Source organism: Streptomyces sp. NPDC002054 (assembly GCF_040296685.1).
Classification (GTDB): Bacteria; Actinomycetota; Actinomycetes; order Streptomycetales; family Streptomycetaceae; genus Streptomyces.
In genome coordinates this window covers 1-57,671 of the sequence record NZ_JBEOXT010000002.1, presented here as the reverse complement: position 1 = coordinate 57,671, position 57,671 = coordinate 1, and the positions used below count along the sequence as shown (strand labels likewise).

The following is a 57,671-nucleotide window of genomic DNA, read 5'->3' as shown; positions in this document are numbered from 1 at the left end:
GGCGGTGGGGGAGTCCGGGGTCACGAAGGGCACGAGCCACAGCATCACCTTGAAGCCGAGCTCGTGGAGCCGGGAGACCATGGCCGCCGGATCGGGGAAGCGGCCGGGGTGGAAGGTCCAGTCCCCGTAGTCGTTGCTCCACCGGTCGTCGATCATCAGCACGCCCGGCGGGAAGCCTTCCGCGAGCAGGCGCTCCGCGTACGCCAGCACCTTCGCCTGAGTCGGTTCGAACACCGTCTCGATCCACAGGTTGTACTGCGGTGCGCCGAAGAGCAGGGGGTCCGGCATCGTGCCGGACGGCGGGTAGTGGCGGGTGATCGCGTGGCGGTAGGCCCCGCGCAGATCGCCGTGCCCCTCGCCGTATTCGATGACCGCGTCCGGTTCGTGCGGGTGCGCGGTCAGCCGGCCGTCGGAGATCGTGAAGGTGAAGGTGCGCTCGCTGTGCACCCAGCGGCCACGGTCGGAGAGCAGCAGCGGCATGCCCTGGTTGGCCAGGACGTCACGCAGGTCGAAGGTGTAGCCGTCGGGGTACGGCATGTGCCGCCCTTCGGCGACAGCTCCGCCCCACCAGCGTTCCCCGTCGAGGAGGGGGAGTTCGAGTGTCGTCATACCTGTGGGGTCTTTCCTCGTGAGGGAAATGGAAGGGGGGCGGGGGGCGGCGCGGCCCCGGACTACTTGATGGTGAAGCCCTGTTCCTTGCCGTACGCCGTCACCCGGTCCTGCCAGGCGCCCAGCGCGCCGGGCAGGTCTCCGCCGGGCTGCAGGGCCTGACCCACCGAGTCCTTGAAGACGCCGTTCGCGTAGACCTGGAAGGGCAGGTACTGCCAGCCGGGGCGCACGGCCTTCGACATGTCGGCGAAGATCTCGTTCGGCTTGCTGCCGGGGAAGAACGGCACCTCGGCGCTGCGGAAGCCGGGGTCGTCGAGCAGCACCTTGGTCGCGGGGAACAGGCCGACCTCGGAGTTGAGCGACTTGACGGCCTCCGGGTCAGAGTTGAGCCACTGGGCGAAGGCGACCGAGGCCTCCTTGTTCTTCGCCTGCGTGGTGACCGCCACCGACGAGCCGCCGTTCTCCGCGCTGGCACCGCCGGGCATGGGCGCGACCGACCACTGGCCCCTGCTCTGCGGGATGTTCTGCTCCAGAACCGCCGGCGCCCAGGCTCCGGCCAGCCAGGTCGCATACCGTCCGGCGGCCATCGACTTCCACCACTCGTCGTTCCAGCTCGCCGTGGAGTCGACCAGCTTGTTCTGGATCAGCGGGCCCCAGGTGTCGGCGTAGGCCTTGGCGCCGGGGTCGCCCTTGAGGTCGACGGTGACGTCGGTGGTGCCCTTGACGGTGTACGGCTTGCCGCCGGAGTTCCAGATCAGGCTGTTGGACGTGCCCGCGTCGCCGGGGTCGACGTAGCTGATGCGGACGTTCGGATCGGTGTCGTGGATCTTCTTGGCCAGTGCGCCGTACTCCTCCCAGGTGGTCGGCGGCTTCGCACCGAACCGGTCGAGGATGTCCTTGCGGTAGAACATCGCCATCGGCCCGGTGTCCTGGGGTATGCCGTAGATGCCGTCCGCGAGGCTGACCTGGGACCAGGCCGAGTCGGCGAACTTCTCCTTGAGGCCGGCCGCACCGTAGTCGGCGAGGTTGAGCAGCGACTTGCTCAGCGCGAACTGGGGGAGTGCGAAGTATTCGATCTGCGCGACGTCGGGGGCGCCCTTGCCCGCCTTGAGTGCGGTGGTCAGCTTGGTGTACTGGTCCTTGGACCGGCCCGCGTTGACGATGTTGACCTTGACCTTCGGGTACTTCTTCTCGAACAGTGCGACCGTCTTGTCGATGTTCGGGACCCAGGTCCAGAAGGTGATCTCGGCGGGCTTGTCCAGTGCGGCCTGCACGGCCGCGGGGTCGGCCTTCTGACTGCCGGAGGAGGTGCCGGAGCCGCCGCCGCATGCGGTGAGGGAGAGGGACAGGGACAGAGCCGTGACGGTGGCCGCGGTGAGGCTGCGGGTGAGACCCGGCAGCCGCAGGGATCTGCTCATTTCGAATCCTTCTATGACGAATATTCCGGACGTGGGGAGGGGTGGGTTACTGCTTGACGCCGCCGGCGGCCAGCCCTGACTGCCAGAACCGCTGGAGGAAGAGGAACGAGACGATCAGCGGGACGATCGCCAGCAGGCTGCCGGTGATCACCAGCGGGAGGATGGGTATGGCACCGGCGCCGGCGCCGCCCTGGGCGAGCGAGTCCCACTGGCGCAGGCCCACCGTGAGGGGGAACAGTTCCGGGTCGTTGAGCACGATCAGCGGCAGGAAGTAGTTGTTCCAGGTGGCGACGAGGGTGAACAGCAGCACGGTGACGAAACCGGGAGCCAGCAGGCGCAGCGAGATGGTGAGGAAGATGCGCAGTTCTCCGGCGCCGTCGATGCGTGCGGCCTCCAGCATCGCGGCCGGCACGGCCTCGGTCGCGTACACGCGCATCAGGTAGAGCCCGAAGGGGCTGGCGAGGGAGGGCAGCAGGACCGCCCACGGCGTGTTGACGATGCCCATGTCGCTGAACAGCAGGTACGTCGGGACCGCGAGTGCGGACGCCGGGATCGAGATCGCCCCGATGACCACGGCGGACAGCACCCGCCGGCCCACGAACTCGTACATGGCCAGGGCGTACCCGCCCATCGTCGCGATGATCGAGGCACCGCCCGCTCCGACCACCGCGTAGAGCAGGGTGTTGCCGAACCAGCGCAGGTAGATCCCGTCGTCGTAGGTGAAGACGTCCCGGATGTTCTCGAAGAGGTGGAAACCGTCCCCGAACCAGAGGCCGGGCGAGTCGAAGAGGGTCTGGTTGGACTTTGTCGCGCTGATGCCGAGCCAGAGCAGGGGGAGCAGCGTGTACGCGAGCATCAGGCCCATCGCCACGGTCAGTGCGGTGGATCTGCCCGGGCGGCGCCGAGGGGAGGAAGTGGTCACAGCATGCGCTCCCTTCGGGCGGTGGCGCGCTGGACCGCGTACGCGACGATCACGGTCACCAGGCCGAGCAGGACCGCGACGGCGGCCGAGTAGTTGAACTGGCGCCCGTCGAAGGCGAGGCTGTAGGCGTACATATTGGGGGTGTAGTTCGTGGAGACGGCGGCGGGCGCCAGGGACTGGAGGATGCTCGGCTCGTTGAAGAGCTGGAAGCTGCCGATCACCGAGAAGGTGGTGGCCATCAGCAGGGCCGGGCGCAGGGCCGGCAGTTTGATGCTGAACGCCTTGCGGAAGGCTCCGGCGCCGTCGACCTCGGCCGCCTCGTACAGCTCCTCGGGTATGGAGCGCAGGGCGGCGTAGAAGATCAGCATGTTGTAGCCGACGTACGACCAGGTGACGATGTTGCCGATCGATGCGAGCATCCAGCTCTCGGAGAGCAGGTCGGGCACCTCGGTGTGCAGCAGGCTGCCGATCTCCCCGGCCAGGCCGTAGCGGTCGCCGTACAGGTAGCCCCACATGAGTGCCGCGACCACACCGGGAACGGCGTAGGGGACGAAGATGCCGATCCGGAACAGCCCCGGCGCGCGCAGCCGTCCGCTGTCGATCGCGAGGGCGGCTGCCAGCGAGAGGCAGAGCATGAGCGGTACCTGGATCGCGAAGAAGAGGGCGACGCGGCCGAGTCCGGCATGGAACAGGTTGTCCTTGAACGCCTTGGTGTAGTTGTCCAGCCCGGTGAAGACCATGCCGCCGATCATGCGTTCCTGATAGAGGCTCAGGTTGACCGAGTACATCAGCGGGGCGACGACCCCGATGACGAAGACGCAGAGGAACGGCAGGAGGAACGCATGGGCGGTGAGGTTGCGCCGAGCAGCGCTCACGGATAAGACCTCCGATGCATGTTAGCGCCAACATGGTGGCGCGGTTCGGAAGTGTGTCGACAGCTCTCGGAGGGTGTCAAGAGTTTTGACCGAGTCTCCTGGCGCATCGTCAATTGCCGTGTGTTTTCGTGGATTTTAAGGGTGCTGCGCAGTGGCAGCCGGGCTGCCGGTCCAACCGGGTCTGCTCGATGGCCTGTTGACCAACGCGGCATGTTCGCGCAAACATGATGAGGGTCGGGAAGATGCCCGGGCATCACCGTGCGAGAGGAACTGCACCATGGCGAAAGATGGGCAGCGGCCACGCAAGCCCCGCTCCCCGGCTGCGGATCGCCCCAGGCCCCCGTCGATGGCCGATGTCGCGGCCATGGCAGGGGTTTCGGCACAGACCGTCTCCCGGGTGGTCAACGCGACCGCCCGGGTCGACGACGCGACCCGTGACCGGGTCGTCCGGGCCGTACGCATGCTCGGATACCGTCCCAACACCGCGGCCCGGGCGCTGGCCACCGGAAAGTTCCGGACGATCGGTGTCATCAGCTTCGACCTCAGGGCGCACGGAAACGCAAGCACCCTGGAGTCGATCGTCTCCGCCGTGCAGTCCACCGAGTACTCGGTGAACGTCGTCGTCCCGCAGGCACAGACCCAGGAGGCGGTGCTGGATGCCTTCCGGAGACTGAGCGGCCATGCGGTCGACGGGGTCATCGTCAACGAGGCGCAGATCCTGACCGGTTCGCTGATGCTTCCCCTGGGGCTTCCGGTCGTGGTCGTCGACGGCGGCGACGACCATCGCTACCCCGGCGTCCACACCGACCACGCGGCCGGTGCGGAGATCGCCGTGCAACACCTGCTGGAGCTCGGCCACACCACGGTGTGGCACCTGGCAGGCCCACAGGACTCCCACCCCGCGCGCCGCCGCGCCGAGGCATGGCAGCGCGTGCTCCACGCGGCGGGCGCTCCGGTCCCGCCGGCCGTCCACGGCGACTGGAGTGCCGAAAGCGGCTACCGGGCAGGCCGGGAACTCGCCGGCCGGCCGGAGGTCACCGCCGTGTTCGCCGCCAACGACCAGATGGCGCTCGGGCTGGTCCGTGCGCTCCGCGAGGCGGGGCGCTCGGTTCCGGATGACGTGAGCGTGGTCGGGTTCGACAACATCGCCGAATCCGCCCACTTCCTCCCGCCGCTGACCACCGTGGACCAGGACCTCTCCCGGGTCGGAGCGGCCTGCGTGGCCCGGCTCCTGAGCCAGATCGAAGGTGCTCCGTCGGCGGACTCCTCCATCGTGTCGGTCATGCCGACCCTGGTGGAACGTGACAGCGCGGCGCCGCCGCGCGTCTCAAGTACCTGAAGGGGTAAGGAAAATGAACTCACCGGCACACGACCGTGCCCAAGCCCTCGGCACCCGACTGGGCGGCCTCGGATTCGGCGGCGACTACAACCCCGAGCAGTGGGACAAGGCCACCCGCGCCGAAGACCTGCGCCTGATGAACGAGGCGGGCGTCAACCTCGTCAACCTCGCCATCTTCGCCTGGGCCCGCGTCGAGCCCGCCAAAGACGCCTACGACTTCAGCTTCTTCGACACCGTCATGGACGACCTGGCCGCCCACGGCATCACCGCCGACCTGGCCACCATGACCGCCTCGCCGCCCCCGTGGCTCGCCGTCGAGCACCCCGAGATCCTGCCGGTCACCGCCTCCGGAGACATCCTGTCACCAGGGGGCCGCCAGCACTTCTGCCCCTCCAGCCCGGTCTTCCGCGACCGAGCGGTCCGCCTGGTCGAAGCCGTCGCCACGCACTACCGCGACCATCCGGCGCTCGGCCTGTGGCACGTCGGCAACGAGTACGGAATCCACGTCACCGAATGCTTCTGCGACACCTCCGCCGCCGACTTCCGGCGCTGGCTGACGGCCCGGTACAGCGACGTCGACGCACTCAACGAGGCCTGGTCCACCGACTTCTGGTCGCAGCGCTACACCTCCTTCGACCAGATCCTGCCCCCGCGCGCCGCACCCACCTACCCCAACCCCTCCCAGCAGCTCGACTTCAAGCGGTTCAGCAGCGACGCGCTGCGCACCTGCTTCAGCCTCGAACGCGACGTGCTGCGCCGCATCACCCCCGACACACCGGTGACCACGAACTTCCTCGCCGGAGTCAAGTCGGTCGACGTCCACGCCTGGGCACCCGAGATGGACATCCTCGCCTTCGACAGCTACCCGGACCCGCACGAGGACGCCGCGCACATCAGCGCGGCCCTGTCGTACGACGTCCTGCGCGGCGCGGCCGGCGGGAAGCCGTGGCTGCTGACCGAGCAGGCCCCGTCCGCCGTCAACTGGCGGGGCCGTAACGCGGGCAAGAGCCCCGGCCGGATGCGCCTGTGGAGCTGGCAGGCCGTCGCGCAGGGCGCGGACGCCGTCATGTACTTCCAGTGGCGGCAGTCCCGCGGCGGCGCGGAGAAGTTCCACTCCGGCATGGTCCCGCACGCGGGACCCGAGACCCGGGTGCACACCGAGGTGCGTGAGCTGGGCCGCGAACTGGCCCTGGTGCCCGAACTGGCCGGCACGCGCATCCGCAACGAGGTCGCGGTTGTCTTCGACTGGGAGAACTGGTGGGCGATCGAACTCGACTCGCACCCCTCGGACGGCGTGCGCTGCCTCGACCGCGTCCTCGACCACTACTCCCCGCTGTTCGAAGCGGGCGTCGGCATCGACGTCGTCCATCCCTCCGCGGACCTCTCCCCGTACAAGCTGCTGGTGCTGCCCAGCCATTACCTGCTGTCGGCCGAGAACTCCGCGCGGATCCAGAGGTTCGTGGCGGACGGGGGATCCCTCCTCGCCTCGTTCTTCACCGGGATCGTCGACGAGCACGACCGCGTGCACACGGGCGGCTATCCCGCGCTGCTGGGCGACGTACTGGGCGTACGGGTCGAGGAGTTCTGGCCGGCGGCAGCCGGTGAGGCGGTACCTCTCCGAGCCCCGGAAGCAGACGCCCCGGCCCCCGCGCCGGCCTCGCTGTGGCGCGAGGACGTGAAGCTCACCGGCGCGCGCCCCGAGCTCTACTTCGCCGGGCCCGACTGGGACGACGACCGCCCGGCGGCCACGGTGCACACCCATGGCGCAGGGACCGCCCGCTACGTTGCGACCCGCCCCGATCCCGTCACAATGCGGGCCATCGTCGACCGCTCACTCACCGACGCGGGAGTCGCCCCCGTGCTGCCCGGCCTGCCCACCGGTGTCCAGGCGACGATCCGCTACGGCGCGGACCACGACGTCCTCATCCTGCTCAACCACACCGAGGACACCCACGAGGTGACCCTGCCGGCCGACCGCCGGGACCTCCTGGACGACCGAAGGCCCCTCGTCCGTCACGTGGTCCTGGCACCGCGAGGCGTCGCCGTCCTCGGCAACTGACCGCACCACCGCACCACCGCTCCACGTCCACCCCCGCCCCCACCCCCGGAGGACATTGTGAGAAGAGCACGACGACTAAGGCCGGCGATACTCGCCGCGGCGCTCCTGCTCGGAGCGCTCGGCACCACCCCGGCCGCCGCCACGCCTGCAACTCCGGCGGCGGCCGGCACGCCGGCTGCCGCACTGGCCGACTCCTGGAGTGCGCCCCTCAGCACCCGGGGCCGCTACATCGTCGATGCCGGCGGCAACCGCTTCAAGCTCAAGTCCGCGAACTGGCAGGGCGCTCAGGGATCCTGGAGCGGCTCCGGCGACATCAACGACCCGGCCAGCCACCACGACGGTGAGAAGGCCGACCAGATGCCGCTCGGTCTGGACCGCGCTCCGATCGCGCGGATCCTCGCCGGATTCCACGAACTCGGCATCAACAGCATCCGGCTGCCGTTCTCGAACGAGATGCTGCACGACCCGCGCCCCGTTTCCGACGCCTCGGTCGCGGCCAACCCCCAACTGCGAGGCAAGACCCCGCTCCAGGTCTTCGACGCCGTCATCGCCGCCACCACGGCCGAAGGCTTCGCGGTGATCCTCAACAACCACACCATCACCTCGCGCTTCTGTTGCGGCCTGGACGGCAACGAACGCTGGAACACCAGCCAGTCCACCGCGCAGTGGGAGAACGACTGGATCAACCTCGCCCGCCGCTACAAGGACAACAAGCGCGTCGTCGGCGTCGACCTCTACAACGAAGTCCGCCGCACCATCACCGACGACCCCAACTGGAACTGGGGCAACGACCACGACTGGTGGGCCGCCTCCCAGCGCCTCGGCGACCGGCTCCTCACCGAGGCCAATCCCGACCTGCTGGTGGTCGTCGAAGGCATCAACTGGCAAGGCATCCCGGCCGACGGGCTGCCCCACGGACGCCCCACCCTCGAACCGGTACGCACCCTCTCGCACACCCTCGTCGCCTCCAACAAGCTGGTGTACGCGGCGCACTTCTACGGCTACACCGGGCCGAACCACACCGGCGCGACCGGCATGGGCGAGACCCACGACCCGCGCTACCAGGACCTCTCCCGCGAGGACCTCTTCGCCACGCTCCAGCGGCAGGCGTTCTACGTCTCGGCCGAAACCGGCCGGCACTTCACCGCACCTGTGTGGATCAGCGAATTCGGCATCGGCAGCGACGAGTCCAACCCCAAGGCACGCGCCTGGTTCGGCAACTTCGTGGACTACCTGATCGCCAACGACACCGATTTCGCCTACTGGCCGCTGGTCGGCTGGGCCGGCCACGGCACCTGGTCGATCCTCAATTTCGACGCCCAGGGCCGTCGTTCCGGCATCCTGGACGGCGCTGACTGGCGCGCCACCGACTGGAACCGGCTGGTCTCCTCCCCCCAGAAGACCGGGCAGGTCGCCGTCTCCGACACCTGGAACATGCTCAACCTCGACCACGCCGATGCGGTTCAGTCGGCCCGAGTACGGGCACTGGGGGACTGGGACTCGGGAGCCCGCAAGGGGACCTGCCCCGACGGGCAGCGGCTCGTCGGTCTGTCGCACCGCGACGGGCGCGGCCTGTGCTCCGATGCCGGCGCCCGCGGCCTGGCGGCCACCGGTCCCGCCCCCACCGTCGTACGGGACGAACGCCACGTACAGCAGGGCGATTGGGCCGGCGGCTACACCAAGTACCAGTGCGGGCCCAACCAGTTCGTGACCGGTTACAGCGTCCGGGGCCAGGCGGTCTCCGCGGTCCTGTGTGCCCAGGCGGGACGGACCCTCGGGACGAACGGCCGTACGGTCTGGTTCGACCGGGGTGACAACCGGCCGGCTGGCGGCCCGGGAGGCGAGTTCGCGCCGGGCAACTACAAGGGGCAGTGCGCCACGGACGAGTACGCCGCGGGCATCGCCTTCACCGGAGCCTGGGCCAAGGGCAAGACACCGGACGCCGTGCTGTGCCGGAAGTTGTGAAAGCCCGGTCTGTGATCATCTCGTGCAGGAGTTCGCAAGAACGCGTGTGCGAGATGGAGGCGGTGCGGAGAGCTCTTTAAGAAACCTTGTTGAAGAAGGCCTTACCCCGGGTTCGCTCTTGATTTGCTCCTGTCAATCGGAACAGGGTTCTACAGAACGTTTGACGCCCCACACGTCAGTACGAGGAGAACTCTCCACATGGCAACTCACAAGCGATCCAACGGCCTTCGCAACGCGGCCATAGTCACCGGTGCTGCAACCGCAGCCGCCGCGGCCCTGTTTGCGAGCCCGCTCGCAGGGGCCGCCACACCGGCCGAAGGAACCGTGCACGGACTCGGCGCCCCCGGCGCCGTGGACGGCAGCTTCGTCGTCATCCTCGACGCATCCGCGAACAAGGACGACCTGGCGAAGAAGTACGGCGGCAAGCTGGAGCGCGCCTACGGCTCCAAGGTCAACGGCTTCTCCGCATCCGGCCTCACCGAGAAGGAAGCCAAGCGGCTCGCCGCAGACCCCGCCGTCGGCACGGTCGTACAGAACAAGCGCTTCAGCATCAACGAGACCCAGGAGAAGCCCCCGTCCTGGGGCCTGGACCGGATCGACCAGGCCGACACCGCCGGCGACCAGAAGTACACCTACCCCGACAACGGCGGTGAGGGGGTGACCGCGTACGTGATCGACACCGGCGTCAGGGTCTCGCACAAGGACTTCGGCGGTCGGGCCGGTCACGGATTCGACGCGATCGACAACGACGACACCGCCGACGACGGCAACGGCCACGGCACCCACGTGGCGGGCACCATCGCCGGCTCCTCCCACGGTGTCGCCAAGAAGGCCAAGATCGTCGCGGTGCGGGTGCTGGACGACAGCGGGTCCGGCACCACCGAGCAGGTCGTGGCGGGCATCGACTGGGTGACGCAGAACCACTCCGGGCCGTCGGTCGCCAACATGAGCCTCGGTGGCGGCGTGGACGAGGCGCTGGACGCGGCTGTCAAGCGCGCCATCGCCTCGGGCGTGACCTTCGCCGTGGCGGCCGGCAACGAGTCCTCCGATGCCGGCCAGGGCTCGCCCTCGCGGGTGACCGAGGCCCTCACGGTCGCGTCCAGCACCGAGGACGACCAGCAGTCGGACTTCTCCAACTTCGGCTCGGTGGTCGACCTGTACGCGCCCGGCTCGGAGATCACCTCGACCTGGAACGACAGCGACACCGGCGTCAAGACGATCTCCGGGACCTCGATGGCCGCTCCGCACGTGGCGGGCGCCGCTGCTCTCTACCTGGCGGCCAACCCGTCGGCGACTCCGGCCGACACGGCCGCCGCGCTGACCGGGTCCGCGACCGCGGGCGCCATCAAGAACCCGTCCACCGGCACGGCGAACAAGCTGCTGAAGGTGGCGCCGTAACGCTGTATTGCTGTAACGCCGTAGCACCGTAGCGGCACCGGCTCACCGGGAGCGGCCCTCCACCCCATGGAGGGCCGCTCCTGCCGCCGTGGCGCGCCGGGCGGGCGGGAAGGCGGCCGGGGGCACCTCGATCTCGTTCATCGCCGCGGCGTACAGGAGGTAGCGGCGGCGCGCCTCGCCGTGGCGGCCGGTGGCGGTCAGCAGGGACACCAGACCGAGATGGGCCTCCTCGTCGTAGGGGTCGCGCTCCAGGAGCCGCAGGCGGTAGCGGGCCTCGGCGTGCCGGTCGTCGTTCTCGGCGGCGGCCTCGGCGAGTTGGGTGAGGAGCTCCAGATAGACGGCCTGCGCCTCCTCGCGCAGGCCCGCCGCCCACGGGGCGTACGGCTCGTCCTCCAGGACGTCCCCCCGGTACAGCTCCTCGGCGGCGGCCAGAGAGGCGAAGGCGCCGCTTCCAGTGCGCCGCGCACCGCTGATCGCATGGCGGGCGGCGGTCAGGAACTCCTGTACGTCGACCCGGAGCCGGGCCAGACCGACCACGTGCTTGTCGGCGGTGATGAAGTGGTCCTGCGGCATCCTGCGTCCGGGGTCGAGCACCAGCCGTACCGTGGACAGGGCGACCGACAGCCGGTTGGCGCAGCGGGCCGGATCCTCGTCCGGCCACAGGGTGTCGATCAGGACCTCGCGGGACGTGGGCAGGCCGCGCCGGGCCACCAACACCTTCAGCAGATCGCGGGCCTTCTTCGACTGCCACTCGTCGGCACCCACCGGGACACCGTCCCGGATCACCCGGAAGCCGCCCAGGACACGGACGCTCGCACACGGCTCCCGGTCCGCCATGACCCGGTTGAGCAGTCCGGCCGCCACGGCCGCCGCGGGTGATACACCGAACCGGCGCAGCCACAGCGTCGCTTCACACAGTGCCGGGGCCGGGTCCGCGTCCGGGTCCGGCGTCGGCGCGGGACGCAGCCGAGCCCGGGCCACGGCCACCCGCGCCACCGCCAGCGGACGCTCCGCCGTGACCCACAACGCCTCCGCGTCGTCGAGGAGCCGCTGCCGTGCCTGCCCGTCGGCCAGGCACATCGCCTCCAGCTCGAGGATCTCCGCGCACACCGCCCGCCAGATCTGCGCGCCGTGCTCCCCGGCCGCCTGCCGGGCCGCCTCGGCCGCAGCCTCCGGGCGGTTGTCCGCGAGAGCGATCCAGCCGCCGGCCAGCAGGGCACGGATCCGCTGCGGGCCGACGCACCCGTCGGCCGCCCGGCGCGCCAGCACAGCCGCGGTACCGGGCGCGTCCGTGCACCGGGTCAGCGCCAGACCGGTCAGCGCCGAGGCCAGCAGCTGGGCATCGCCCGAATGTTCCGTGCGCACCACCGCCTCCTGGTAGGCCGCCCGCGCCTGGCCGAGATCACCGCGCTCCCGGTGCGCGTCCCCCAGGCCGACCAGCGCCTCGGCACCCAGCGGGCCGCTCTCCAGGGACTCGCCGAGCCGTTGGTAGCCGTCGAGCGCCCCGGTGAAGTCCGCGATCGCACGGTCCAGTTCGCCGAGGGTCAGATACGCGGCGCCCCGCCGGCAGCGGGCCAGCAGCACCAGCGGCATCAGTGGCACATCGACGCCGTCGTGGTCGCCGTCCAGGGCCCGGAGCACGCTTCCCAGGGTGTCGCAGACCTGCCGGCAGGCGCCGTGCTCGAGGCGTTCCGCCGCCAGGCTCGTATGGACGAACAGATGGAGCATGGCGTCCCCCGAGGAACGCGCAGCCTCCCTGGCCCGGTCCGCGTGGTGCTCGGCATGACTGCCGCGCCCCTCCAGCGCGGCGATCGTCGCGGCGGTGGCGTGGGTGACGGCGTGGGCGCGGGGATCGCAGCAGTGCCGCAGGGCCCGTAGGGCGGCCTGCCCCAGCGCGCGGGCCGGGCGCAGCCTTCCCCCCGAGCAGTGCGCGGCAGCGGCCCAGGCAACGGCCGTGATCTCGTCCGGCGTCCCGGCTCCGGCCAGGGCGGTCCTGCGGTGGACATCCAGGGCGCGGTCCGGCTCGCCCAGCAACTGGTAGGCCATTCCCAGCCGCTGCCCGAGCGCCGGTTCCATCGGATCGGTCCCGGCCGCGGCCCGGCGCAGCAGGCCGGGCGCGACGGTCCAGTCCTCCCAAGTGCCGCCCACCGCGCGGCCGGACTCCTTGGTCGGTGTGATCGTCATCGTGCTCCCCTCCGGCGCCGGGGCGAGACCCCGGACAGGACGAGTCTGCTCGTGCCCGCGGGCTGCGCGGCACCCGGGCAGCCTCGCTTCGGTATGGAGGTTTGCCCCCAGGGGGGACGGAGGCAGGCTTTCTGTACACCGCGCGGCGGGACCGGGGAAGCTTGTGGGATGGCAGGTGTTGACAGATGGCCCGTCCGTGTTCTCGTCCTGTCCGGGGGGCTCGGACTGCTCTACGCCGTGCCTGCCGGCGGTATCTGGATCTCCGCCGAGCGCACCCTGGCATGGAGCCTGGGCGCGGTGCTGCCCTGCTATGCGGCCGGGCTGTTCCTGTGGTGGCGGGCTCCGGCGCACCCGGTGGCCCGGCGGCTGGTGGCGGCCGGCTCCTGCGCGGCGCTGGGGCTGGTCATCCGCTTCTCGCTGACGCTCTTCGCCGGGCCGGCGGACTGGAACCCGCCCACGCCCTTGGTGTGGACCGGTCTGCTGGTGGCCAGGACCCTCGATGTGGTCGTGAGCCTGCTGATCCTCCGTCTGGTGGCGCTGCTGCCGGACGGACGTCACCGGTACGTCCACGAGCGGGTCCTGCTCGGTGCGCTGTGGCTGCTGACCCTCTGCCCGCTGGCCCTGATGGCATCGGGCGTTCCCGAACAGCTGCTGCCCCGGCTGCTGGTCCAGCCGGAGGCGTGGCTGCCGGCGGTGGGCGCGGGTCTGCTGCTCGTCCGGTCCCTGTTGCAGGCGCGGGAGCGCGGCGCCCGGTGCAGCCGCCTGACGCTGGTCGCCGCGGTGGCGTTCGCCGTACTGCTGGGGCGGGGCTCGTCGCGGCTGTTCCGGATGTGGCAGGGAGATACGGGAATCGCGTACTTCATCGGTGCGGCGCTCGGGGCGCTGCCCTATCTCCTGATCTCGGTCGGCGTACTGTACGGCGGGTTCCGGCATCTTCTGCCCGGCATGGACATCGCCCTGCGTAAACCCGTGGTGTACGGGCTGCTCTGGCTGATCATCGGCGGCTGGTACCTGGGCATGACCACGGCACTCGGCCTGACGGCGGGACAGTACCTGCCCATCGGTCTGGCCGTGCTGGTGGCGGTGAGCGCGACCATGCTGTTCCAGCCGGTGCGGGGCCGGCTGAACCGGCTCGCGGCGCGCCGGGTGTTCGGGGCCCGCCCGTCCAACTTCGAACTGCTCGTCCAGTGCGGCACCACGCTGGAGCACGCGTACGACGTGACCCGGCTGGCACCGCAGCTGGCGACCAGCCTGCGGGAGGGGCTCAACCTGCGCTGGGTACGGATCGAGCTGGGCGCCGCCGACGCCGGCGGCGGGCCCTTCGCCGTGGCGACGGCCGGCTCCCGGGCCCCGGGCGAGACCGGCGCACGGGCCGGGGTGGGGTTGCGGCAGGGCGAGGAGGACCTCGGGTTCATCGAGTACGGGCCCAAGGACGAGGGCCGGTTCACCCCCGAGGACCGGGACCTGGTCGAGACCCTGGCCAGACAGGCGGCGCTCGCCGTGCACAACGCCCGGCTCACGGCCGAACTGTCCGCGCGGGTCGACGAGGTACAGCGCCAGGCGAGCGAGCTCAACGCCTCCCGGACCCGGATAGTGCAGGCCCAGGACACCGAGCGGCGGCGCATCGAGCGGCAGCTGCACGACGGGATCCAGCAGGAACTCGTGGCACTCGTGGCGAAGTTGCGGCTCGCGCGCAATCAACTGCGCGGCACCGGAGGCACCGTGGACGGCACCCTCACCGAGATCCAGGAGGACGCCGTCCGGGTCATCGACGAGTTGCGGGAGTTCGTGCACGGCATCCACCCTCCGGTCCTGACCGACCAGGGCCTCGCCGCCGCGGTGACCTCCCGGGCCCGCCGGCTGCCGATCCCCGTCACCGTCCATGTGGAACCCGAGCTGTGCGCGCGGCGTTTCGCGCCCGAGATCGAGGAGTCCGCGTTCTTCCTGGTGTCCGAGGCGCTGACCAATGTGCTCAAACATGCGGACGCGGCCCGGGTGACCATCCGCATCTCGCATGCGGAAGAGGCCCTGCTCCTGGCCATCAGCGACGACGGAGTCGGGTTCCCCGCCGGGTCCCGGCTCGGCTCCGGGCTGATCGGGATGCGCGACCGGATCGAGGCGGTGGGCGGCGAGCTGTCCATCGATTCCCGGCCCGGGGGCGGCACGACCGTTCACGCACGGCTCACCGAGCGACGGAGAGAGGCAACCCATGCCTGACACACCCGAGATGACCGGCCCCGACCGGCTGCGCATCGTCATCGCCGAGGACCACTATCTGGTCAGAGAGGGCACCCGACGGCTCCTCGAGGACACCGGCGAGGTCGATGTCGTCGCGGCGGTCGGCACGGCCGGGGAACTCCTCGACGCGGTCGAGCGGTTCCGGCTCGACGCGGTCATCGCCGACATCCGGATGCCTCCCGACCACCACACCGAAGGCATCACCGCCGCACACTCCATCCGGGAGCGGCACCCGGACACCGGCGTGGTCGTCCTGTCGCAGCACGCCAACGAGCAGTACGCCTTCGCCCTGTTCCAGCGCGGCACGGACGGCCTGGCGTACCTGCTCAAGGAGCGTATCGGCGAACTCGATCAGCTGTTGCGCGCCCTGCGCGAGGTGTCCGCGGGGCGCTCGGTGATCGATCCGCGCATCGTGGAGGTGCTGGTCGGCAGCCACATCCGGACCAGCGACTCACCGCTGGCCCAGCTCACCCGCCGCGAGCTCGACGTACTGCGGCAGATGGCGCAGGGCATGAACAACCGGACCATCGCCGAGTCGCTGTCGCTGTCGGAATCGACCATCGAGAAGCATGTGAACTCGACGTTCGCCAAGCTGGGCCTGGCGGAGGAGTCCCAGCTGCACCGCCGGGTCACCGCCGTGCTCACCTATCTGCGGCACGGCCCGACCGGGCCGGCGTGACCGCGGCCGACGTGACCGGGGCCGGCGTGACCGCGGCCGACGTGACCGGGGCCGGCGTGACCGCGCCGCCGCCCGCCGGCCGGCCGCACACGGCACCCAGGTCCACTCGCTCACCCCGCCCGACCTGCACCTCGACGGTGCCGAGGGGGCGCCCGGCAGGGTCCGTACAGCTGACGGAGTACGACTCCGCGGGGCCGTGGGTGGCGGGCAGCGGTGACCGGAACGTCACGCGGCCCGTCCAGTCGTCCGGGTCCGGCTCCGTCTGGTCGTAGTTGACGACGACGGCGGTGTAGCGGCCCGGGGGAGGATCGACGAGGACGACCTGTTCGGAGGTGGCCCCGCCGGTGACGGACTGGGCCACGGGACGGCCGTCCGCGTCGAGGACATAGAGGTCCCAGTCGGTGCGGGGCGACCGCCACGACACCGACACGGTCATCCGGCCGGTGTCGGCCTCCGGCGGACCGAGGACGGAGAACGGGATCCGGTCCGCGGCCGGATCCTGCGGGTACCCGGTGTTCTCGGGCGGCAGGCCGGGAGGGTTGGACAGCTCGGCCGCCGGCTGGGCCGGACCCTGCGGGTCCCTGCCGTCGCGCCCCGCGACGTACGGCCGGGTGGACGGGTTCACGGACCAGGTGAACCGGCCGCCGGGAGCGATGAGATCCGACACCAGCGTGTCGGTGACCTCGAGCGGCGGCGCGGTCGAGCCATCGGGGCCGCGCACCGGCGAGGTCGGGGTCCGGAAAGTCTTGTGGAGCCGCAGCCGGTGGCCGCGGGGGGCCGTGCCGGTCAGCGTCGCGTGCGCGGCGGGGTCGGCGGTGTGGGCGAGCAGATCGAGCAGCGCCTGCCGGACACCGCCCTTCCCCGCGCCGGCCGCCGGCGGGCTGCCGGTGTACTCGGCGACGACCGCGTCCGGGTACGGGCCGTGGGCCTTGGCGGGACCGATCTCCAGGGTGAAGCCGAAGCCCCCGGTCGCCCAGTACGACCAGTCCTCCGTCATGCCCGTCGCCTCGTACAGCCTCCAGGCCTGTTCATTGCGGTAGCCGGTGCGGGAGGCCAGCAGCGCACCCAGGGCCCGGTACGCCGGTTCGTCCAGCGGCGGACGGGTGCCGAGGGCTCCCGGCGGGCGCAGCACCAGATTGCCGTAGGTGTGCAGGGAGACGAGGCCGGTGACCTGCCGGGTGGAGACGAGATGGCGGATGTTGCGGGTCTCGGGCTCGGAGAAGGGGGCGGGGCCGCGGTAGTGGTCGGCATGCCACTCCGGAGCACTGCCCGCACCGCCCCAGAACCCGGCGTAGTTGCGGTTGAGGTCCACACCGCGGTCGCGGCCGGCCGGGTTGGCCCCGCACGACCCCGAGGCATGGGAGGGCGGGGCGTCCGCGGCGCTGCAGTTCTTGCGCTTGTTCTCGTAGTCGAAACGGGTGAAGTCCCCCCGGGGCGTGGCCCGGCGGGAGACCGAGAACCCGTCGGGGTTCACCACCGGGACGACGACGGCACGGGTCCGGTCGAGCAGGCCCCGGATCCGCGGGTCTGTGCGGTAGCCGTTCACCAGCTCGTGGGCCCACTCCAGGGCGATCTCCCCGCTGGGCCACTCGGTCGCATGGTGCAGACCCAGGGTGAGCATCACCGGTTTGCCGTCGGCGATGTGCGGGGCGTTGCCGCTCACCTCCACTCCGGAGACGTCCCGGCCCTCGACCGTCGGGTGCGGCAGGACGAAGGAGCGTACGAGGGTCGGGTGGGCGCGGGAGAGTTCCTTGAGCTCGTACTCGTACTCGTACAGATGACGGTAGCCGGACCGGCCGGACGGCAGCGCCGAGCCGTGCGGAGCACCCTCTTCCGTGCGGGCCGCGGCGGCTGCCGAGCCGGACAGCAGCTCCACCCGCAGCGACACCGTGCGCGCGGGCCCCGCCCTCCGGCAGCTCTGCACCACCAGGCGCCGGCCCCCGGTGACGGCGGTCTCGACGAGTTCGCGGCTGCGGGGTGCGGCCGAGGCCGCCAGGAGCGTGCCGCTCTCCGTGTCGAAGACGGCGAGGTCCCAGTCGCCCTCCGCTCCGCCGCCGGGCGGCGCGAGCCGGGCGCGCAGCACGCCGTCCGCCGTGGCGGTCACCGGGTGCACGGCCACGCCCGGTGTGTGCGGGGGCAGCAGGGCGGAGTGGCACGGCCGGGGTACGGCCCGCTCGGCGGACAGCACCCGCAGCGGGGCGGCGGCCGGTGCGGGCGATGCCGGCGCGAGTAGGGCGACGAGCACGGAACCGCTTGCCGCGGCTGCGAACACGCCCCGTACCGCACTGCCGGAAGGATGCCGTGCGCTCATGTCGCGCTCCTGTCGTGTGTCGTCGTCCCGGGCCCGTGCCCGCATGAAGGTGCCCACCGTTCTCGCCGTCGGCGGGCGGGAACGGTGGGCGGGAGGTGTCGCTGCGTCAGAAGGTGCTGCAGCAGGAACACGCGGTCGGCGGCGGCCAGGCGCCGCTCTCGTCGGTCTCTTCCTCCAGGAGCTGGAGAGCGTTCACGTCGAACTCCATGATGTTCACCCCCTCTCCGCTGTCCGGTATTGATGGGCCGGCACGGCCGCGGCCCGCGCCGCGGTGGTGCCGGAGTCGAGGGTGCCGAGCCCCGTGAAGGAACGCGGCTGCCACAGGCGGGGCCCGCCGTGGGCGTGGCGGAGCAGGAAGGCGAGGACTCCCGACAGGCCGGTGTTGAAGTCGGCCCACACCTCGGTCCCGCTGTCGTCCGGCAGGACGGTGCGTCCGTCCCGCAGGACGTGCCGGACATGGATCCCGGCAGCCAGCTCTCCCGCCCACTCGCGATAGATGTCCGTGCCGCAGGCCTCGGCGAGGTCGAGCAGGAACTCCCCGTCGCCCGCGAGGCCATGGCACTGAGAGGTGCCGACGTGCCAGCGCGAGCGGCGCACGGCGACGGCGGCCCCGTGCGCGGCCTCCCGGAAGGCGTCCTCGCCGGTCTCCTGCCACATCCGCACCAGGAAGGTCCCGACCCCGGAGGAGCCGCTGCACCAGTGGGTCTTGCGGGGGCTGTTCTTCTCCCCGCTGCGCCAGTACGCGGCGGCCTCCTCCACCTCGGCCAGGGCGAGCAGGGTCCGCGCAGCCTCGGCCGCCAGCTCCCCGTACCCGGTGGTGCCGGTGGCCCGTGCCGCCGCGAGCAGGAACGCGCCGATTCCGGCGGCACCATGGGCGAACCCGTAGTGCGTGATGTCGGAGGGGCTGGACAGGAGTTCCCCCGGCACCGGCCACAGGACGGAGCCCTCCGTGCGGACCGCGGCCGAGGAGAGATGGTCGGCCGCCTGCCGCACCCGGTCGAGGTACCGCTCTTCTCCGGTGGCCTCCCAGAACCGCAGGTGGGTCATGCCCGCGCCGGCCACCCCGTGGCAGATGTCGGGGCCGGGCCGGCGGACCGGAACCCGCAGGGCCAGGTCCTTGGCATGGGCGAGCAGTGCCGTGTCGCCGAGCAGTTCGCCCGCGTCCAGCAGGGCCCAGGCGGTCCCGGACCTGCCGTAGTACAGCCCCGGAAGGATCCGCGGCTCCCGTCCGACCCGTCGGCTGATCCACTGGGCCGCCTGCTCCACCGCCGTACGCAGCCCTGGATGCGGCTCGTCGGCGTGGGCGCGGACGAGGACGCCGAGGACCCCGGCCGCGCCGTGCTGGACGTTGAACGCGTCCGTTGTCGCCCCCACCGGGCCGGTGGGCCACAACCGTTCCGGGTGTTCCGGGTCCATGGTGGCGAGGAGGTGGTCGAGGCCGTCCGCGACGAGCTGCTTCAGCTCGTGGTCCGCGAGACCGCGCGCCGGGGCGGGGCCGCTCGGCGGCCTCCCGTCGACGGCCGTCTCCGCCAGCCGCTCCAGGACCTCGTCCACCCCGGGGCGCAGCTCCGGGTCCTCGTGGAGGAGGTCCAGGATCAGCGGGGCGAGCCGGTGCGCCGCCGTGTTGCCGGACGACAGCCGTACGAGCCAGGCGGCGAGGCGTTCGCGGTACGGGCGGGTGGCCGGTGCGTCGGCGGCGAGCAGCGGGTCGACGCCGGTGACCAGGTAGAAGAGGGTGGCACCGAGGCTGTAGAGGTCCGATGGGGGGAGCGGCGCCGCACCGATGACGGGCGTGGTGCTCTGCTCGGCGCCCGCGTATCCCGGTGTGTGGATACGTGTGGCGGGTTCGCCGGGGCGGGCGAGCATTTCCAGGTCGATGAGGCGTACCTCGCCGCTGTCGTCGACCATCAGGTTGTTGGGGTTGAAGTCTCGCAGCACCCACCCCGCGGTGTGGACGGAGCGCACGACACCGGTCAGGCCGCGTGCCAGGCGCAGGGCGTCCGTCGGAGGGATCCCCCAGGGGCGTCCGTCGTCGAAGTCGAGGTGGTCGAGCACCCACTGACGCAGCGTCGTACCGGAAACGGCCTCCTGCACGAGGAACAGGTCGTTCTGTTGCTCGAAGACGGCGACCGGGCGTGGGGTGTAGCCGCTGTCCGCGAACAGGTCGAGCATGGCGGCCTCGTGGCGCCGCCGGTCGCGGACGTCCTGCCCGGTCAGGTTCGCGGCGGTGTGCGGGCGTGCCTGCTTGACGATGACGGGGCTGCCGGTGGTCTTGTCGGTGGCCCGGTAGACGCCGCCGGCGAACGCGTGCCGGATCACTTCGTGGACCAGGTAGCGGCCGTCCAGCAGAACGGGTTTGGCCGCCGGGCGGGTTGTTGCGGGTGTGGCCTTGCGCGGTGCGGGGGTCTGCTCCGTGGCGAAGGGGTCGCGGGGCGCCCAGGGCGGCGGGGAGAACCAGGGCTTGCGCTGGTCGCGTACGAGCGTGCCGTCCGGAGTGATCAGCATCGCGCCGTGCATGCCGTCGTCGCCCAGGGCGGGTACCCCGCTGAACACCCCGTACCGGTAGTGGACCAGGCTGCCCGGAACACACGGCCGGTCGGAGAGGATGCCCGGTCCCGGCAGCCCCTCGGTGGCCCGGTGCAGTTCCTCGGCCAGGGCGCGCAGCCCGTTGTCGTCGCACTCCGGGTAGACCGTGAGGAACTTGCCCCCGCCGCCCCGGTCGTAGCGGTGCGACACCAGCTCCCCGGCCCGGCCGAGGGTGCCGGCGAACTTGAACCTGCACCGCCGGCGTACCAGGACCTGCGCGGCGCGGGACAGGACCAGTGGTGCGGACAGCGGTGTGGCGGAGATGTGCAGCTTCCAGCCCTGCACCCTGGTGGGCTCGGCGGCGGGGGACACGTAACACCAGAAGTCCCCGGGGCGGACGCGCCATGCGCCAGCCTGGTGCCGTGAGAGCACCGACTCCACGATGTCGAGGAGGAAAGTGTCGTCCATGTCACTGACCTCGGTTTCCGGGAGCCGGGGGTGTGAAGACGGGCCGCCGGTCGATCCGGGCGCGGTCCGCGTCCGAGCCGAAGCGGTAGTCGATCCGCCGGGCGGCCTCGGCCCAGTCGCGTACGGTCCGTACCGGGGTGAGCGTCCGGACCACGAACGGGTCGCTCCACCGGGCGACCGCGCGCTGCCAGAGCAGGTCCGCGGGGTCGTCAAGGAGGTTGCCGACCGTGCCTTCGTAGATCGGCATGGCCCGCACCGCGCCGTCGGGCTCCACCTGGATCGCCTGGAAGTCGAGGGCCCGCGCGGTCTGGTCCGGGTGCATCTGCAGGTGCAGGTTGTCGGTGACCAGGACGAGTACGGACGACGGGGCCAGCGCCGTGAGCCGCTGGTGCAGCGGCCCTCCGGAGAGCTGGGCCATCTGCGCGTCGGAGAGCAGCTCATGCTCCGCGAAGCCGGCACGGCTGGCGAGTCCGGCCGGGATCACCGCGCCGAACGACAGGATCCGCAGCTCGGGGAAGCGCGGCGCGATCCGGGTGCAGAACTCTTCGAGCTGGTCGAAGTTGCTGCGGACCACCACGCAGTCCACACCGAACTGCACGGGTGGCAGGCCTCGTTCGCGGCGGGCACGCGAGGTCCGGTCGAGGAGGCAGAGCGCATCGAGCGCCCGTTCGAAGGACCCTGCCCTGCCACGGATCCGGTCGTGCACCTCCGCTGTGGCACCGTCCAGGCTGACGACGACGCGGTGGCAGACGTCCGCGAGATCGTCCAGCATGCCGGGTGTCAGTCGCCATCCGCCGGTGTACAGCACCACGTGGATGCCGGCGCCGGTCAGCCGCGCGGCGATCTCGGCGATCCCGGGTACCAGGAGGGGCTCGCCGCCGGCCAGGGAGACCACACCGGGCCGGAGCGCGATGATGGCATCGGCGATCCGCAGCAACTCCTGGTGCTCCGGCTGCCGGGCGGGGCGCCGGCCCGACTCCGAATAGCAGTGAGTGCAGCGCAGCGGGCACGCGTAGGTGATGTCCCAGATGACGTCCTTGGGACCGGTGGAGCCGGGCTTTGGAGCCGTTGTGGCATCGGCCGGACCGTCCATGGCCAGAGCACCCCCTTCCTGAGGGACCGTGGGGCGTTTTCCCATGTCAGTCATGGTGCTCACGACTCTGTGGGTTGCCTTAGTCCGTCCTTAGGGCGCGTGTCGGGGGCCCGGCATCGGCTCGCGCAGGACCAGGCCCTGTGCTTCGCTTGGGCAGCGGGAAGAGCGTGCCGGACTCCTTCCCTCGACGCCCTACGCTCTGGAGAACCCGACATGAGTGAGACGAGTGCTCGCCCGGTCCTGGAACCCGCTGCTGCTGCGTTTGCGGAGGCCACGGCCAAGCCGCCGTACCTGTTCGAGATGCCGCCCGTCGAGGGCCGCAAGGCGGTCGACGAGGTCCAGTCCGGCGAGATCGCCAAGCCCGCCGTCGACGAGGAGTGGCTGACCGTCCCGGGCGGGCCCACCGGCGAGGTCCGGGCACGGATCGTCCGCCCGGTCGGCACTACCGGCGCCCTGCCGGTGATCGTCTACATCCACGGCGCGGGCTGGGTCTTCGGCAACGCCCACACCCACGACCGCCTCGTCCGCGATATCGCCGTCGGCGCGGGCGCCGCCGTCGTCTTCCCCGAGTACGGCCTCTCACCCGAACACCGCTACCCGGTCGCCATCGAGCAGTGCTGGACCGTCGCCCGCTGGGTCGTCACCGACGGAGCCGCACACGGCCTGGACGCCACCCGCATGGCCGTCGCCGGCGACTCGGTCGGCGGCAACATCAGCATCGCCCTGACCCTGCTCGCCAAGGAGCGCGGCGGCCTGCCGCTGCTCCAGCTGGTGGTCTTCTACCCGGTCACCGACGCCGCCTTCGACACCGGTTCCTACCACCAGTTCGCCGAGGGGTACTTCCTGCGCCGCGATGGCATGCAGTGGTTCTGGGACCAGTACACGACCGACCAGGCGGAGCGCGCGCAGATCACCGCCTCGCCGCTGCGCGCCACCACCGAGCAGCTCACCGGCCTGCCCCCGACCCTGGTGATCACCGCCGAGGCCGATGTCCTGCGCGACGAGGGCGAGGCCTACGCCAACAAGCTGCGCGCCGCGGGCGTCCCCGTCACCGCCGTGCGCATCCAGGGCGTCATCCATGACTTCGTCATGCTCAACCCCCTGCGGGAAACCCACGGCACCCAGGCCGCCATCGGCCTCGCCACCGCCACGCTGCGCGCCGCACTCGGCACGGCCTGAGCAGCCCGCACGGCCTGTTCCCGGTCAGGCGGCGGGCTTGCCGGGCTGGTCGTGGGTCGAGCAGTGGATGCCGCCGCCGCCCGAGGCGATCGTGTCGATCGCGACCGGCACGATGTCCCGCTTGGGGAAGTGCTCCTGGAGGATGCCGCGGGCCCGGTCGTCGGCCTTGCGGTCCCCGAACCTGGGCATGAAGACGGCATCGTTGGCGATGTAGAAGTTGGCGTAGGTCGACACGAAGTCGTCGCCCTCGCCCGTGATCCTGTTCAGGTCGGGCTGCGGCAGGTCGATGACCTCGAAGCGCCGGCCGCGGGCGTCCGTCGCCTTCGACAGGACGGACTTCGCCTGGTCGGCGGAGCGCGACCAGGAGTCCGCCGGGGTGCTGGGGTGCGCGCGGTCGAGCAGGATCACACCGGGCGCGGTGAACCGCACCAGGCTGTCCACGTGGGCGTCCGTGATGTCCTCACCGCGTACGCCGGCCAGCCAGACCACCTTCTCGACGCCCAGGGTCTGCTTGAGCTCGGCCTCGATCGTGTCCCGGCTCTTGCCCCGGTTGCGGTTGTCGTTGACGATCGAGCTCTCGGTGATCAGCAGGGTGCCCTCGCCGTCGGGCTCGAAGGATCCGCCCTCCGCGACCAGCGGAGCCTGGACCCGGGGGATCCCGTACTTCTGGAGCAGGTTGCGGCCGACCACCCCGTCGTTCTTGTGCTCCTGCTTGTTGCCCCAGCCGTTGAAGTTGAAGTCGACTCCGACGACTTTGCCGTCCTGCTCGACGAAGACGGGGACGGTGTCGCGGGCCCAGAGGTCGTCGACGGCCAGCGGGATCACCTCGACCTGCGAGCCGCACGCCCGCTGGGCCGCGGTCACCTGATCGGGGCGGGCCATCATGACGACCGCCTCGTACTCCCCGACGGCCCGGGCGATCCGCGCGATGTCCTCGCGTACGTAGGGCAGGTCCTGCTCCCAGACCGAGGACAACGCCGGCCAGGACATGAACGTACGGGTGTGGCTCTCCCACTCGGCGCCGAGGCGGCGCTTGCTGCCCGCGGCGGCGGGCCGGGAGGACCCGACGGTGGCGCCGGCCGGTGCGCCGGTCTCGGAGGGGCTGCAGGCCGAGGAGCCCGCGACGAGTGCGCCGATGCCGGCGAGGGTGCGCAGGACGGTCCGACGGGTGGGGGGAAGCAAGGACACGGGGAACTCCGATCGTGGGCCCTACGACAAGGGTGCGCGCTCCGCACTGCGGACGGCCGCTCTGCGTCGAGAGGGATGCGGCCTCGTGTCGTCACTGTGACACTGACTGGAAATTCAGTCAATTCGCGACCGGATGGGAACCCAGCCGGTCGATTTCCACTCCGATCGCCTCGCGCAGCAGGCCGCGGGCATGTTCCAGGGGGAGCAGACCGCTGAGCCAGCGGACGCTGAGCCCCTCCAGCAGGGCGGTCAGCCGCTCCGCGGCTGCCGTGACGGCGCCGGGCGGCGCGGCCGGGCAGAGTGCGGCGAGATGGCCCGCGACCTCCGCCACCCAGGCCGCGCCGGCCGCGGCGAGCTCGTCCCGCAGCTCCGGATCGAAGACCGAGTGGGCCCGCAGCTCACCCCAGGCCGTACTGTTCTCGCGTACCTCGGGCAGGTCCTGGAACTCCAGCAGCAGGGTCTGCTCCAGGAGCTGCCGCGGCTCCGACGGGCGAGTAGTGACCTCGCCCTCCCAGGTTGCGGTGTAGCGGTCCGCCCGGTCCCCGATGAACGCCAGGGCTTCGCGCAGGATGCCGGGCCGGTCCTTGAAGTGGTAGTAGATCAGGGCGGTGGACACGCCGGCCTCGGCCGCCAGGTCCGCCACCCGCAGCCCCCGGACGCCCTGACGTGCGATGACCCGCGCGGCGCCGGTGAGGATCGCTCTCTTGCGGTCGGTCACTGTGTGGTCCCTCCTGGTGGTCCCTCCTGGCCGTGTGCGTCTCGCATTGTCACACATTGACTGAAAGTTTAGTTAGCGGCACGATGCGCGCAGGTCATTGCTCCATCGTTGAAAGAGCCACCGCATGCCCGAGCAGCTCCCCGGCGTACCGCCCACCCCTGCGGCGCTGTCCGCCGACGACCCCTACGAGATCGGTGGCTACCGCCTCCATGCCCGCCTCGGCTCCGGTGGCATGGGGGTGGTCTACCTGGCGTACACGCCCGGTGGCCGCCCCATCGCACTGAAGGCCGTCCGCAGGGAGTTCGCCGCGGATCCCGAGTTCCGCGAGCGGTTCGCCCAGGAGGTGGCCAGCGCCCGCCGGATCCACGGCCTGTTCACGGCCCAGGTGGTCGACTCCGGGGTCGACGACCGCATGCCGTGGCTCGCCACGGCCTATGTGCCCGGTCCCTCGCTGCAGGAGGTGGTGCAACGGCACGGACCGCTGCCGGTGCGTACGGTCCTGCTGCTTGTCGCGGGTATCGCCGAGGCGCTCCAGGCCATCCACCGGGCGGGCGTGGTCCATCGCGACCTCAAGCCGGCCAATGTGCTGGTCGCGGGGGACGGCCCCCGGGTGATCGACTTCGGTATCGCCCGCGCGGCCGACGCCGCCGCCCTCACCGGCACGGGCCTGCGGATCGGCACCGCCGCCTTCATGGCGCCCGAGCAGGCGCTGGGCCGCCAGGTGACACCGGCCACCGATGTCTTCGCGCTCGGAACGCTGGCCGGGTACGTGGCGGGCGGGGTCCCGCCCTTCGGGGACGGGCCGGAGGCCGGCGCCCTGTACCGGGTGGTCCACGAGCATCCCGACCTCAGCCATGTACCCCGTGACCTGCACGACCTGATCTCGTGGTGCCTGGCCAAGCGTCCTGAGGACCGTCCCACGAGCGTCGAACTGATCGCGTCCGTGCGCGCGCACCCCGTGGTGGGCCCGCGACCGGAGTTCACGGAGGGCTGGCTGCCGCGCCCGGTCCGGGAGGAGGTCGGGGGCGTCGGGCGGCCCGCCCCGGAGCACCTCCAGCCGACCAGGGCGACGACCGGACACCCCGGCCCCGAGGGCGGTGCCCCGGCCGGGGCTGGGTCCCATGCCCCGACTGCCCTGGCCGGGGCCGGGCCCGGAATGCCGGTGCCCGCGCCGGTCCAGGCCGCTGCGCAGCTGGCCGCACCACCGGTCCCGGCTCCTGCCCCGGCGGCCGGCGGCGGCCCTGGCCCTGGCCGTCGTACGCCGCGACGCGGGCGGCGGCGCCTGCCGACGGCGGCCCTGGCAGTGGCCGCCACGCTGCTGGCCTGCGCCGGAGCCGTGTACTACCTGGATGTTCCCGCGGGGGAGGGACCGGACGCCGACTACCTGCCCGGCTATGCGAAGGCCGAGCTCACCGCCCCCGACTCCGGCTACGAGTTCGACCTGAAGGCGGGGAAGGTGGTGGCCGCGGAGACGGCCACCTGGTACCTGGCCCACGAGGGTCAGGCGTTCGTGCCGTCCGAGGAGTCGGACGCCTTCGTGGCCGACACCGGGGAGCTGACGGCGGCCGACTGCGTGCACGGCATCGAGACGCGACCGGCCGCCGACCTCCCCTTCACCGCGCTCGCCGACGCACGCCCGTTCTGCGTGCGCAGTCCGGACCGGAGCGAGATTGCGATCGTGCGGCTGATCGAGGCCGCCGACGACGGCTCCGTCACGATCGTCGTGGATCAGTACCGCCGGACGGCTTGACTGAATTTTCAGTTAACGCAAAGATGCCGAGTCATCCCACCCCTTCCCCCTCAGGGAGACCCATGGACACGCCCCGCGCCACCCGCCGCCGACTGCTCCAGCTCGGTGCGGCGGCCCTGCCGCTCACCACCCTCAGCTCGGTCCTCCCCTCCGCCGCCGCGCATGCGGCCACCGCCCCCGGCACCGGTTCCGCGACCCTGCGGATGCCAGCGGAGACCGACCGCCACGTCCGTACCTACATGGCCTGGCCCGCCCTCTCCGCGGTCTGGGAGGGCAACCTCGAATCGGTTCGCGGCAACATCGCCGACGTCGCGTACGAGATATCGCGCTTTGAGCCGGTCGTGATGCTGGCGCGCCCCGGTCATGCCGCCGACGCCCGCTACCGCTGCGGGCGCGGCGCCTACCACGCCATCGACGTCATCGAGATCCCCAACGACGACCTGTGGATCCGGGACTTCGGCCCCACCTTCGTGGTGGGCGCGGGAGCCGTCGCCGGGGTGGACACCAACTTCAACGGCTGGGGCAAGACGGGCACCCCGTACGCCCAGCCGTTCGCCAACGACGCGGCGGCTGCCGGCATCCTCCTCGGCGAGTACGGGGTGCGCCGGATCCGGGCCGGGTTCGTCGGCGAGGGCGGCTCGCTGGAGACCGACGGTGAGGGAACCCTGCTGGCCACGGTCAGCTCGCTGGTCAACGCCAACCGCAACCCGGGCATGACCCAGGACCAGGTGGAGCAGGCCGTGAAGACGGCGCTCGGCATCGACAAGGTCATCTGGGTCCCGGGTCTGGCCGGCCAGGACATCACGGACTGTCATATCGACTGCCTGGCCCGTTTCACCGCCCCGGGGCGGGTCATCCTGGACAAGCCCGGAGCCGGCGCGGACCGGAAGTGGATCGCCGTCTACGAGGAGACCAAGCGGGCCCTGGAGAGCGCCACCGACGCCCGCGGTCGCCGCCTCGCCATCACGGAACTCCCCGGCCCCGACCGCCGCCGTATCCGCGGCGGGGGAGCGGAGTTCCTGTCCAGCTACACCAACTACTACACCGCGAACGGCGCGGTCATCGCGCCCCAGTTCGGCGACGGCTACGCCGACGGCCTCGCGTACGCCATCCTGCAAGCCGCCTACCCCGACCGGCAGGTGGTCCAGATCGACATCGACCACATCGCCGGCGGAGGCGGCGGCATCCACTGCGCGACCCAGTCGCACCCGGCCGTCCCGCCGGTCGTCTGATGTCCGCCGCGCCCCGGCGGCCGGCGAAGGCCCCGCCCGTCGGACGGGCCGCGCTCGCACCGGTCCGCACGCGCGGTGACGGGCCGCGTACGCCCGCTCGGGAAGGCCCGGGTAAGGTGCGGGTCATGGCGTCTCGCAGCACTCAGATCCTCGAAGCTGCCGCCCGGGTGATCGCCCGGCGCGGGGTCCGCGGGCTGCGCGTGGAGGAACTCGCGGCCGAGGCCGGCGTCTCCACCGCCCTGATCTACTACCACTTCAAGGACCGCACGGGGGTCCTGCGCCAGACCCTCGAGTTCATCAACGACCGTGCGGAGCGCTACACCACCGACCGCGACCCCGACGAGCCGCCGCTCACCCCTCGCGAGGAGCTGGAGGAGACGCTGCTGCTGGAGCTCCAGGACACCGTGGAAGTACGGGAGAACAGCTCGGCCTGGGGTGAACTGCGGGCGAGCGCCGTCTTCGACGAGGTGCTGCGCGAGGATCTCGCCAGGGCCACCCTGGTGTGGGTCCAGGAGGTCGCCGCGCTGCTGGGCCAGGTGCAGCCGATGGCGCCGGCCTCGTCGCTGGCCGCCGCCGCGGAACGGCTCACCGCCCTCCTGGAGGGGCTCAGCATGCGCTGGCTCAGCGGCGGCACCAAGATCGGTCACGCGCGGGAGCTGATGCGCGGGGCCATCGACGCCGAACTGGCCGGGCTCCGGCAGAACTGACGTACCCGGTCGGTAGACCGGCACCTTTCGCCGCCTCGTCTATTGACTGAATTTTCAGTCAGTGCCAGAGTGGGAGCCCGAGCCGCCGACGGCCCCGCAGAGCCTCGCTTCGGCCCACCCCGGAATCCCGGGATTCCCTTGCGGGCCGCACCCGGCCCCCGCTCCCCATCGCGTCACCAAACCCCCCGGCGCTCCGCGTACCCGCACACCCGGACGGCGGACTCCCGGCCCCGGTGGCCTCCCGCGTCCGCCTTCCGGAGGAAGGAATGATCATGAAGGTTTCGAGGGCGTCATGCCCCTGACGCCCACCGAACGTGACCGGCTCCTGCTGTTCACCGCCGCCGAACTGGCCCGGGCCCGGCACGCACGGGGCCTGCGGCTCAACGTCCCGGAGGCGACCGCCGTGATCGCCGACACGGTCTGCGAGGCGGCGCGCGACGGCCTCCGCCTCGCAGACGCCCTCGAACGCGGCCGTGGTGTCCTCGGCCCGGACGACGTCCTGCCGGGCGTCGTCGACATCGTCACCGAGGTGATGGTCGAGGCGGTGTTCGAGGACGGCACCCGGCTCGCGGCGATCAGTGACCCCTTCGGGGCGCACTCCCGAGACGACGCTGCGCCGGGTGCCGTACTGCCCGCCTCGGACACCGTCGAGGCCCCGGTGCCGGTCCTCACCCTCGCCGTACACAACACGGCGACCGTCCCGGTCAGCGTGACCTCGCACTTCCACTTCTTCGAGGCCAACCCGCGCCTGGACTTCGACCGCGCCGCCGCCTACGGCATGCGGCTGGCCGTCGCCGCCGGGTCGTCCACCCGCTTCGACTCCGGCGCCACCGTCGAGGTGGGCCTCGTCCCCATCGGCGGCGACCGGATCGCGATCGGCTTCGCCGGCCTGGTCGACGGCCCGCTCGACGCCCCGGGCGCCAAGGCGCTGGCGCTGGCCAGGGCCGAGGCGTGCGGCTACCTCGGAGCGCACACGGAAGGAAATGCAACGTGAGCAGACCGACCCGACACAGCGACCACAGTGCGCACTGCGCGCCGGGCAGCCGGCACATCGACCCGCACGAGTACGCCGCGGTGCACGGCCCGCGGGCCGGTGACCGGGTACGCCTGGGCGATTCGGGACTCGTTGTCCGCGTCGAGTCCGACGCCCAGAAGCCCGGTGACGAATTCCTGGCCGGCTTCGGCAAGACCGCCCGGGACGGCCTCCACCTCAAGGCCGCGGCCGTCCGCGACACCTGCGACGTGGTCATCAGCAACGTCCTGGTGATCGACGCAGTCCTTGGCATCCGCAAGGTGTCCATCGGCATCCGCGAGGGCCGTATCCACGCCATCGGCCGGGCCGGCAATCCCAACACCCTCGACGGGGTCGACGTCGTCGTCGGAACCGGCACGACCATGATCTCGGGCGAGGGGCTGATCGCCACCGCGGGCGCCGTGGACACCCACGTCCACCTGCTCTCCCCGCGGATCATGGAGGCTTCCCTCGCGAGCGGCGTGACCACGATCATCGGGCAGGAAATCGGGCCGAGCTGGGGCGTGGGGGTGAATTCGCCCTGGGCGCTCAAGCACGGGTTCAATGCCTTCGACGCCTGGCCCGTCAACATCGGCTTTCTGGCCCGCGGCTCCTCCTCGGACGCCGCCCCGCTCGTCGAGGCGCTGGCCGAGGGCGGTGCGTGCGGGTTCAAGGTGCACGAGGACATGGGCGCCCACACCCGGGCCCTGGACACCGCGCTGCGGGTGGCCGAGGAGCATGACGTTCAGGTCGCTCTGCACAGCGACGGCCTCAACGAGTGCCTCTCCGTCGAGGACACCCTCCGGGTCCTGGAAGGCCGCACCATCCATGCCTTCCACATCGAGGGCTGCGGCGGCGGGCACGTCCCGAACGTGCTCAAGATGGCGGGCGTGCCGAACGTCATCGGCTCCTCTACCAACCCCACCCTGCCCTTCGGCCGGGACGCGGTCGCCGAGCACTACGGCATGATCGTCTCCGTCCATGCCCTGAAGACGGACCTGCCCGGGGACGCCGCCATGGCCCGCGACCGGATCCGGGCCGGGACCATGGGTGCCGAGGACGTGCTGCACGACCTCGGGGCGATCGCGATCACCTCCTCCGACGCCCAGGGCATGGGCCGGGCGGGGGAGACGATCCGACGGACCTTCGCCATGGCCGGGAAGATGAAGGGCGAGCTGGGCCCGATGGCCGGCGACGGCGAGGGCGACGACAACGCCCGCGTCCTGCGCTACATCGCCAAGCTGACCATCAACCCGGCCATTGCCCACGGCCTGGCCCATGAGATCGGCTCCATCGAGGTCGGCAAGCTCGCCGACATCGTGCTCTGGCGCCCCCCGTTCTTCGGCGCCAAGCCGCAACTGGTCCTCAAGTCCGGCTTCCCGGCCTATGGAGTCACCGGCGACCCCAACGCCGCCACCGACTGCTGTGAGCCGCTGGTCCTGGGCCCGCTGTTCGGCGCCCACGGCGCCGCCCCCGCGGACCTCTCGGTGGCTTTCGTCAGCCGCGCCGCGGCCGAGTCGGGCTCCTTCGGTGCCCCGTACGACGCCCTCGCCACCCGGCGCCGCCGGGTCGCCGTCCGGGGGACCCGTGGCATCGGCCCGAAGGACATGGTCGGCAATGCCCGACTGGGGGACGTCCATGTGAACCCCCGGACCGGCCTCGTCACGCTCGACGGGGAGCCCCTGCGCTCCGAACCGGCGCAGGAGGTCTCCCTCAACCGCCTCTACTTCTTGTGAACGGCACAGCCTCTGCATGCCCTCGCTCTGGACTGAATTTTCAGTCGAGTGGAAAACTCCGACAGCGAAAGAAATGAGACATTCGATGGCTGAATACCGTATGCCCGCCGAGTGGTCCGAGCACGAGGGCTGCCTGATGGCCTGGCCCACCCGAGAGGACCTGTGGGGAAGCGTGCTGGCCGACGTGAAGGAGGAGTACGCCAACGTCGCCCGTGCCATCGCCGCCTTCGAGCCGGTGACGATGGTCGCCCCGCCCGGCCACGGCGAGGAGGCCCGGGCCCGCTGCGGGGAGGGCGCCACCGGCGCCACCGGCGGCACCGGCGTCACCGTGATCGAGTTGCCGCTCGACGACTCCTGGTTCCGCGACTCCGCCCCGCTCTTCGTCCTCGACGGCGACGGCAACCGCGCCGGCGTGGACTTCCGCTTCAACGCCTGGGGCGGCAAGCACCACCCGTTCGACGCCGACGACCGGGTCAGCGCCCTGCTGCTGGAGCACCTCGGGACCGACCGGATCGCCTCCGACATGATCCTCGAAGGCGGCGCAATCACCGTCGACGGCGAGGGCACGCTGATCACCACCGAACAGTGCCTGCTGCACCCCAACCGCAACCCCGGCCTGAGCCGGGACGAGATCGAGGCCGAGCTGAAGGCCCGGCTCGGCGTCACCAAGGTCATCTGGCTGCCGTACGGCGGCCTGCTCGACACCGAGACCGACGGCCACGTCGACGGCGTCTGCGCGTTCGCCGCACCCGGCACGGTCGTCGTCTCCCTGCCGTCCGACCCCGCCCACCCCGACTACGCCCGGATGCGCGCCAACCGCGCGGTGCTGGAGGCCGGCACCGACGCCCGGGGCCGCCGGCTGGAGATCATCGACGTGCCGCAGACGGCCTTCACGGACCTCGCCGACGGCCGGATCGAGGTCTCGTATCTGAACTACTACGTCGCCAACGGCGGCGTCGTCGTCCCGGTGGCCGGGCTGCCCCAGGACGAGGACGCCCTCGCCGTCATCGCCTCGGCCTACCCCGACCGCAAGGTCGTCGGGGTACGGGCGCTCGCCATCGCGTTCGGCGGTGGCGGGGTCCACTGCATCACCCAGCAGATCCCGGTCGCGCGCCCCGCCGCCACCGCCACCCCCGCCGCCACCGTCTGACCCGAGAACCGGCCGTTCCAGGCGGACCGCTCCGGCGGTCCGCCCGCTCCTCCCCCCGCATCCCTCACGGAAAAGAGAGCGCGACGATGACCACCTCCCCACCCCGCACGAGCAGACGCCCGCACCGCGCCCCCGGCCGCCGCACCGCGGCCCTCACCACCGCCGTTCTGACCTCCTTCGCCCTGCTCGCGGCCTGCGCGGGCCCGCCCAAGGGCAACGGCGGCGACCTCACCGACGTCCGCCTCTCCACCTCCACGCCCCCGGCACGCGGTGAGATCGACTCCTTCAACTGGGCCGTCTACGCCGAACCACCCACCCTCGACTACACGGTGGCCTTCGACTACCCGCAGAACACCATCCTGTCCAACGTGTGCGAGAGCCTGATGCGCTGGACCCCGGCCCTCACCACCGAGCCCGGCCTCGCCCAGAAGGCGTCCAACCCCGATCCCACCACCTGGGTCTACGACCTTCGCCCCGGCGTGCGCTTCCACGACGGCAGGGAGATGACCGCCGACGACGTGGTCTTCAGCCTCGGCCGCCAGATGGACCCGGACAACGCCGCCGCCTGGGCCCAGGTGTTCCAGAACGTCACCTCCGTCACCAAGAGCGGTCCGCTCCAGGTCACCGTCAAGCTCAAGAAGCCCGACTCCCAGTTCCCGCAGTACATGGCCACCGCCGCGGGGGTCGTGGCCTCCAAGTCCGGCGTCGAGGCGGCGGGCAAGGACTACGGCACCACCGGCGGCCTCGCCTGCACCGGCCCCTTCGAGCTCGGCACCTGGAACAAGGGCCAGTCGATCGAGCTCAACCGCTTCGACGGCTACTGGGGCACCAGGGCCAAGTCGAAGAAGGCCGTCTTCCGCGTCCTGACCGACCCCTCCGCCCGCACCAACGCCATGCTCAGCGGGGAGGTCGACGGCGGCTACCTGATCCCCACCGAGAGCTACGCCCGCCTGCGCGACAGCGGCACCGGCACCCTCTACTTCGGCGAGGGCCTGAGCACGGTCAACGTCAACATCACCACCATGCAGGGCCCGCTCGGCGACGTACGCGTCCGCCGCGCCCTGTCCCTCGCCCTCGACCGCACCGGATTCGTCAAGGCCGGACTCGGGGGCGCGGGCACCGTCACCAACTCCCTCACCACCAGGGCCGCCTGGGCCGCCGCCCCCGAACGCACCCTCAAGACCGCCTTCGACGGCCTCCCGCCCTCCGGCCAGGACATCGAGCGGGCCAAGGCCCTGATCAAGGAGGCCGGGGCCGGCGGCAAGACCCTGACCATGGCCACCAGTTCCATAGGCCAGGACGTCTCCCTCCTCGCCACCGCGGTCCAGGCGGCCGGCACCCGGATCGGCCTGGACATCCGCCTCAAGACCATCGCCCCCAACGCCTTCACCGCGCTGTTCACCGACCCGGGCGCCCGCGAGGGCATCGACATGTTCCCGCTCACCTACTACGACTCGATCACCGACCCGCTCGACCTGCTGCAGAACTTCAAGACCGGCGCGTACATGAACTTCGCCGGCTACAGCGACCCCCAGTACGACCGGCTCGTCGACCAGGCCACCGCCGTCTACCCGGTCGAGCAGCGGATGGACATCGAGGCGAAACTCCAGCGCCACGCCGCCGAGCAGCTGCTGTGGATCCCCGTCGCCGAGTGGCCGACCGCGCTGTTCCTGGGCAAGCGGATCACCGGAGCGCCCACCACGATCTCGTACATGTACTACCCGTGGGCCGCCGACGTGGGGGCCGCACAGTGAGCTTCGTCCGATTCGCCGTACGACGGGTGGCGGAGATGGCCGCCACCTTGCTCGTCGCCTCGTTCGTGGTCTTCGGCGCCATGTACCTGGCGCCCGGCAACCCGGCGAGCTTCCTGCTCGCCGGCCGTTCGGCCTCCCCGGAGGCCCTCGCCGCGATCAACGCCCAGTACCACCTGGACGACCCCTTCCTCGTACGGTACTTCCGCTGGCTCGGCGACGTGCTCCAAGGCGACTTCGGGCGCTCGATCACCTACCGCACCGACGTCTCGCGGCTCCTGGCGGACCGGCTCCCCGTGACCCTGCTGCTGATCGCCATGGCCCTCGTCGTGGTCGTGGCGGTCGGCCTGCTGCTGGGCCGGATCGCCGCCGTCCGCGGCGGAGCCACCGACTCCGCCATCCTCGTCACCACCACGTTCGCCGTCGGCACCCCGGCCTTCGTCGCGGCCGTCCTGCTCCAGGGACTCTTCGCCGTCCGGCTCGGCTGGTTCCCCAGCAGCGGTGCCGGCGACGGCTTCGGGGACATGCTCTGGCACCTCACCCTCCCCGCGATCGCCCTCGCCCTCTATCTGATCGGCATGCTCGCCCGGGTCACCCGCTCGGCCATGCTCGAAGCCCTCGACAGCGAGCACGTCACCGTCGCCCGCAGCCGCGGCGTCCCCGAACGCCAGGTCATCCGCCGCCACGTCTTCCGCAACTCCCTCGGGACGGTCCTGACCACCGGCGGACTGATCGTCTCCACCCTCCTGGTGTGCACGATCCTGGTGGAGACCGCCTTCAGCATCGGCGGGATCGGCCAGCTCCTCGAACTGTCCACCACCACCAAGGACTTCCCCACCGTCCAGGCGATCTCCCTGATCATCGTCGCCCTCTTCATGGCCGTGAACCTGATCGTGGACCTGGCTCTGCCCCTGGTCGACCCCCGGGTCACCCTCGCATCCAGGAAGGCCGCCGTATGACCGCCGTCCTGACCCGCCGCCCCGGCCTCTCCCGGATCCGCGCCACCGGTTCCCCGCTCCACCTCGGCTGCCTGGCCATCGTCGGCCTGGTCGTCCTCGCCGCACTGCTCGCGCCGTGGCTGGCGCCGCACGACCCCAACGCCGTCGATCTGGGCAACGCCCTCGCCGGACCGTCCGCCGCGCACCCGCTCGGCGTGGACGCCGCCGGCCGCGACACCCTCTCCCGGCTGCTGTTCGGCGCGCGCACCTCCCTGCTCGGCCCCCTCGGCGTCGTCGCCTTCTCCACCGTCGCCGGCATCGCCATCGGCATGGCCGCAGCCTGGCGGGGCGGCTGGCTCGACTCCGTCCTCTCCCGCAGCACCGAACTGGTCTTCGCCTTCCCCGGCATGCTGCTGGCCATCCTGATCATCTCCGTCTACGGGGAGGGCCTGCTCGCCCCCGTCATCGCCCTCGCCGTCGCCTACCTGCCCTACGTCAGCCGCCTGACCCGCTCACTGGTTCTGGCCGAGCGCGCCCGCCCGTATGTGAGCGCCTACCAGGTCCAGGGCCACTCGGCCGTACAGATCTGCCTGCGCCACGTCCTGCCCAACATCGCCCCCGTCGTCCTCGCCCAGTCCACCGTCAACTTCGGCTACGCCCTCATGGACCTCGCCGGACTGTCGTTCCTCGGGCTGGGCATCCCCGCGCTCACCCCCGACTGGGGCCGCATGGTCTTCGACGGGCAGACCGCCATCCAGCACGGCTACCCGCTGTCCGCGATCCTGCCCTGCGCCTTCATCGTGCTGACCGTGGTCGCCTTCAACGTGGTGGGCGAGCGGTGGGCCGACCGCGTCGCCAGGAGAGACAGATGAACACACTTGAGATCCAAGGGCTGAGGGTCACCCTGCCCGGCACCGCCCGGCCCGTCCTCGACGGCGTCGACCTCACCGTCGCCGCCGGCGAAACCGTCGCCCTCGTCGGCGAGTCGGGCTCCGGGAAGACCCTCACCTCCCGCAGCGCCCTGCGCCTGCTGCCGCCCGGCGCGGTCGTCGAAGGCGCGGTACGGGTCGGTGGCGAGGACGTGCTCGCCATGGACGCCGGCCGACTGCGCGGCGTACGCGCCGGCACGGTGGCCATGGTCTTCCAGGACCCGCGCGCCGCCGTCAACCCGCTGCGCCGCATCGGCGACTTCCTCACCGAGAGCGTCACCCTCACCGGGGTTATGAGCAGCAAGGACGCCACGTCCCGGGCGGTGGAACTCCTCCGCGCTGTGGGCCTGGACGAATCCGTCCTGCGCAAGTACCCCGGCCAGGTCTCCGGCGGCATGCTCCAGCGCATCGTGATCGCGGCGGCCCTCATGGGGGACCCCGCGCTCCTGCTGGCCGACGAGCCCACCACGGCGCTGGACGTCACCAGCCAGGCCGAGGTCATCGCCCTCCTGGCGGGGCTCCGGACGCGCTTCGGCACCGGCCTGCTGTTCGTCACCCACGACCTCGATCTCGCCGCCGCGATCAGCGACCGCGTCTACGTCATGTACGCCGGGCGGATCGCGGAGACCGGCCCGGCCGAGGTCCTCTTCACGCGCCCCCGGCACCCGTACACGGCCGCCCTCCTCGCCTCCACCCCGCGGATGGAGGGGCCCAGGGGCAGGCTCGCCGCGATCGAGGGCCAGCCGCCGGATCTGCGGGAGCCGCTGCACGGCTGTGCCTTCGCCACCCGCTGTCCCCTCGCCACCGAGGTCTGCGACCAGCGGGCCCCGCTGCCGTCCGCGGCCCCGGACCGGCCGGACCACCACGCCGCCTGCCACCACAGCGACCGGCTCGAAGGGAGCGCCGTCGATGCCTGAGAAGTCCGAGCCCGAGCCCGAGTCCGAGTCCGCGTACGTACTGGAGGTCAAGGGGCTGCGCCGCTCCTTCGGAGCCGTCCGCGCCGTGGACGACGTGTCCTTCGGCCTCCCCGAGGGCGGAGCCCTGGGCATCGTGGGCGAGTCCGGCTCCGGCAAGACCACCACCGCCCGGATCGTCGTCGGCCTGGAACACGCCGACGAGGGAGAGGTCCTGGTCCGCGGCCGGTCCCGGACCGGGCGCACCCGGGGCCGGGCCGCGCGCCTCGCCCGAGCCCGCGAGATCCAGATGGTCTTCCAGGACCCGTACCTCTCCCTCGACCCGCGCACCAGCGTCGAGGCGGCCCTGCGGGAAACCCTGAGCCTGCACTTCCCCGGCCGCGACCATGCCCGGCGCGTCCGCGAACTGCTCGACCAGGTGGGCCTGGGCACCCGGGCCGCCGACGCCCTGCCGCGGCAGCTCTCCGGCGGCCAGCGCCAGCGCGTCGCCATCGCCCGGGCTCTCGCCGTCGAACCGGCCGTCCTGGTCCTGGACGAGGCGGTTGCCGCACTCGACGTCTCCGTACAGGCGCAGATCCTCAACCTGCTGGCCGACGTCCGGGAACAGACCGGAATCGGCTACCTCTTCATCACCCACGACCTCGGGGTCGTCCGGTGCGTCACCGACGAGGTCCTCGTGATGCGCCACGGGGCCGTGGTCGAACAGGGCCGCACGACGGAGGTGCTGGCCGCGCCCCGGCACCCGTACACCCGGCTGCTCCTGGAATCCGTACCCCGCCCGGGATGGGACCCGGAGGCGATCGCGGCGGCCCGGCGGGCGCTATAGGAGGTGTCCGGAGCCGGGTCAGGTCCCGGCGGCGAGCGTACGGATCAGCAGGCGCAGCACCGGCCCGGAGTCGACCTCGGAGCCCAGAGACTCCGCGGCGGCCAGGCCGTCCACGGCGGCGGCCACGGCCTCGCCCAGCAGCCGCGGGTCGACGTCCCCGCCGCGCTCCCGGGCCAGGACCTGGAACAGCGTGACGAAACAGCCGCGCCAGCGCCGGTACTCCGCCTCCAGGCACTCCCGGACCCGCGCGTCGTTCAGCGCGTGCCAGTGCAACGCCGAGTGGAGGTGGGAGAGTTCCGCACCCTCGGGCCGGCCGAGCAGCTCGACCACCCGCTCGGCCCGCTCCGCGAACGACCCGGGGCCGGAGACCGCCTCCTCCAGGGGGTGGATCCACTCCGGGCGGATGTCCGCGATGACCGCCAGGACGAGATCGGTCCGGTCCTGGAAGTGGTAGTGGCACATTCCGTGGGAAACGCCGCACAACGCCGCCACATTGCGGGTGGTGAACCGTTCGCTCATCCCGCCCGCCAGCAAGGTCCGCGCGGCGGCGATCAGCCGCGCCCGGGTCTGCTCGCCCTTCGCCGAGACCCGGGTCCGCCCCGCGCGGGCAGGGGGAGCGGACAGGTCCGGGGAGTCCTTCGCGGAAGCTGCCATGGCGTCACTCTAACGAGCGCGCCCATCGCCACCTGCGGCTTCCCCCGATCCCCGGAAACGACCCCGTCCACACTATTGACCGAGCGCTTGGTCAGTTTTAGCTTTCCGGTCAACCCCGCAGTCGGCGCGGGCAGTTGCCCCCCAAGGAGACCCCTCATGAACGACCACGCACCCGACCACGCACTGAACCCACCCGCCGAGGGCATGGGCAGACGCAGGTTCCTGGCAGCGGCCGGACTCACCGCCGCAGCCGCCGCACTCGCGGCGACCGAGGGACGGGCCCGAGCGGCGGCCCGCCCCGCCCCGGCGGCCGGCGCCTACCGCGTACCGATCGAGGACGTCCGCCACACCCGCACCTGGATGGCCTGGCCGGACAGCACCTCCATCTGGGGCGGCAAGCTCAGCGGCGTCCAGTCGGACATCGCCCTCATCGCCCGCACCATCGCCAAGTACGAGCCGGTCTACCTCTGCGCCAACTCCGGCAGCGCCGCCAAGGCCCGCTCCCTGTGCGGCCCGACCGTCACCGTCGTCACGACCATCCCCGTTGACGACTGCTGGATGCGCGACAGCGGACCGGTGTTCCGGACCGACGGGGCCGGCAGCCTGGACGCGGTCGGCCTGAACTTCAACGGCTGGGGCAACAAGCAGACCCACGCCCGGGACGCCCTCGTCGCCGGCCGGATCGCTGCCCACGTCGGCGTACCGTTCACCGCCGCCGGGCTGGTGGGCGAGGGCGGCGCGGTCGAGCAGGACGGCGCGGGCACCCTGATGGCCACCCGCAGCAGCCTGGTGAACAGGAACCGCAACCCCAACATGTCGCAGGCCCAGATCGAGGCCGCGCTGCGCACCGCCTACGGCGCGTCCAAGGTCATCTGGTTCGACGGCGTGTACGGCCAGGACATCACCGACGACCACGTCGACGCGACCTCACGCTTCCTCGCCCCCGGGAGGGCCCTCGTCCAGATGCCGTTGGCCTCGGACAACGACGTCTACGCCAAGGACGCGCGGCAGCAGTTCCAGATCCTGTCCGCAGCCACGACCGTGGGCGGCGTCCGCATGGCCGTGGAGAAGCTCCAGGGCCCCGACTACTACGAGATCCGCTCCTCCAACCCGGACTTCCTCGCCTCCTACGCCAACTACTACGTCTGCAACGGCGCGGTGATCAGCGCCCACTTCGGCGACACCCGGGCCGACACCGCGGCGAAGGCAACCCTGACCCGCCTCTTCCCCGGCCGCGTCGTCGAGCAGCTCAACATCGACCGCCTCGGCACCGGCGGCGGCGGAATCCACTGCGTCACCCAGCAGCAGCCCGTCCCGTAACGCGCGGCCGTCGCAGAGGGGTGCCCGGAGGCCAACTCACCCTCCGGGCACCCCACTTCCTGCCTCCTTGCGGGTGCCGAGGACGTTGTCGATGTGGGCCGCGAGCGAGGCCCGCAGGGCTTCGGGCGTCATCTCCTGATCGTCGATCAGGTGCGCGACGAGATCGGCGCGGATGGCGGCCAGTAGGGCGTGGGCGGTGAAATCCGGGGCGTGGACTCCTGGCACCTGAACCAGTGCCGCGCGAAGAGCTTCGTGCCACCAGCCGTAGTGCTCGGCCTGGTAGGGGCTGCTGAGCCCGGCGTGCTCCGCGGCCGACATCAGGTTCCGATTCTCGATCTTGAAGCGCAGCGAGGCATCGAGGAGGTCCAGCACCCGCTGCCTCGGTGAGGACGCGGCTGCGTCCTGCGCTTCCCGCACCGTTTGCCGGAGGGGTTCGAGGCGGGAGGCGATCACGGCGGCGATCAGGCCCGCGCGGTCGCCGAAGCGGCGGAAGAGGGTGCCTTTGCCCACGCCCGCAGCCGCGGCGATGTCGTCCATCGACACACTCTGGGGGCTGCTGCTGGCGGCGAAGAGGGCGTCGGCGGCAGCCAGGACGGCCTCGCGGTTGCGCAGGGCATCCGCGCGTTCTGTGTGCTGGGCCACGGGTCCTCCTCGGTCTGCGGCCTGTCCCGGCCCCGGGGAATGATATTCGGTGGGTTCGGCGCATCGTCCTGGGACATCAACTGTTCCGTACCACCTCCCGCTCGACGAAGCCGCGGAACGTGCCCGGCGGCCGGCCGGTAAGGCGCTGGACGGTATCCGAGGTGCGGTCCTCGGCCCCTTCGGCGATGCCACGGTCCATGCCGGCCAGCATGGTGGCGAACTCCATCGGTATCTCGGCGGCCCAGCGGTCGCGGAGCTCCTCGAAGGTCAGCTGCCGGTGCACCACGGGCCGCCCGGTGGCCTCGGCGATGACCGCGGCGACGTCGGCGTAGCTCAGCGTCTGCGGTCCGGTCAAGATCAGGTCGGTGTTGGGCGCCTGGTCGTCGGTCAGAGCCCGTACGGCAACGGCGGCGATGTCCTCCGCGTCGATGAACCCGACGCGACCATCGCCCGAGGCCGACATGATGGCGCCCTCGTCACGGATGCTGCGCGCGTGGGGGGTGGAGCCGGCGAAGTTCTGCATGAACCAAGAGGGCCGCAGCACCGCCCACTCCTCGAACAGGCCGGGCAGTTCCTTGTGGACCTGGCCCACCGCCGGACCGCCCGCCGGAATCGCCGACGAACTGAGCAGCACTGCGCGGCGCACGCCTGCCGCGCGGGCCTGACGGAGGAAGGGCAGCATGACCGCGGCCGGGTCGGAGGAGCCGATGGGAGGGACGAGATAGACGCGGTCGACGCCGTCGACGGCCTCGCCCCAGGTCGCCGGCTCGTTCCAGTCGAAGCGGACGGCCTCCGCACCCGCCACCGGGGTGGCACTTCGTCCGGCGGCCTTGACGCGGTGGCCCTCGGCGCTGAGCCCGGCGGTGACACGGCGGCCGGTGGTGCCGGTGGCCCCGATGACCAGGGTGGCGTTGGGGGTGTTCATCGGTTTGCTCCTACGAAGTCGGCGCCGGGCTGCGATACGGCGAGGGGGTTCCAGTAGTCGCGGTAGGAGGTGATGAGGCCGTCCTTGAACGTGACCACGGCGATGTAGGTCATGTCGTAGGGGCTGTCGCTCTCGACCAGGCGGCCGACCCCGCGCATCTCGACCACGATCGTCTCGGCGTCGGTGGTCTGGTGGATCTTCACCTCGGGGAAGTCGTGGACGTCGACGTGATCGGGGTAGTGGCGCATGTACGCGCCGACGGCGGTCTTGCCCTCCAGCCGCGCGGGCCAGCCCTCGGGCGCGAAGGGGAACTCCAGAACACCGTCCTCGTCCCACAGCTCCACCCAGCCGGGGATGTCCTTCTCCACCAGCAGGCGCAGACCGTGGCGGTACAGCTCTGCGGGGGTCATGGGTGTTGTCATGATCAAGGCTTCCGTTCTGCTCGAAGACACGGCGATTCCAGGCTGTCGGGTGCGGCCACCGAATGAAACCGGACCGACAGTCCGTATGGATTCGACAATACGGACTACCGGTCCGCTTAGCAAGCATGGGTACCCCGCGGAATGCGCAGGGCGCGAGCAGACCGACCGGCCTATGAGCCCGCGCCGCCGTCGCGAGGACCTCGTCGGCGATCCGGTGTCCCGCGTTCAGGACTTCTTCGCCGGCGGGCGTGAGGTGGTGCTCCGAGTACGCCTGGAACGACCCGGCCCGCTTCCACCGTGACCCCTACATGCACGACCCCAACCTGCTCCGCCGGCTGCGGCGCGTGGACGTTCCCGCCCTCCTGCTCTGGGGTGCGAGCGACCGCATCGTCACTCCCGCCTATGGCGCCGCGTACGCCGAAGCCCGCCGCCACTCGGTTGCCCGGTAGCGTGAGCCGCCTCCAGCCAGGTGCCGGTGGGCGCGCGCGTACGAGGCGGCACCAAACCCGGGAGACGACGCAGCGCGTCGAAGGGGAGGAGCGGCCAGGGTCACTGGGCGTTGCTCCACCCGGTTGTGCTGGAATACAAGTCCAGCAGGTCCACCACGAAGACCAGGGTCGAGCCCGCCGGGATCAACGGCGAGGGCGACTGATTGCCGTAGCCGAGGCGCGGCGGAACGATGATCTCGCGCCGACCGCCGACCCTCATCCCCCTCACCCCCCGGTCCCAGCCCTTGATGACCCTGCCACTGCCCAGGGCGAACTTGAACGGCTGGCCCCGGTCCCAGGAGGCATCGAACTCCTTCCCGGTCTCGAAGGTCACCCCGACATAGTGGACCCTGACCACCATGCCCGGCTTCACCTCAGCCCCGTCCCCGACGACCAGATCCCGGATGGTCAGCTCGGTAGGAGCGTCACCCTCAGGAACCTCGACCTCGGGCTTCGTCAGTTCACTCATTGCAGCCTCATCACTCTCCGCCGAAAGGCCCCGCACGGACCAGCCGGACACATGGACACCCCATGCACCGGATGGTCACGCTACCGAGAATGCCCGGTCGACAGTCCGGCGTCATGGTTCCGCGTCGGTCCGGTATGAGTCGACGAGGTGCGGATGCTGCTGAGCCCCGATGCGTCCACCCTGTACGCGTATGCGCCCGGGGGCGGTCGGCCCCGGAACGGCAGGGCGCCGCCCCGGTACAAGCGGGCACGCTCACAGCCGGTCAATTGTGGATGGATCTCGGTCAATCAGGGGTGCGGTTTTCGGCCGCGTGGTCGGATGTTCCCTTCTGTTGGGATCCGGCGAGTGCGAGGCACAGCATGGCAGCGACGACCGAAGAGCCCTTCCGGGCTCTGCTGGAAGCGGCACCAGACGCGATGGTCATCGTGGACGACGCCGGGGTGATCCGTCTGGTGAATGCACAGACCGAAGCCCTGTTCGGCTACCCCCGCGAGGAACTGCTGGGACACTCCATCGACGTCCTGGTGCCCGAGCGCTTCCGCGGCCAGCACCCCGCCCATCGGATCGGCTACGCGGCCAGCCGCCAGGTGCGCCCGATGGGAGCGGGGCTGGAACTGTACGGGCTGCGCCGGGACGGGCGCGAGTTCCCCGTGGAGATCAGCCTGAGCCCGCTGGAGACCCCCGAAGGACTGCTGATCTCGGCGGCCGTACGGGATGTCAGCGAGCGCAGGGCTGCCGACGCGCGCTTCCGGGCCCTGCTGGAGTCGGCGCCCGACGCGATGGTGATCGTCAACGAGAGGGGCATCATCCAGCTGGTCAATGCCCAGACCGAGGCGCTCTTCGGATACGCCCGTGAGGACCTGCTGGGGCGGGCCGTGGAGGTGCTCGTACCCCACCGGTTCCGCGGCCACCACGCCGACTTCCGGGAGGGCTACTCCGTCAACCGGCAGGTCCGGCCGATGGGCGCGGGCCTGGAGCTGTACGGGCTGCGCCGGGGCGGGGACGAGTTCCCGGTCGAGATCAGTCTCAGCCCCCTGGAGACCCCCGACGGTACCCTTGTCTCCGCGGCCATTCGCGACGTCACCGGACGCAAGGCCGCCGAGGAAACGCTCGCCCAGCTCTACGAGCAGCAGCGTCATGTCGCCCTCACCCTCCAGCGCAGCCTCATGGGCTCACCGCCCGACGTGCCGGGGATGCCGACGGCCAGCCGCTACTTCCCGGCCCGGCAGGGTGCCGGGGTGGGTGGAGACTGGTTCGACCTGATCCCTCTGGGCGGTGGTCGCATCGGCGTCATGATCGGCGATGTGATGGGGCGCGGCCTGGATGCCGCCGCTGTCATGGGGCAGCTGCGATCCGCCTCCCACGCCCTGGCCAAGACCGGGATGCCGCCCTGGCAGCTGATGCGCGCCCTTGACGCCGTGGTGAGTGAACTCCCGGATCAGTTCGTCACCTGTTGCTACCTCGTCGTCGACGCCGACGCGGCCGAGGTCACCGTCTGTTCGGCCGGACACCTGCCCGTCCTGTTGGCCGGTCCCGGGGGCGAGGTGACCCGGCTCCCGGCGGATGTCAGCGTCCCGCTCGGGGTCGGCGAGGTACCCCACCACGAGAGCCGGCACAGAGTCGCACCCGGCTCGGTGCTGGCGATGTACACGGACGGGCTCGTGGAGACCCCGGGAAGCGACATCGAAGAGCAGGTCGACGGGCTCGCCGCTGTGCTGGAGAAGGGCCTCGCGACGACCGGATCCCTGGAAGCCGCAGCCGACCGGCTGCTGAGTGAGATCCTTCCGGACGTCGACGACAATTCGGACGACGTTACCCTCCTGCTCGTGCGTATCCCGGAGATACCGGCCACTTCGCGGACCGTGGTCCTGGACGCCGATCCGATGAGCGTGGGTGAAGGCCGCCGGTTCCTGCGCTCCACACTGGCCGCGTGGGGCATGGACGACGAACAGCTGCGAGAGACGGCCTGTCTGCTGGTCTCCGAGCTCCTTTCCAACGCGGTGCGCCACGGCCGTGGCCCGCTCCGGCTCCGGATGCGGCAGGCCGGAGGGGAGCTGGGGGTCGAGGTCTGCGACGGGAGCCCGGTGCTTCCCCAAGCCCGCTTCGCCGCCCCGGAAGCGGAATCGGGCCGAGGCCTGCTCCTCGTCGACTCCCTCGCCAGCTCCTGGGGCACCCTCCCGACGGCGGAGGGCAAGGCCGTTTGGTTCGCCCTGCCGTTGCCCGCCCCGCGTCGTTGACGGGGGGTGTCGGCCGCCGGACGTGCGCTCAGCACGGCCGGTACCGATTCGCGAGCTCGTGCGTGTCGGTGCCGTTCTCAACGCCACGCGCCCTGTGCCGATACCGCCGTCCGCGTCATCGAGGAGTCGGTGCAGGAGTGGAGCCGACGAGCGTGGACAAGGCCGCTCCAACTGCGGCCCTCGCGGCCCGGTTGACCCGCACGCAGCTCCGGGCCGCTCTCAAGCGTGCCGGCCGCCAGCGTGGCATCGAAGCTGAGGTTGAGCGGCTCCGTCAGGTCTTTCGGAGCGACTGGGCCCACCAGCCGCCGCTGGTCGAAGACGCGCTCGGCAAGCAGATGCTCGCCCTCCTGGTTCAGCTGGATGCGGCCTGCGCTGCTGACGTCCTTGAGGCGGCGGTGCAGGAAGTCTTGCCTCAGCACCCGGACGCCGAGATCATCCTTGGCTTCCCTGGCCTCGGTGTTCAGCTCGGCGCCCGGGTGCTCGCCGAAATCGGGGACGACCGCAACCGCTTCGCCGACGCCCGGGGCATGAAGGCGTACGCGGGCTCCTCGCCCATCACCAGAGCCTCTGGCAAGAAGACCAGCATCACCCGGCGGTGGGTGAAGAACGACCGGCTCAACCACGCCGGCTACCTCTGAGCCTTCGCCACCCTCCGACATTCGAGCCTGGGCAGGTGCCCCCACCACGTCCCCCACCTGACGAATCCCCCACCGGCCCAACTTCGTTGTCACAAACTAGCGTTGGCTCAAATTCGGTGGCAATCAGTCCATCTTCACTGTCGCAGGTCAGCCCGGCCCGTGGCTCGCTGCCAGGCTGACGCCGACTACGCGGCGCCGTCGATCCGGAGCTCACGGTCCGGCCCGCAGAAGGGACACGCTTCGGTGCCGTCGGCCAGGAGGCGAAGGGCCTCGTGCCGGGTGATCTCCTTGCCGTGGCCGTCGGGGCAGTGGCCGGCGTGGACTCGGAAGGGGCGGGGACCGTAGCCGGTGCGGTGCACTTCGAGCTTCCAGTTGGGTACCCGTAGTGCCGGCCTCCCGGGCATCGTGCAGACCTTCTCGGCGCTGCTGGGCGAGAGCGTCACCGACGGGCATCCGGCGCGGGAGTTCTTCACCGAGCGCTACGCCCAGGTGCGCGCCGAGATGGCGCAGGTGCTGCGCGCCGAGTTCGGCGACCGCCTCCCCTCCGGCCTCACCCCGGAGCAGGCGGCCCCGCTGCTGACCGCGGTCATGGACGGCGTTCAGTAACAGTGGCTGCTGGCGCCGGACTCGGTGGACATGCCGGCCGCCTTCCGCTCCTTCCTGACGCTGCTGAGGGGGACGGAGGCGGGATAGGCCCCGCACGCTTCGCCGCTCGGGGACGATCGGAGGACGCCACGGTGCGCCGTGTGCCGCGGACCGTGCGCTCTGGGCACACCCCTGTGCACTGGGCGAGCTGTTGCCGCAGCCGGTGCGCCCGAAGCATGGGACGGGTCAACACCGTTCGCTCCCCGGAGGAGAGGGATCACCATGCTCCGTCGTTCCGCCCGTTTCGCGGTGCCCGCCGCGATGGCCGCCGCCTGCCTCGTCGCCACCCTCGCGCCCGCCGCCCACGCCGCGGCCACGGCGCCGGTCGGCTACAGCCCTGCCTGCCGCACGCTGGTTGCCGATGGCCGCGCGTGGCTCACGAAGGTCGGCCGCGACCCGCACACCAGCGACCCCGTGGTCGTGCAGCGGATGCTCAAGGAGACCCTGCCGCTGATCGGCGGCGAGACCCGCCGCCAAGTTGAAAACCTGATCCGCGACATCCATGAGGAGTGCTACGTCTGAGCCGGGCGCCCGAGGGCTTCCGCTCCGCAGGCGGTCCCTGACGTACGAGCCGCCAGGCGGGTCGTTCTGCGGCCGGGCGGGGCGTGGGTACCAACGCCGCTCCGCCCGTCCGCAGCACCGCGTCGACCCCCGGCGCCCCCGTCGGGATCCGCGGCCCGGCAGGCTGTCCCGTCTCACTCAATCTGGTCCCGGTCTCAAATGATCTGGTCCGATTTGCTCGGCGTCTCGAACGATCTGGTCCCGATCGAATGTGCCGCCTGGACGGGCCACCGCCCGGGCGGCTGCACTGTCGTCAGCGAGCGAACTTCTCGATGGCGGCAGGTGTGACGGGGGTGAAGAAGTTGACGAGGTTGCCGTCGGGGTCACGGAGCAGGAGCGACCGGTTGCCCCAGGGCATCGTGGTGGGCTCGGTCACGAAGTCGGCGACGAAATCGGCCAGGTTCCGGTGTACGCCGTCCACGTCGGAGACGAGGAATTCGATGATCACGGTGCTGTTGCCGGCCGGACGGGCGGAGCCGGGCGCGAACAGTGCCACGGTGCGGGTGCTGCCGATCGCGAGGGTCGCGCCAGCGGTCCGCAGTTCGGCGAAATCCTCGGTGGACCAGTCCGCCCGCACTCCGGTGGCCCGCTCGTAGAAGTCGACGAGGCGCGCGACATCGCCGGTGATGATCCGGATCGAAACGAAGTCCATGGTGCTCTCCTCAGGTTGGTGAAGCTGTTGCACCTCGGACGCTAAAGCAAATAGTGGACAGAATCGGTCCGGTATCAACGCTAGGCTGGTGGACATGGCTCGACCTACCAGCCGCGTGCTCACCCTCCTGGAACTCCTGCAGTCGGGCGGCATCAGAACGGTGGCCGAACTCGCCGACCGGCTCGGCGTCGACGGGCGCACCGTGCGGCGGTACGTGGACCACCTGGTCGACCTCGACATCCCCGTTGAGGCGGTCCGTGGCCGCTACGGCGGGTACCGGCTCGCCCCCGGGTACCGCCTGCCTCCGCTCATGCTCAACGACGACGAGGCGCTCGCCGTGTTGCTTGGCCTCGTCGCCGGCCGCAGGACGGGGTTGCTGACAGCGACCGAGACCGCGGGCGAGACGGCAGCGGCCAAGATCCGCCGGGCACTGCCCGAGCGTCTGGCCCGTCGGCTCGACGCCGTCATGGAATCCCTCGCCTTCACGGCTCCGCCCGGCGAGTCGGCCACCCCGGAGACAGGGGTGCTGCTCGCCATCGCCGATGCGGTACGGCATCACCGCCCGATCTCGATCAGGTACACCACCCGAGACGGCCGACGAAGCGAACGCACGCTGCACCCGTACGGGATCGTCACCCATACGGGCCGGTGGTACGTCACGGGCACTGATCCCGAGATCGGCCAGGACCGGACTTTCCGGCTCGATCGCATCGCGGACGCGAGGACGCTGCCGGGTTCGTTCGAGCCGCCCGCTGGACTCGATCCGGCACAGCGCGTCCTGTCAGGGCTTGCCAAGGCCGCGTACCGGCACGAAGTGACCCTGCGGATCCATGGGACGGTCGAGCAGATCCGCACCCGACTGCCCGCCAGCGTCGCGAGCGTGGAGGAGCCCGCGCCCGCGGAAGGAACAGATCCGCACACCGAGCGTTGGCTCCACGTCGAATTGAGAGCAGAGCGGCTCGACTGGTTGCCGCCCGTACTCGCCTCGCTCGACCGGCCGTTCGTCATCGAGCGACCGGACGAACTCCGAGACCTCGTCATCGCGCTCGCCGACCGGCTCACCACTTCTGCCCGCCAAGCCTGACGCCGCTGTCCACCGCGAGAATCCCCGCTGCGGATTCCCAGGCCACTTGGCCTCCGGTCCGCGCGCCTCAAGCACCGAGACACCAGGTACCAGATCAACTGAGACAACACCCGGCATCCAGGCTTCCGGGACCGGTTCGCATGAGATTTCCGGGGGTCCTGCGTCTCGATTGATCCGGTCGTCGCAGGTCACCGCCGTGGGTTCGGACCAGATCATTTGAGACGGGACACAGGCATCCTGGACGCTCTTCGTCCAGCGCGACGGCTGTAGCCACCACCTTGACGGTCCAGGCCGGTTCCTCGCACAGTCTTCATCACAGCAGCGTCCCAGGACGCCAGGCCCACGCGCAGGAAGCTGTCCGGACACTGCCCGGCCGGTATGGCCATGATGGATGGTCCCGTTGGGTCTCACGCAGGTGTTGGACCGGTCGCAGGTTCAACCGGTGCCAGAAGAGCGCGCTGTTCCACCGTCCCCGCCCTGACCTCGTCACATATCAACTTCGGTGACACAGAACTTCGTTGTCCCAACTTCGGTGACAACCGTCCCAACTTCGATGTCAGAGGTCACACGCGGGTGCGGTTTGAGGGGCCGTCATGACCTTGGATGGTGTCACAAACCATTCCGGGAACCGCCCTGTTCGCCTTTTTGAGTGACAACGGATTGTGACAGTGGATCCGTGATCCGGACCGCTCCCGGCGACCGTTTCCGATCTTGCTCCGGGAAAGGTTCGCTTGTGAGAACGGCTAACGCGTCAGGCCCTGAGTAGGTCGCGCTGGATCTGGTGAGCGATAGAGCGGCGTACCGATGCCGATGTGGTGGTGGTGACCTTCGAGGGAAGGTCAAGTCCGCGGCCGATCTCGTCGTACGCGGCCTGGTAACCGCCGGACAGCTCTGCCCGGTGCAGCCTCAGGTCCTCCTCGACGAGACGCCTCAGTTCGTCGATGTTCTGGGGCGTGAAGCGCTTCTTCCCCCGGGTAAGCGCGTTGACGTAGCGGGTGCAGTGCGCGGTTTCATCGAGAGTCTCAGAGATCTCCTCAGCGAGGCCCCAGAGTCGCCCTTCGAGCCAGGGGACGTCGCGCTGATTGAGGGACACCTCCATCGGGGGCCGTGGCTCATCGGTCTTGTGCTTCGCCATCTGTTTGGACACGGCGGGCTGGCTCATGTCAGTGAGGTGCGCGATGCGTTCCTGCGTCCAGCCGAAGCCTGCGAACACCTTGATCATTTCTGCGCGTAGCTTGCGCATCTCCTCGCCCGCACGGATGACCTCGTTCATGCCGGCGAGTATCTGCTCGGCTTGTTCCTCGGTCAGCGTCTCGGAGATCCGCTGCGCGCTCTCTTCACCTGCCACAATTCGGTTATACACCAGAACACCCTCAGTCATAACCTGGTTGTACAACCAGGTTATGACTGACAGGATCCGCCTCATGCCTACCTTCCCCGCGCCCGACGGAACCCGGCTCTCATACCGCGTGATCGGTGATGGCGACCCGGTCGTCTGCATCCCGGGAGGCCCTACGGACTCCGTCTACCTCGGCGACCTCGGCGGCCTGTCCACATACCGCCAGCTGATCGTCCTGGACCTCCGCGGCACCGGCCGGTCCGCGATTCCCCAAGACACCACCTCCTACCGCTGTGATCGCCTGGTCGACGATGTCGAGGCACTGCGCGAGCACCTCGGCCTTCCGCAGATAGACCTGCTCGGCCACTCCGCCGGCACGAACATTGCGACGCAATACGCGGCCCGGCACCCGGAGAAAGTCAGCAAGCTCGCCCTCATCGGCCCCAGCCCCCGAGCTGTCGACGTAGCGATCACGGGAGAGACGCGGCGCGAGCTCGCGCAGCTCCGGAAGAACGAGCCGTGGTTCCCGGCGGCGTTCGCCGCCCTGCAGGCGATCTCCGAGGGCACAGGCAGCGACTGGGAAACCGTCGCCCCCTTCTTCTGGGGCCGGTGGGACGCCACGGCACAGAGGCACCACGCAGCCAGCCAGCCGAGCAACCAGGAAGCTGTCGCTCTCTTCGCGGCCGAGGGAGCCTTCAGCCCGAAGAGCACTCGTGCGGCGCTCGCCTCCTGCGAGGCTCCCGTTCTGCTGCTCACTGGAGAGTTCGATTTGAACAGCCCGCCTGTGGCCGCGGCCGAGTTCGCGGAAGCATTCCCTGACGCCACGCTCGTGGTGCAGCCGGGAGCAGGCCACTATCCGTGGCTCGACGACGCCGACTGGTTCGTGGCGACCACGGCGGCATTCCTCCGCAGATGACCTGGCTCGCGCCCCTGGAGTCTGACGTGGACGCGAATGGCTCCCACAGTGGGAAGAGGCCGGGCGCCCCGCTCGAAACGGCCGAGCTGCTGGACTCCGCCCCGCTGGCGGCGTACGTCGCCAAGGAGGCGGAGTCGGGCCCCTGGCACGGAGAGCACGTCGAGCACCTCGCCAGTCTGATGCACGCCATGGAAGCCAGCCGGCTGATCGCCCAGAGGGCCGTGGAGCGCTTCGCCGGTGAGGTGGCGGACGGAATCCGGCTCGAGCTGGCGGAACAGGTGGAGGCCGGCGACTGGTACAAGGCCATCCGCCTCTATGAAGCCCTGGGGCAGATTCCTGGGGACTCGCTGAGCGAGCCACCGTTGGAGGCCCTCATGGAGTGCGCGTTCGACGGGCTCCACCAGGTCGCCGGCGAAGACGATTCCTTCCTCGACGCGGAGCCGCCGGGCACGCTGCTGCAGTTCCTATTCGACCAGGGCTACGACGGCGGCGAAGACGACGAGCACGCCGAGGACATCGCCGCTGTCAAGAAGTTCGTCGACCGGTTCGCCAGGCTCCCTGCTGGGCCACGCTTCGTGCCCCGCGACGAGACTGCCGCTCCGGGCCCGTACGGCAGCGAGGTACGGGACCGCGAGGTCATCACCGAGCTGATGAAGGGGCTGAGGGACCCGGACGTCACGCCCGGTGCTCTGGCCCTATGCCCCGCGGCGCGGACGGCAAGGCGTGCCCGCGCCGGGCTCCGTAGTTGCCGGGTGAACGCCGACGAGCCCCGCGCCGACGGAACGTCGCCGGGCCCAGGGTCCCACTCCACGGCCGCCGACCCCGCGGGGCGCCCATTCCGGCCCGTCGAAAACCCCGGCGTTCCCGGCATTCCCCGCTGTTTCGGCCCTTCCGTCGGATTCGAGGAAACGCGAGAGGGGCGGGAGCGGAAACTCTACGATGAACTCCATGAGTGCGCTGATCTTCTTCCTGTCGCTCGGCACAGTCTGTCGCGTCACACGATTCATCACCAAGGACACCCTCGCCGCGGGCTTTCGCTCCCGGGTAGCCGACCGTTTCGGCGAAGAATCCCATCCGGCATACCTGATGACCTGCGGATGGTGCGTCAGTATCTGGGTTGCGGGCGCCGTGACCGTGCTCGCCCACTGGGTCGGCGGGGAAACGTGGTTCCAGGCGGGCGCCATGGCGCTCACCCTTTCCTACCTCACCGGCCTGGCGGCCAACTGGCTTGACTGACAGTAACGTTGGGAGAATCTTCAATTTCTCCGCCGCATATAAGTATGACTATATGGCGGTGAGTGTCAGCGTGCGATGCCCGGGGGTAAAAGGTAAAGGGAACGAGCCGGGGACTCGGACCTGCCTCGGTGTTCCCCCGGCGAGGGCAGGTGGGGGCGGTTCCATCACGGCAGTCCGCCAGTAAGCCCCCTGCCAGCAACAGGAAGCGGCCGGCTCCCGTGGACGCGCACCTCCGGGGCATCGCGGGCATGTACCGGCCATACGCCGCACCGCACCACCGCGCAGGTGACACGGTGCAGGCTCCGGTGGGCATCCCGCCCCCACTCCGGCGACGCCGGAAGGGTGACGCCCCACCGACAGCCCGTCGACGTACCGGACAGCCGGTGCACCGAGGGGCTGCGCCGTTCTGTGACACCCCCGAAAATTGCGGATACCGCGAAGGAACACCCGCAGTTCATCTCGGTGGCGAATCCTTTCTTTTCGCCCGTGAGCCCACCAGACTGTCCCGGGAGCGCGAATACTCCCCGGCACGCCAGGTTGCAACACCCTGGAAGACGGCGGAAAGGGAAATCTTTCCCTCTCGGAAGAGCGCACCACGGCGCCGCGCGATTCTGGATTATGCGCCTGTCACGCGCCTGGGTGCGCTGAGCCGAACGAGTGGTATTCCGTTCACCTGTCTAGCCCAACACCCCACTCGGAATGCCTACTACTGATATCAGCAGGTGATGCGCCCCGAGTCCGCGTGGACCAAGGGCTCCTTCCGGAACGCCGCACCAGTTCTTCCGCGTACGTTCCGAACTAGGCCATACGGGTGAAGGAAATCTCCTGCTTTCGTGGGTCATCCGAAAGGGAGCCATACCATGGCCAGTTCGATCACCACCGTGACCTCGGCACCGGATCCATCCGTCTTCGGCCAGACGGTCACCTTCACCGCCACCGTCCAGCCGGAAACCCCCAGCGACCCCACCCCGACCGGCACCGTCGAGTTCGTCATCGACAGCGTGCCCGTCATCGCGTTGCCGCTCGACCTGAGCGGCCAGGCGCAGTACACGACCAGCGGTCTGGAGGTCGGTCTCCACGCAGTGGAGGCCAACTACTCCGGCGACGCAGAGTACGACCCGTCCCCGGGGGCAGACACCCAGGAGGTCACCCTCGCGGAGACCACCACCACGCTGGCCTTCGACCCCAACCCCGCCTTCTGCGGCGACACGGTGACCTTCACCGCCCAGGTCACCCCCGTTCCGCCGGGCGCGGGAACCCCCACCGGGTTCGTGTCCTTCATCGTCAGCGACGACGGCCCGGTGCTGAACGCCCCCGTGGACGCGAGCGGGCAGGCACAGGTCACCATCAGCAACCTGGACGTCGGCTTCCACCAGGCAGCCGCCTTCTACACCGGCGACGCGAGCTTCGACGGGTCGAACTCCCCCCTGACGCTCCTCGTCATCGAGCATGCGCCCGTCTCGGTCGCGGTCTCGGCGGACCCCAACCCGTCGGTGTGCGGCCAGGCCGTGACGCTCTGTACCACCGTGACGCCGGTCTCCTCGGGCGTCGGCACCCCGTCGGGCTCGGTGACCTTCACCGGCCCCGGCGGGCTCAACGAGACGATGTCGCTGGACGCGAACGGCACGGCGTGCGTCACCACGAGCACGCTGGCAACCGGCACGGTCACCGTCACCTACAGCGGCGACGAGTGCTACGCCATCGGGACCGGGACCGTCGACGTGACGGTCAGCCAGGCGTCGAGCGCTGTGTTGGTGTCGGTGGGCCCCGACCCCTCGGTATGCGGCCAGACCGTGTCCGTGTGCGCCGAGGTCATCGCGCTGGCGCCCGGCAGCGGCACCCCTACCGGAACCGTCACCTTCACCGGCGCCGGGCTCAACACGACCGTGCCACTGAACCCCGACGGCACGGTATGCGTCACCACCACCAGCCTGGAAACCGGCGCAGTCACCGTCACCTACAGCGGGGACACCTGCTTCCTGTCGTCGACCGGCACCGCGGACGTGACGGTCAATCAGGCGTCGAGCACGGTGGCGGTGTCGGCGAGCCCCCTGTTCTCGGTATGCGGCCAGACCGTGACCGTGTGCGCCGAGGTCACCGCGGTGGCACCCGGCAGCGGCATCCCCACTGGAACAGTCACCTTCACCGGCCCCGGCGGACTGAACCAAACGGTGCCACTGGGCCCCGACGGCACGGTATGCATCACCACAACCGTGCTGCAAACCGGCACAGTCACCGTCACCTACAGCGGGGACGCCTGCTTCGCCGGCTCGACCGGGACCATCAACGTGACGGTCAGCCGGTCGCTCAGCAGGATGTCGGTGTCGGTGAACCCCAACCCCTCGGTATGCGGCGAGTCCGTGACCCTGTGCGCCACGGTCACCGCAATGGGACCCGGCAGCGGCACCCCCACCGGAACCGTCACCTTCAGCGGCCCCGGCGGACTGAACGAAACGGTGCCACTGGACTCCTTCGGCACGGCATGCGTCACCACAACCGTGCTGGAAACCGGCACGGTCCAGGTCGTCTACAACGGCGACGGATGCTTCCGGCCGACGGCGCGCAACGTGCCGGTGACTGTCAACCAGGTGGCCAGCACCACCATGGTGTCGGTGGTCCCCAACCCCTCGGTATGCGGCCAGACCGTGAGTGTGTGCGCCGCGGTGATCGCAGTGGCACCCGGCAGCGGCACCCCCACCGGAAGCGTCACCTTCACCGGCGCCGGGCTGAACACGACGGTGCCACTGGACCCCGACGGCACGGCATGCGTCACCACCACCAGCCTGGAAACCGGCACGGTCACGGCCGTCTACAACGGCGACGGATGCTTCCTGACGTCGACCGGCACCGCGGATGTTGCGGTCACCCCGGCAAACAGTGCGGTGTCGGTGTCGGTGAACCCCAACCCCTCGGTATGCGGCCAGACCGTAACCGTGTGCGCCGCGGTCACCGCAATGGTACCCAGCAGCGGCACCCCCACCGGAACCGTCACCTTCACCGGCCCCGGCGGACTGAACCAAACGGTGCCACTGGACCCCGACGGCACGGCATGCTTCACCACCAGCAGCCTGGAAACCGGCACAGTCACCGCCACCTACAGCGGGGACACCTGCTTCCTGTCGTCGACCGGCACCGCGGACGTGACAGTCAGCCAGGCATCGAGCACGGTGTCAGTGTCGGTGAACCCCAACCCCTCGGTATGCGGCCAGGACGTGACCCTGTGCGCCGCGGTCACCGCACTGGCACCCGGCAGTGGCACCCCCACCGGAACCGTCACCTTCACCGGCCCCGGCGGACTCAACGTGACGCTGCCGCTGAGCCCCGACGGCACGGTGTGCTTGCTCGAAACCTCGGTGGAAACCGGCACAGTCACCGTCACCTACAGCGGGGACAGCTGCTTCCTGTCGTCGACCGGCACACTGGACATGACGGTCAACCAGGCGGCCAGCACGGTGTCGGTGGCGGTGGACCCCAACCCCTCGGTATGCGGCCAGGATGTGACCGTGTGCGCCACGGTCACCGCAGTGGCACCCGGCAGCGGCACCCCCACCGGAACCGTCACCTTCACCGGCCCCGGCGGACTGAACGTGACGCTGCCGCTGGACGGGGGCGGCACGGCTTGCCTGAACACCAGCAGCCTCACCAGCGGTACCTACTCGGCCACCTACAACGGCGACTCCTGCTTCGAGGACTCGACCGGGACCTTCGACGTGACGGTCAATCAGGCGTCGAGCACGGTGTCGGTGGCGGTGGACCCCAACCCCTCGGTGTGCGGCCAGGATGTGACCGTGTGCGCCGCGGTCACCGCGGTGGCACCCGGCAGCGGCACCCCCACCGGAACCGTCACCTTCACCGGCCCCGGCGGACTGAACCAAACGGTGCCGCTGGCCCCCGACGGCACGGCATGCTTCACCACGACCGTGCTGGAGACCGGCATGGTCATCGCCACCTACAGCGGGGACACGTGTTTCGTCGGCTCGACCGGGACCTTCGACGTGACGGTCAACCAGGCGGCCAGCGCCACCACCGTGTCGGTGGACCCCAATCTCTCGGTGTGCGGCCAGACCGTGACCGTGTGCGCCGCGGTCGTCCCACTGGCGCCCGGCAGCGGCATCCCCACCGGAACCGTCACCTTCACCGGCCCCGGCGGACTGAACCTAACGGTGCCACTGGACTCCTTCGCCGAGGTATGCATCAGCACGACAGTGCTGGAAACCGGCACGGTCACGGCCGTCTACAACGGCGACGGATGCTTCTCCTCATCGACCGCCACCGCACCGGTGACCGTCAACCAGGCGGCCAGCACCACCGCCGTGTCGGTGAATCCCAACCCCTCGGTATGCGGCCAGTCCGTGACCGTGTGCGCCACCGTCAACGCAGTGGCACCGGGCAGCGGCACCCCCACCGGAAGCGTCACCTTCACCGGAGCCGGGCTGAACACGACGGTGCCACTGAACCCCGACGGCACCGCATGCTTCACCACCACGAGCCTGGAGACCGGCACGGTCACGGCCGTCTACAACGGCGACGGATGCTTCCTGTCGTCGACGGGCACCGCGCCGGTGACCGTCAACCAGGCAGCCAGCACCACCGCCGTGGCTGTGAATCCCAACCCCTCGGTATGCGGCCAGACCGTCACCGTGTGCGCCACCGTCACCGTGGTAGCACCCGGCAGCGGCACCCCCACCGGAACCGTCACCTTCACCGGCCCCGGCGGACTGAACGAAACGGTGCCGCTGGACCCCGACGGCACGGCATGCCTGACCACCAGCAGCCTCACCAGCGGCATGGTCACGGCCGTCTACAACGGCAACAGCTGCTTCACCTCATCGACCGGCACCACACCAGTGATCGTCAACCAGGCGGCCAGCACCACCACCGTGTCTGTGAACCCCAACCCCTCGACGTGCGGCCAGACCGTGACCGTGTGCGCCACGGTCACCGCACTGGCACCCGGCAGCGGCACGGTCACCGGAACCGTCACGTTCACCGGCCCCGGCGGACTGAACGAAACGGTGCCACTGGGCCTCGACGGCACCGCATGCGCCACCACCACCAGCCTCACCAGCGGCACGGTCACCGCCGTCTACAACGGCGACTCCTGCTTCTCCTCATCGACCGGCACCGCACCGGTGACCGTCAACCAGGCAGCCAGCACCACCACCGTAGCCGTCAACCCCAACCCCTCCGTATGCGGCCAGACCGTCACCGTGTGCGCCACCGTCACCGCAGTGGCACCCGGCAGCGGCACCCCCACCGGAACCGTCACCTTCACCGGAGCCGGCCTCAACACAACCGTGCCCGTGAACCCCGACGGCACCGCATGCGT

At 70.7% G+C, this 57,671-nt stretch carries 44 protein-coding genes and 3 pseudogenes (1 of these 47 running past the window's edge); 28 read left to right on the top strand and 19 right to left on the bottom strand.

Annotated features, from left to right (window positions below; all coding sequences use genetic code 11):
- From ABT123_RS01995 to ABT123_RS01980, 4 genes are all read right to left on the bottom strand, one after another.
- Positions 1–609 carry the 5' end (the start) of a glycoside hydrolase family 31 protein gene (locus ABT123_RS01995; protein ID WP_351308342.1) on the bottom strand. The gene continues 939 nt to the left of window position 1, outside the view, so only the first 609 of its 1,548 coding nucleotides appear in the window; the start codon lies at positions 607–609; the stop codon falls past the left edge of the window.
- Between the two features lie 62 nt (positions 610–671).
- A complete protein-coding gene (locus ABT123_RS01990; RefSeq protein ID WP_351308339.1) occupies positions 672–2,027 on the bottom strand; it encodes an ABC transporter substrate-binding protein in 1,356 nt (451 codons plus the stop codon).
- Positions 2,028–2,073: 46 nt separating this feature from the next.
- Positions 2,074–2,949: a carbohydrate ABC transporter permease gene (locus tag ABT123_RS01985; RefSeq protein WP_502970829.1), complete on the bottom strand. Its 876-nt coding sequence runs from the start codon at positions 2,947–2,949 to the stop codon at positions 2,074–2,076.
- Positions 2,946–3,824, bottom strand: coding sequence for a carbohydrate ABC transporter permease (locus ABT123_RS01980; protein ID WP_351308336.1), 879 nt, complete (start codon positions 3,822–3,824; stop codon positions 2,946–2,948). Before ABT123_RS01980 ends, ABT123_RS01985 begins: the two co-directional genes overlap by 4 nt.
- 346 nt (positions 3,825–4,170) lie before the next feature.
- Between ABT123_RS01980 and ABT123_RS01975 the strand changes: the two genes are divergently transcribed.
- The 4 genes from ABT123_RS01975 (at position 4,171) to ABT123_RS01960 (ending at position 10,585) form a co-directional block, all read left to right on the top strand.
- Positions 4,171–5,163: a LacI family DNA-binding transcriptional regulator gene (locus ABT123_RS01975; protein ID WP_502970828.1), complete on the top strand. Its 993-nt coding sequence runs from the start codon at positions 4,171–4,173 to the stop codon at positions 5,161–5,163.
- A gap of 13 nt (positions 5,164–5,176) precedes the next feature.
- On the top strand, positions 5,177–7,222 hold the full coding sequence (locus ABT123_RS01970) for a beta-galactosidase (protein ID WP_351308330.1): 2,046 nt from the start codon (positions 5,177–5,179) through the stop codon (positions 7,220–7,222).
- A 57-nt stretch (positions 7,223–7,279) separates the two neighbouring features.
- A complete protein-coding gene (locus ABT123_RS01965; protein ID WP_351308327.1) occupies positions 7,280–9,187 on the top strand; it encodes a glycoside hydrolase family 5 protein in 1,908 nt (635 codons plus the stop codon).
- Between the two features lie 198 nt (positions 9,188–9,385).
- Complete coding sequence (locus tag ABT123_RS01960; RefSeq protein WP_351308324.1) at positions 9,386–10,585, top strand: S8 family peptidase; 1,200 nt, start codon at positions 9,386–9,388, stop codon at positions 10,583–10,585.
- A gap of 42 nt (positions 10,586–10,627) precedes the next feature.
- On the opposite strand, the gene ABT123_RS01955 is transcribed toward ABT123_RS01960, so the two are convergent.
- Positions 10,628–12,769 carry a BTAD domain-containing putative transcriptional regulator gene (locus ABT123_RS01955; protein ID WP_351308321.1) on the bottom strand — a complete coding sequence of 714 codons (2,142 nt, stop codon included), beginning with the start codon at positions 12,767–12,769 and terminating at the stop codon, positions 10,628–10,630.
- Positions 12,770–12,937: 168 nt separating this feature from the next.
- Here ABT123_RS01955 and ABT123_RS01950 point away from each other — a divergent pair, with 168 nt between their 5' ends.
- Together ABT123_RS01950 and ABT123_RS01945 are read left to right on the top strand one after the other, a co-directional pair.
- Positions 12,938–14,986: a sensor histidine kinase gene (locus tag ABT123_RS01950; RefSeq protein WP_351308319.1), complete on the top strand. Its 2,049-nt coding sequence runs from the start codon at positions 12,938–12,940 to the stop codon at positions 14,984–14,986.
- Positions 14,979–15,686 (top strand): response regulator, encoded by a 708-nt coding sequence (locus ABT123_RS01945; RefSeq protein WP_351308316.1) that lies wholly within the window; start codon positions 14,979–14,981, stop codon positions 15,684–15,686. The genes ABT123_RS01950 and ABT123_RS01945 overlap by 8 nt, the downstream gene beginning before the upstream one ends.
- Here ABT123_RS01945 and ABT123_RS01940 read toward each other — a convergent pair.
- The 4 genes from ABT123_RS01940 to ABT123_RS01925 form a co-directional block, all read right to left on the bottom strand.
- The gene (locus ABT123_RS01940; RefSeq protein WP_351308313.1) at positions 15,649–17,997 is read right to left on the bottom strand and encodes a M14 family metallopeptidase; all 2,349 of its coding nucleotides are present in this window, start codon (positions 17,995–17,997) and stop codon (positions 15,649–15,651) included. The two genes, ABT123_RS01945 and ABT123_RS01940, sit on opposite strands and share 38 nt — an antisense overlap.
- 106 nt (positions 17,998–18,103) lie before the next feature.
- On the bottom strand, positions 18,104–18,205 hold the full coding sequence (locus ABT123_RS01935) for an ALQxL family class IV lanthipeptide (RefSeq protein ID WP_351308310.1): 102 nt from the start codon (positions 18,203–18,205) through the stop codon (positions 18,104–18,106).
- Between the two features lie 5 nt (positions 18,206–18,210).
- Positions 18,211–20,991, bottom strand: coding sequence for a class IV lanthionine synthetase LanL (gene lanL / locus ABT123_RS01930; protein WP_351308307.1), 2,781 nt, complete (start codon positions 20,989–20,991; stop codon positions 18,211–18,213).
- A gap of 1 nt (position 20,992) precedes the next feature.
- Positions 20,993–22,129 (bottom strand): radical SAM protein, encoded by a 1,137-nt coding sequence (locus ABT123_RS01925; RefSeq protein WP_351308304.1) that lies wholly within the window; start codon positions 22,127–22,129, stop codon positions 20,993–20,995.
- 168 nt (positions 22,130–22,297) lie between these two features.
- Here ABT123_RS01925 and ABT123_RS01920 point away from each other — a divergent pair, with 168 nt between their 5' ends.
- Positions 22,298–23,263, top strand: coding sequence for an alpha/beta hydrolase (locus ABT123_RS01920; protein WP_351308301.1), 966 nt, complete (start codon positions 22,298–22,300; stop codon positions 23,261–23,263).
- A 24-nt stretch (positions 23,264–23,287) separates the two neighbouring features.
- On the opposite strand, the gene ABT123_RS01915 is transcribed toward ABT123_RS01920, so the two are convergent.
- Complete coding sequence (locus ABT123_RS01915; RefSeq protein WP_351308299.1) at positions 23,288–24,451, bottom strand: agmatine deiminase family protein; 1,164 nt, start codon at positions 24,449–24,451, stop codon at positions 23,288–23,290.
- Between the two features lie 118 nt (positions 24,452–24,569).
- Positions 24,570–25,169, bottom strand: a complete 600-nt coding sequence (locus ABT123_RS01910; protein WP_351308296.1) for a TetR/AcrR family transcriptional regulator — start codon at positions 25,167–25,169, stop codon at positions 24,570–24,572.
- Between the two features lie 124 nt (positions 25,170–25,293).
- On the opposite strand from ABT123_RS01910, the gene ABT123_RS01905 reads away from it, so the two are divergent.
- The 11 genes from ABT123_RS01905 (at position 25,294) to ABT123_RS01855 (ending at position 38,114) form a co-directional block, all read left to right on the top strand.
- On the top strand, positions 25,294–26,919 hold the full coding sequence (locus ABT123_RS01905) for a serine/threonine-protein kinase (RefSeq protein ID WP_351308294.1): 1,626 nt from the start codon (positions 25,294–25,296) through the stop codon (positions 26,917–26,919).
- Positions 26,920–26,981: 62 nt separating this feature from the next.
- The gene (locus ABT123_RS01900) at positions 26,982–28,151 is read left to right on the top strand and encodes an agmatine deiminase family protein (protein ID WP_351308291.1); all 1,170 of its coding nucleotides are present in this window, start codon (positions 26,982–26,984) and stop codon (positions 28,149–28,151) included.
- A 125-nt stretch (positions 28,152–28,276) separates the two neighbouring features.
- Positions 28,277–28,858, top strand: a complete 582-nt coding sequence (locus ABT123_RS01895; RefSeq protein ID WP_351308288.1) for a TetR/AcrR family transcriptional regulator — start codon at positions 28,277–28,279, stop codon at positions 28,856–28,858.
- A gap of 292 nt (positions 28,859–29,150) precedes the next feature.
- Positions 29,151–29,852, top strand: a complete 702-nt coding sequence (gene ureA, locus ABT123_RS01890; protein WP_351308285.1) for an urease subunit gamma — start codon at positions 29,151–29,153, stop codon at positions 29,850–29,852.
- Positions 29,849–31,606, top strand: coding sequence for an urease subunit alpha (locus tag ABT123_RS01885; protein ID WP_351308282.1), 1,758 nt, complete (start codon positions 29,849–29,851; stop codon positions 31,604–31,606). Before ureA ends, ABT123_RS01885 begins: the two co-directional genes overlap by 4 nt.
- A gap of 85 nt (positions 31,607–31,691) precedes the next feature.
- On the top strand, positions 31,692–32,756 hold the full coding sequence (locus ABT123_RS01880; protein WP_351308279.1) for an agmatine deiminase family protein: 1,065 nt from the start codon (positions 31,692–31,694) through the stop codon (positions 32,754–32,756).
- Between the two features lie 86 nt (positions 32,757–32,842).
- Positions 32,843–34,510 (top strand): ABC transporter substrate-binding protein, encoded by a 1,668-nt coding sequence (locus ABT123_RS01875; RefSeq protein ID WP_351308276.1) that lies wholly within the window; start codon positions 32,843–32,845, stop codon positions 34,508–34,510.
- Complete coding sequence (locus tag ABT123_RS01870; protein ID WP_351308273.1) at positions 34,507–35,466, top strand: ABC transporter permease; 960 nt, start codon at positions 34,507–34,509, stop codon at positions 35,464–35,466. The genes ABT123_RS01875 and ABT123_RS01870 overlap by 4 nt, the downstream gene beginning before the upstream one ends.
- Positions 35,463–36,317, top strand: a complete 855-nt coding sequence (locus ABT123_RS01865; RefSeq protein ID WP_351308271.1) for an ABC transporter permease — start codon at positions 35,463–35,465, stop codon at positions 36,315–36,317. Before ABT123_RS01870 ends, ABT123_RS01865 begins: the two co-directional genes overlap by 4 nt.
- Positions 36,314–37,291 (top strand): ABC transporter ATP-binding protein, encoded by a 978-nt coding sequence (locus ABT123_RS01860; RefSeq protein ID WP_351308268.1) that lies wholly within the window; start codon positions 36,314–36,316, stop codon positions 37,289–37,291. The genes ABT123_RS01865 and ABT123_RS01860 overlap by 4 nt, the downstream gene beginning before the upstream one ends.
- Positions 37,284–38,114: an ABC transporter ATP-binding protein gene (locus ABT123_RS01855; RefSeq protein WP_351308265.1), complete on the top strand. Its 831-nt coding sequence runs from the start codon at positions 37,284–37,286 to the stop codon at positions 38,112–38,114. The genes ABT123_RS01860 and ABT123_RS01855 overlap by 8 nt, the downstream gene beginning before the upstream one ends.
- 18 nt (positions 38,115–38,132) lie before the next feature.
- Here the strand turns inward: ABT123_RS01855 and ABT123_RS01850 are convergent, their stop codons facing one another.
- A complete protein-coding gene (locus ABT123_RS01850; protein WP_351308261.1) occupies positions 38,133–38,768 on the bottom strand; it encodes a TetR/AcrR family transcriptional regulator in 636 nt (211 codons plus the stop codon).
- Positions 38,769–38,924: 156 nt separating this feature from the next.
- Here ABT123_RS01850 and ABT123_RS01845 point away from each other — a divergent pair, with 156 nt between their 5' ends.
- Complete coding sequence (locus ABT123_RS01845; RefSeq protein ID WP_351308259.1) at positions 38,925–40,088, top strand: agmatine deiminase family protein; 1,164 nt, start codon at positions 38,925–38,927, stop codon at positions 40,086–40,088.
- Positions 40,089–40,124: 36 nt separating this feature from the next.
- Here the strand turns inward: ABT123_RS01845 and ABT123_RS01840 are convergent, their stop codons facing one another.
- From ABT123_RS01840 to ABT123_RS01830, 3 genes are all read right to left on the bottom strand, one after another.
- A complete protein-coding gene (locus ABT123_RS01840; protein ID WP_351308257.1) occupies positions 40,125–40,730 on the bottom strand; it encodes a TetR/AcrR family transcriptional regulator in 606 nt (201 codons plus the stop codon).
- A 76-nt stretch (positions 40,731–40,806) separates the two neighbouring features.
- A complete protein-coding gene (locus tag ABT123_RS01835) occupies positions 40,807–41,655 on the bottom strand; it encodes an NmrA family NAD(P)-binding protein (protein ID WP_351308254.1) in 849 nt (282 codons plus the stop codon).
- A complete protein-coding gene (locus tag ABT123_RS01830; RefSeq protein WP_351308251.1) occupies positions 41,652–42,077 on the bottom strand; it encodes a nuclear transport factor 2 family protein in 426 nt (141 codons plus the stop codon). The genes ABT123_RS01835 and ABT123_RS01830 overlap by 4 nt, the downstream gene beginning before the upstream one ends.
- 251 nt (positions 42,078–42,328) lie before the next feature.
- Between ABT123_RS01830 and ABT123_RS01825 the strand changes: the two are divergent.
- Positions 42,329–42,502: pseudogene (locus ABT123_RS01825) on the top strand (alpha/beta fold hydrolase); the annotation flags it as partial.
- Positions 42,503–42,626: 124 nt separating this feature from the next.
- Here ABT123_RS01825 and ABT123_RS01820 read toward each other — a convergent pair.
- Positions 42,627–43,034, bottom strand: coding sequence for an FKBP-type peptidyl-prolyl cis-trans isomerase (locus tag ABT123_RS01820; RefSeq protein WP_351308248.1), 408 nt, complete (start codon positions 43,032–43,034; stop codon positions 42,627–42,629).
- Positions 43,035–43,393: 359 nt separating this feature from the next.
- Here ABT123_RS01820 and ABT123_RS01815 point away from each other — a divergent pair, with 359 nt between their 5' ends.
- Complete coding sequence (locus tag ABT123_RS01815; RefSeq protein WP_351308245.1) at positions 43,394–45,271, top strand: PAS domain S-box protein; 1,878 nt, start codon at positions 43,394–43,396, stop codon at positions 45,269–45,271.
- 164 nt (positions 45,272–45,435) lie between these two features.
- Positions 45,436–45,906 (top strand): annotated as a pseudogene (locus tag ABT123_RS01810) (transposase); the annotation flags it as partial.
- A gap of 188 nt (positions 45,907–46,094) precedes the next feature.
- On the opposite strand, the gene ABT123_RS01805 reads toward ABT123_RS01810, so the two are convergent.
- Positions 46,095–46,313: a DUF6233 domain-containing protein gene (locus ABT123_RS01805; protein WP_351308243.1), complete on the bottom strand. Its 219-nt coding sequence runs from the start codon at positions 46,311–46,313 to the stop codon at positions 46,095–46,097.
- Between ABT123_RS01805 and ABT123_RS01800 the strand changes: the two are divergent.
- Both ABT123_RS01800 and ABT123_RS01795 read left to right on the top strand, forming a co-directional pair.
- Positions 46,306–46,602, top strand: a pseudogene (locus tag ABT123_RS01800) (TetR family transcriptional regulator C-terminal domain-containing protein); the annotation flags it as partial. The gene ABT123_RS01805 and the pseudogene ABT123_RS01800 overlap by 8 nt on opposite strands.
- Positions 46,603–46,776: 174 nt before the next feature.
- A complete protein-coding gene (locus tag ABT123_RS01795; RefSeq protein WP_351308240.1) occupies positions 46,777–47,076 on the top strand; it encodes a hypothetical protein in 300 nt (99 codons plus the stop codon).
- Between the two features lie 292 nt (positions 47,077–47,368).
- Here ABT123_RS01795 and ABT123_RS01790 read toward each other — a convergent pair whose 3' ends face one another.
- On the bottom strand, positions 47,369–47,767 hold the full coding sequence (locus ABT123_RS01790) for a VOC family protein (RefSeq protein WP_351308237.1): 399 nt from the start codon (positions 47,765–47,767) through the stop codon (positions 47,369–47,371).
- Between the two features lie 94 nt (positions 47,768–47,861).
- Here ABT123_RS01790 and ABT123_RS01785 point away from each other — a divergent pair, with 94 nt between their 5' ends.
- A complete protein-coding gene (locus ABT123_RS01785) occupies positions 47,862–48,851 on the top strand; it encodes a helix-turn-helix transcriptional regulator (RefSeq protein ID WP_351308234.1) in 990 nt (329 codons plus the stop codon).
- Between the two features lie 751 nt (positions 48,852–49,602).
- Here the strand turns inward: ABT123_RS01785 and ABT123_RS01780 are convergent.
- Complete coding sequence (locus tag ABT123_RS01780; RefSeq protein WP_351308231.1) at positions 49,603–50,232, bottom strand: sigma-70 family RNA polymerase sigma factor; 630 nt, start codon at positions 50,230–50,232, stop codon at positions 49,603–49,605.
- A gap of 43 nt (positions 50,233–50,275) precedes the next feature.
- Between ABT123_RS01780 and ABT123_RS01775 the strand changes: the two genes are divergently transcribed.
- The 3 genes from ABT123_RS01775 to ABT123_RS01765 form a co-directional block, all read left to right on the top strand.
- Positions 50,276–51,106, top strand: coding sequence for an alpha/beta fold hydrolase (locus ABT123_RS01775; protein WP_351308228.1), 831 nt, complete (start codon positions 50,276–50,278; stop codon positions 51,104–51,106).
- A 948-nt stretch (positions 51,107–52,054) separates the two neighbouring features.
- Positions 52,055–52,342, top strand: a complete 288-nt coding sequence (locus tag ABT123_RS01770; RefSeq protein WP_351308226.1) for a hypothetical protein — start codon at positions 52,055–52,057, stop codon at positions 52,340–52,342.
- Positions 52,343–53,202: 860 nt separating this feature from the next.
- The coding region (locus tag ABT123_RS01765; RefSeq protein ID WP_351308224.1) for a beta strand repeat-containing protein at positions 53,203–57,671 on the top strand (4,469 nt) is incomplete at its 3' end.

Coding starts and splice junctions, on each gene's coding strand:
- ABT123_RS01935 (WP_351308310.1), bottom strand. CDS start 18,205: ATGGAGTTCGACGTGAACGCTCTCCAGCTCCTGGAGGAAGAGACCGAC.
- ABT123_RS01835 (WP_351308254.1), bottom strand. CDS start 41,655: ATGAACACCCCCAACGCCACCCTGGTCATCGGGGCCACCGGCACCACC.
- ABT123_RS01780 (WP_351308231.1), bottom strand. CDS start 50,232: ATGACTGAGGGTGTTCTGGTGTATAACCGAATTGTGGCAGGTGAAGAG.
- ABT123_RS01975 (WP_502970828.1), top strand. CDS start 4,171: ATGGCCGATGTCGCGGCCATGGCAGGGGTTTCGGCACAGACCGTCTCC.
- ABT123_RS01775 (WP_351308228.1), top strand. CDS start 50,276: ATGCCTACCTTCCCCGCGCCCGACGGAACCCGGCTCTCATACCGCGTG.
- ABT123_RS01785 (WP_351308234.1), top strand. CDS start 47,862: ATGGCTCGACCTACCAGCCGCGTGCTCACCCTCCTGGAACTCCTGCAG.
- ABT123_RS01945 (WP_351308316.1), top strand. CDS start 14,979: ATGCCTGACACACCCGAGATGACCGGCCCCGACCGGCTGCGCATCGTC.
- ABT123_RS01895 (WP_351308288.1), top strand. CDS start 28,277: ATGGCGTCTCGCAGCACTCAGATCCTCGAAGCTGCCGCCCGGGTGATC.
- ABT123_RS01770 (WP_351308226.1), top strand. CDS start 52,055: ATGAGTGCGCTGATCTTCTTCCTGTCGCTCGGCACAGTCTGTCGCGTC.
- ABT123_RS01920 (WP_351308301.1), top strand. CDS start 22,298: ATGAGTGAGACGAGTGCTCGCCCGGTCCTGGAACCCGCTGCTGCTGCG.
- ABT123_RS01850 (WP_351308261.1), bottom strand. CDS start 38,768: ATGGCAGCTTCCGCGAAGGACTCCCCGGACCTGTCCGCTCCCCCTGCC.
- ABT123_RS01950 (WP_351308319.1), top strand. CDS start 12,938: ATGGCAGGTGTTGACAGATGGCCCGTCCGTGTTCTCGTCCTGTCCGGG.
- ABT123_RS01815 (WP_351308245.1), top strand. CDS start 43,394: ATGGCAGCGACGACCGAAGAGCCCTTCCGGGCTCTGCTGGAAGCGGCA.
- ABT123_RS01790 (WP_351308237.1), bottom strand. CDS start 47,767: ATGGACTTCGTTTCGATCCGGATCATCACCGGCGATGTCGCGCGCCTC.
- ABT123_RS01820 (WP_351308248.1), bottom strand. CDS start 43,034: ATGAGTGAACTGACGAAGCCCGAGGTCGAGGTTCCTGAGGGTGACGCT.
- ABT123_RS01865 (WP_351308271.1), top strand. CDS start 35,463: ATGACCGCCGTCCTGACCCGCCGCCCCGGCCTCTCCCGGATCCGCGCC.
- ABT123_RS01940 (WP_351308313.1), bottom strand. CDS start 17,997: ATGAGCGCACGGCATCCTTCCGGCAGTGCGGTACGGGGCGTGTTCGCA.
- ABT123_RS01795 (WP_351308240.1), top strand. CDS start 46,777: ATGCTCCGTCGTTCCGCCCGTTTCGCGGTGCCCGCCGCGATGGCCGCC.
- ABT123_RS01875 (WP_351308276.1), top strand. CDS start 32,843: ATGACCACCTCCCCACCCCGCACGAGCAGACGCCCGCACCGCGCCCCC.
- ABT123_RS01880 (WP_351308279.1), top strand. CDS start 31,692: ATGGCTGAATACCGTATGCCCGCCGAGTGGTCCGAGCACGAGGGCTGC.
- ABT123_RS01960 (WP_351308324.1), top strand. CDS start 9,386: ATGGCAACTCACAAGCGATCCAACGGCCTTCGCAACGCGGCCATAGTC.
- ABT123_RS01830 (WP_351308251.1), bottom strand. CDS start 42,077: ATGACAACACCCATGACCCCCGCAGAGCTGTACCGCCACGGTCTGCGC.
- lanL (WP_351308307.1), bottom strand. CDS start 20,991: ATGGACGACACTTTCCTCCTCGACATCGTGGAGTCGGTGCTCTCACGG.
- ABT123_RS01955 (WP_351308321.1), bottom strand. CDS start 12,769: ATGACGATCACACCGACCAAGGAGTCCGGCCGCGCGGTGGGCGGCACT.
- ABT123_RS01970 (WP_351308330.1), top strand. CDS start 5,177: ATGAACTCACCGGCACACGACCGTGCCCAAGCCCTCGGCACCCGACTG.
- ABT123_RS01990 (WP_351308339.1), bottom strand. CDS start 2,027: ATGAGCAGATCCCTGCGGCTGCCGGGTCTCACCCGCAGCCTCACCGCG.
- ABT123_RS01845 (WP_351308259.1), top strand. CDS start 38,925: ATGAACGACCACGCACCCGACCACGCACTGAACCCACCCGCCGAGGGC.
- ABT123_RS01855 (WP_351308265.1), top strand. CDS start 37,284: ATGCCTGAGAAGTCCGAGCCCGAGCCCGAGTCCGAGTCCGCGTACGTA.
- ABT123_RS01905 (WP_351308294.1), top strand. CDS start 25,294: ATGCCCGAGCAGCTCCCCGGCGTACCGCCCACCCCTGCGGCGCTGTCC.
- ABT123_RS01900 (WP_351308291.1), top strand. CDS start 26,982: ATGGACACGCCCCGCGCCACCCGCCGCCGACTGCTCCAGCTCGGTGCG.
- ABT123_RS01805 (WP_351308243.1), bottom strand. CDS start 46,313: ATGCCCGGGAGGCCGGCACTACGGGTACCCAACTGGAAGCTCGAAGTG.
- ABT123_RS01925 (WP_351308304.1), bottom strand. CDS start 22,129: ATGGGAAAACGCCCCACGGTCCCTCAGGAAGGGGGTGCTCTGGCCATG.
- ureA (WP_351308285.1), top strand. CDS start 29,151: ATGCCCCTGACGCCCACCGAACGTGACCGGCTCCTGCTGTTCACCGCC.
- ABT123_RS01860 (WP_351308268.1), top strand. CDS start 36,314: ATGAACACACTTGAGATCCAAGGGCTGAGGGTCACCCTGCCCGGCACC.